Annotated in this window: 45 protein-coding genes, 3 tRNA genes and 2 pseudogenes; 21 read left to right on the top strand and 29 right to left on the bottom strand. The window is 70.9% G+C overall.

Annotation, left to right across the window (positions count from 1 at the left end; genetic code table 11):
• Positions 1–146 precede the first annotated feature (146 nt).
• On the bottom strand, positions 147–746 hold the full coding sequence (locus ABD317_RS05200; protein WP_344288278.1) for a DinB family protein: 600 nt from the start codon (positions 744–746) through the stop codon (positions 147–149).
• Positions 747–958: 212 nt separating this feature from the next.
• On the opposite strand from ABD317_RS05200, the gene ABD317_RS05195 reads away from it, so the two are divergent.
• Positions 959–2,059 (top strand): methyltransferase domain-containing protein, encoded by a 1,101-nt coding sequence (locus tag ABD317_RS05195; RefSeq protein ID WP_344288276.1) that lies wholly within the window; start codon positions 959–961, stop codon positions 2,057–2,059.
• Positions 2,060–2,565: 506 nt separating this feature from the next.
• Here the strand turns inward: ABD317_RS05195 and ABD317_RS05190 are convergent.
• The 5 genes from ABD317_RS05190 to ABD317_RS05170 all read right to left on the bottom strand — a co-directional run bounded on the left by ABD317_RS05190 (position 2,566) and on the right by ABD317_RS05170 (position 6,326).
• Positions 2,566–3,579, bottom strand: a complete 1,014-nt coding sequence (locus ABD317_RS05190) for a protein-L-isoaspartate O-methyltransferase family protein (RefSeq protein WP_344288274.1) — start codon at positions 3,577–3,579, stop codon at positions 2,566–2,568.
• A gap of 14 nt (positions 3,580–3,593) precedes the next feature.
• A complete protein-coding gene (locus ABD317_RS05185; protein WP_344288273.1) occupies positions 3,594–4,013 on the bottom strand; it encodes a lasso peptide biosynthesis B2 protein in 420 nt (139 codons plus the stop codon).
• The gene (locus tag ABD317_RS05180) at positions 4,010–4,297 is read right to left on the bottom strand and encodes a PqqD family protein (protein WP_344288271.1); all 288 of its coding nucleotides are present in this window, start codon (positions 4,295–4,297) and stop codon (positions 4,010–4,012) included. The genes ABD317_RS05185 and ABD317_RS05180 overlap by 4 nt, the downstream gene beginning before the upstream one ends.
• Positions 4,290–6,080: an albusnodin/ikarugamycin family macrolactam cyclase gene (locus ABD317_RS05175; RefSeq protein ID WP_344288269.1), complete on the bottom strand. Its 1,791-nt coding sequence runs from the start codon at positions 6,078–6,080 to the stop codon at positions 4,290–4,292. Before ABD317_RS05175 ends, ABD317_RS05180 begins: the two co-directional genes overlap by 8 nt.
• A gap of 81 nt (positions 6,081–6,161) precedes the next feature.
• Positions 6,162–6,326 (bottom strand): hypothetical protein, encoded by a 165-nt coding sequence (locus tag ABD317_RS05170; protein ID WP_344288267.1) that lies wholly within the window; start codon positions 6,324–6,326, stop codon positions 6,162–6,164.
• A gap of 500 nt (positions 6,327–6,826) precedes the next feature.
• On the opposite strand from ABD317_RS05170, the gene ABD317_RS05165 reads away from it, so the two are divergent.
• The 4 genes from ABD317_RS05165 to ABD317_RS05150 all read left to right on the top strand — a co-directional run bounded on the left by ABD317_RS05165 (position 6,827) and on the right by ABD317_RS05150 (position 11,813).
• Positions 6,827–7,990: a helix-turn-helix transcriptional regulator gene (locus ABD317_RS05165; RefSeq protein ID WP_344288266.1), complete on the top strand. Its 1,164-nt coding sequence runs from the start codon at positions 6,827–6,829 to the stop codon at positions 7,988–7,990.
• A 9-nt stretch (positions 7,991–7,999) separates the two neighbouring features.
• Positions 8,000–8,731, top strand: coding sequence for a 5-formyltetrahydrofolate cyclo-ligase (locus ABD317_RS05160; protein ID WP_344288264.1), 732 nt, complete (start codon positions 8,000–8,002; stop codon positions 8,729–8,731).
• A gap of 751 nt (positions 8,732–9,482) precedes the next feature.
• On the top strand, positions 9,483–10,658 hold the full coding sequence (locus tag ABD317_RS05155; RefSeq protein ID WP_344288262.1) for a DNA cytosine methyltransferase: 1,176 nt from the start codon (positions 9,483–9,485) through the stop codon (positions 10,656–10,658).
• 18 nt (positions 10,659–10,676) lie between these two features.
• A complete protein-coding gene (locus ABD317_RS05150) occupies positions 10,677–11,813 on the top strand; it encodes a restriction endonuclease, SacI family (protein ID WP_344288260.1) in 1,137 nt (378 codons plus the stop codon).
• Positions 11,814–12,157: 344 nt separating this feature from the next.
• On the opposite strand, the gene ABD317_RS05145 is transcribed toward ABD317_RS05150, so the two are convergent.
• Genes ABD317_RS05145 through ABD317_RS05135 form a run of 3 tightly spaced genes read right to left on the bottom strand, consistent with a single transcriptional unit; the run spans position 12,158 to position 13,404 of the window.
• A complete protein-coding gene (locus tag ABD317_RS05145) occupies positions 12,158–12,436 on the bottom strand; it encodes a hypothetical protein (protein WP_344288257.1) in 279 nt (92 codons plus the stop codon).
• 50 nt (positions 12,437–12,486) lie between these two features.
• A complete protein-coding gene (locus ABD317_RS05140; protein ID WP_344288255.1) occupies positions 12,487–12,951 on the bottom strand; it encodes an ATP-binding protein in 465 nt (154 codons plus the stop codon).
• 45 nt (positions 12,952–12,996) lie between these two features.
• Complete coding sequence (locus ABD317_RS05135; protein WP_344288253.1) at positions 12,997–13,404, bottom strand: NUDIX hydrolase; 408 nt, start codon at positions 13,402–13,404, stop codon at positions 12,997–12,999.
• A gap of 112 nt (positions 13,405–13,516) precedes the next feature.
• Here ABD317_RS05135 and ABD317_RS05130 point away from each other — a divergent pair, with 112 nt between their 5' ends.
• The 10 genes from ABD317_RS05130 (at position 13,517) to ABD317_RS05085 (ending at position 20,417) form a co-directional block, all read left to right on the top strand.
• A complete protein-coding gene (locus tag ABD317_RS05130; protein ID WP_344288251.1) occupies positions 13,517–14,305 on the top strand; it encodes a GntR family transcriptional regulator in 789 nt (262 codons plus the stop codon).
• 189 nt (positions 14,306–14,494) lie between these two features.
• Entirely contained in the window at positions 14,495–14,845 is a 351-nt protein-coding gene (locus ABD317_RS05125) for an SCO3933 family regulatory protein (protein ID WP_344288249.1), read from the top strand.
• Between the two features lie 2 nt (positions 14,846–14,847).
• Positions 14,848–16,179, top strand: coding sequence for an FtsK/SpoIIIE domain-containing protein (locus ABD317_RS05120; protein WP_344288247.1), 1,332 nt, complete (start codon positions 14,848–14,850; stop codon positions 16,177–16,179).
• An 83-nt stretch (positions 16,180–16,262) separates the two neighbouring features.
• Positions 16,263–16,856 (top strand): DUF2637 domain-containing protein, encoded by a 594-nt coding sequence (locus tag ABD317_RS05115; RefSeq protein WP_344288245.1) that lies wholly within the window; start codon positions 16,263–16,265, stop codon positions 16,854–16,856.
• Positions 16,857–16,874: 18 nt separating this feature from the next.
• Positions 16,875–17,066, top strand: coding sequence for a mobile element transfer protein (locus ABD317_RS05110; RefSeq protein ID WP_018851934.1), 192 nt, complete (start codon positions 16,875–16,877; stop codon positions 17,064–17,066).
• Positions 17,067–17,082: 16 nt separating this feature from the next.
• Complete coding sequence (locus ABD317_RS05105) at positions 17,083–17,277, top strand: hypothetical protein (RefSeq protein ID WP_344288240.1); 195 nt, start codon at positions 17,083–17,085, stop codon at positions 17,275–17,277.
• A gap of 14 nt (positions 17,278–17,291) precedes the next feature.
• Complete coding sequence (locus tag ABD317_RS05100; protein ID WP_344288238.1) at positions 17,292–17,552, top strand: SpdD protein; 261 nt, start codon at positions 17,292–17,294, stop codon at positions 17,550–17,552.
• A gap of 89 nt (positions 17,553–17,641) precedes the next feature.
• Complete coding sequence (locus tag ABD317_RS05095; RefSeq protein ID WP_344288290.1) at positions 17,642–18,991, top strand: replication initiator; 1,350 nt, start codon at positions 17,642–17,644, stop codon at positions 18,989–18,991.
• Entirely contained in the window at positions 18,988–19,194 is a 207-nt protein-coding gene (locus ABD317_RS05090; protein ID WP_018841172.1) for an excisionase family DNA-binding protein, read from the top strand. The genes ABD317_RS05095 and ABD317_RS05090 overlap by 4 nt, the downstream gene beginning before the upstream one ends.
• A complete protein-coding gene (locus ABD317_RS05085; RefSeq protein WP_486388999.1) occupies positions 19,191–20,417 on the top strand; it encodes a site-specific integrase in 1,227 nt (408 codons plus the stop codon). The genes ABD317_RS05090 and ABD317_RS05085 overlap by 4 nt, the downstream gene beginning before the upstream one ends.
• 76 nt (positions 20,418–20,493) lie before the next feature.
• Here ABD317_RS05085 and ABD317_RS05080 read toward each other — a convergent pair.
• A tRNA-Arg gene (locus ABD317_RS05080) sits at positions 20,494–20,566 on the bottom strand.
• Between the two features lie 176 nt (positions 20,567–20,742).
• Positions 20,743–20,836, bottom strand: a tRNA-Ser gene (locus ABD317_RS05075).
• A gap of 202 nt (positions 20,837–21,038) precedes the next feature.
• Between ABD317_RS05075 and ABD317_RS05070 the strand changes: the two genes are divergently transcribed.
• Positions 21,039–21,866, top strand: coding sequence for a TetR/AcrR family transcriptional regulator (locus tag ABD317_RS05070; protein WP_344288233.1), 828 nt, complete (start codon positions 21,039–21,041; stop codon positions 21,864–21,866).
• A 19-nt stretch (positions 21,867–21,885) separates the two neighbouring features.
• Here ABD317_RS05070 and ABD317_RS05065 read toward each other — a convergent pair.
• Positions 21,886–23,454, bottom strand: a pseudogene (locus ABD317_RS05065) (MDR family MFS transporter); the annotation flags it as partial.
• A 185-nt stretch (positions 23,455–23,639) separates the two neighbouring features.
• Here ABD317_RS05065 and ABD317_RS05060 point away from each other — a divergent pair.
• Positions 23,640–23,864, top strand: coding sequence for a hypothetical protein (locus tag ABD317_RS05060; protein WP_027752793.1), 225 nt, complete (start codon positions 23,640–23,642; stop codon positions 23,862–23,864).
• A gap of 284 nt (positions 23,865–24,148) precedes the next feature.
• On the opposite strand, the gene ABD317_RS05055 is transcribed toward ABD317_RS05060, so the two are convergent.
• The 3 genes from ABD317_RS05055 to ABD317_RS05045 form a co-directional block, all read right to left on the bottom strand.
• Entirely contained in the window at positions 24,149–25,273 is a 1,125-nt protein-coding gene (locus ABD317_RS05055; protein WP_344288229.1) for an RNA polymerase sigma factor SigF, read from the bottom strand.
• A 244-nt stretch (positions 25,274–25,517) separates the two neighbouring features.
• On the bottom strand, positions 25,518–26,372 hold the full coding sequence (locus ABD317_RS05050; protein WP_425582274.1) for an RNA polymerase sigma factor SigF: 855 nt from the start codon (positions 26,370–26,372) through the stop codon (positions 25,518–25,520).
• A gap of 381 nt (positions 26,373–26,753) precedes the next feature.
• Complete coding sequence (locus ABD317_RS05045; protein WP_344288227.1) at positions 26,754–26,933, bottom strand: hypothetical protein; 180 nt, start codon at positions 26,931–26,933, stop codon at positions 26,754–26,756.
• Positions 26,934–27,361: 428 nt separating this feature from the next.
• Between ABD317_RS05045 and ABD317_RS05040 the strand changes: the two genes are divergently transcribed.
• On the top strand, positions 27,362–28,243 hold the full coding sequence (locus tag ABD317_RS05040) for a sigma factor (protein WP_344288225.1): 882 nt from the start codon (positions 27,362–27,364) through the stop codon (positions 28,241–28,243).
• A 261-nt stretch (positions 28,244–28,504) separates the two neighbouring features.
• On the opposite strand, the gene ABD317_RS05035 is transcribed toward ABD317_RS05040, so the two are convergent.
• From ABD317_RS05035 to ABD317_RS05010, 6 genes are all read right to left on the bottom strand, one after another.
• On the bottom strand, positions 28,505–28,942 hold the full coding sequence (locus tag ABD317_RS05035) for a type II toxin-antitoxin system VapC family toxin (RefSeq protein WP_344288223.1): 438 nt from the start codon (positions 28,940–28,942) through the stop codon (positions 28,505–28,507).
• Positions 28,939–29,181, bottom strand: coding sequence for a FitA-like ribbon-helix-helix domain-containing protein (locus tag ABD317_RS05030; protein ID WP_344288221.1), 243 nt, complete (start codon positions 29,179–29,181; stop codon positions 28,939–28,941). Before ABD317_RS05030 ends, ABD317_RS05035 begins: the two co-directional genes overlap by 4 nt.
• Before the next feature lie 147 nt (positions 29,182–29,328).
• A tRNA-Ser gene (locus ABD317_RS05025) sits at positions 29,329–29,415 on the bottom strand.
• Positions 29,416–29,456: 41 nt separating this feature from the next.
• Complete coding sequence (locus ABD317_RS05020; protein ID WP_344288219.1) at positions 29,457–29,963, bottom strand: nucleoside deaminase; 507 nt, start codon at positions 29,961–29,963, stop codon at positions 29,457–29,459.
• A 56-nt stretch (positions 29,964–30,019) separates the two neighbouring features.
• Positions 30,020–30,574, bottom strand: a complete 555-nt coding sequence (locus tag ABD317_RS05015; protein WP_344288217.1) for a tRNA adenosine deaminase-associated protein — start codon at positions 30,572–30,574, stop codon at positions 30,020–30,022.
• A gap of 191 nt (positions 30,575–30,765) precedes the next feature.
• On the bottom strand, positions 30,766–30,951 hold the full coding sequence (locus ABD317_RS05010; RefSeq protein WP_027752784.1) for a hypothetical protein: 186 nt from the start codon (positions 30,949–30,951) through the stop codon (positions 30,766–30,768).
• Positions 30,952–31,103: 152 nt separating this feature from the next.
• Between ABD317_RS05010 and upp the strand changes: the two genes are divergently transcribed.
• Positions 31,104–31,736: a uracil phosphoribosyltransferase gene (gene upp / locus ABD317_RS05005; RefSeq protein ID WP_344288215.1), complete on the top strand. Its 633-nt coding sequence runs from the start codon at positions 31,104–31,106 to the stop codon at positions 31,734–31,736.
• A 225-nt stretch (positions 31,737–31,961) separates the two neighbouring features.
• Here the strand turns inward: upp and ABD317_RS05000 are convergent, their stop codons facing one another.
• The 8 genes and pseudogenes from ABD317_RS05000 to ABD317_RS04965 form a co-directional block, all read right to left on the bottom strand.
• Complete coding sequence (locus ABD317_RS05000; protein ID WP_425582273.1) at positions 31,962–32,684, bottom strand: LytR C-terminal domain-containing protein; 723 nt, start codon at positions 32,682–32,684, stop codon at positions 31,962–31,964.
• An 88-nt stretch (positions 32,685–32,772) separates the two neighbouring features.
• A complete protein-coding gene (locus ABD317_RS04995) occupies positions 32,773–33,069 on the bottom strand; it encodes a type II toxin-antitoxin system VapB family antitoxin (RefSeq protein WP_018836497.1) in 297 nt (98 codons plus the stop codon).
• A 219-nt stretch (positions 33,070–33,288) separates the two neighbouring features.
• Positions 33,289–34,821 (bottom strand): M28 family metallopeptidase, encoded by a 1,533-nt coding sequence (locus tag ABD317_RS04990; RefSeq protein ID WP_344288204.1) that lies wholly within the window; start codon positions 34,819–34,821, stop codon positions 33,289–33,291.
• A gap of 137 nt (positions 34,822–34,958) precedes the next feature.
• The gene (locus ABD317_RS04985; RefSeq protein ID WP_344288202.1) at positions 34,959–35,582 is read right to left on the bottom strand and encodes an HhH-GPD-type base excision DNA repair protein; all 624 of its coding nucleotides are present in this window, start codon (positions 35,580–35,582) and stop codon (positions 34,959–34,961) included.
• A gap of 139 nt (positions 35,583–35,721) precedes the next feature.
• Positions 35,722–35,982: pseudogene (locus tag ABD317_RS04980) on the bottom strand (DUF308 domain-containing protein); the annotation flags it as partial.
• 179 nt (positions 35,983–36,161) lie between these two features.
• Positions 36,162–36,530 (bottom strand): DUF488 domain-containing protein, encoded by a 369-nt coding sequence (locus ABD317_RS04975; RefSeq protein WP_344288200.1) that lies wholly within the window; start codon positions 36,528–36,530, stop codon positions 36,162–36,164.
• Between the two features lie 52 nt (positions 36,531–36,582).
• Positions 36,583–37,935, bottom strand: a complete 1,353-nt coding sequence (locus ABD317_RS04970) for an SPFH domain-containing protein (protein ID WP_344288198.1) — start codon at positions 37,933–37,935, stop codon at positions 36,583–36,585.
• Complete coding sequence (locus ABD317_RS04965; protein WP_344288196.1) at positions 37,932–39,890, bottom strand: SPFH domain-containing protein; 1,959 nt, start codon at positions 39,888–39,890, stop codon at positions 37,932–37,934. The genes ABD317_RS04970 and ABD317_RS04965 overlap by 4 nt, the downstream gene beginning before the upstream one ends.
• Before the next feature lie 214 nt (positions 39,891–40,104).
• Here ABD317_RS04965 and ABD317_RS04960 point away from each other — a divergent pair, with 214 nt between their 5' ends.
• Entirely contained in the window at positions 40,105–41,007 is a 903-nt protein-coding gene (locus tag ABD317_RS04960) for an aminoglycoside phosphotransferase family protein (RefSeq protein ID WP_344288286.1), read from the top strand.
• A 103-nt stretch (positions 41,008–41,110) separates the two neighbouring features.
• A partial coding sequence (locus tag ABD317_RS04955) for an MFS transporter (RefSeq protein ID WP_344288194.1) occupies positions 41,111–42,059 on the top strand: 949 nt, incomplete at its 3' end.

Genomic DNA, 42,059 nt, shown 5'->3' with positions numbered 1-42,059 from the left:
GCGAACGCGAACGCGAACGCGAACGCGAACGCGAACGCGAACGCGAACGCGAACGCGAACGGAACGCGAACGGAACGCGGACGCGGACGCGGAACGCGAGAAGCGGCGCGGCGCCCCTCCGGCCGCCCCTCCGGCCGCGTGGTGCCCTACTCCCGCCCCTGCGCCTCCCGCGCGGCGTCCTCGACCCGCCGCCGGTACGACTCCCACCAGCCCCGGTCCCCGGGCGCCGTGTCGTCACCGCCGTTCCCCGTCCCGGCGGCCCCGTCGACGAGTTCCCGCACGATGTCGGCGTGGCCGGCGTGCCGGTGGGTCTCGGCGAGCATGTGGACGAGCACCCGGTGCAGCGACACCTCGGCCCGGTCGTCCGGCCAGTGCGGCACGCGGCCGCGGTCCTCCAGCGCCAACGCCGCGATGGTGGCGTCGGAGTGCGCGCACACGCGCTCGTAGAGCCGGACGAGGTCCCCGCGGGACTCCTCGGCGGTCGCCCACATGTCGGCGTTGGGCTCCTCGGCGGCGTCGCCCTCCAGCCAGGGCAGGGGCTCGCCGAAGGGGCGTCCGAAGGTGTCGCCGAAGTACCGGGCCTCGCAGCCGATCAGGTGTTTGACGAGCCCCAGCAGGTTCGTGGCGGTCGGCGTGAGCGGACGCCGTACCTCGTACTCGGACAGCCCGTCGAGCTTCCGGAGCAGCGCGTCGCGGGCATCCTGCAGGGAGAACTGGAGGTCCGCCTTGGGGTCGGTGTCGGCCATGCGGAACAGCATCGCACCGCGGCGCCGCAGCCCCGGGGACGGCGGCACCGGGCACCGCGGGACGCCGGCCCAGCGGCTCCCGTAGGATCGGCGCCGTGTACTTCTTCCACCTGCGCTAGGGCGCCGTCGGCGAGGCGAGGAGCCCCCGTCGCCGACGAGGCGGGGCGGCGTGGCGCCGTCCCGGGCCTTGGCGTGGGAGAAGAACAGTCATCATGCGCGACGACGCACGTTTCGTCGCTCGGTGCGCCCGCGGTCTGGAACCGCAGCTGGCGGCCGAGATCCTGCAGCTCGAACTGGGCAGCGTCACCGCGGTCGGACACCGCTCCGTCCGCTTCCGCGCCGCCCGCCCGTACGACACGGGGGTGACGTCGCTCCGTACGGCGGACGACGTGTTCCTGCTGGGGGCGAGGAGCCCGGAGGCGGGAACGACGAGGGCGGCGCTGCCGGCCCTCGCGGCACTCGTGGAGAAGACGGCCCCGGAGGGCCTGCTGCACCACCGCAACGCCCTCCTCGGCCACCCCGCCGGGACACCCCCCGGGGTGGAGGTGTCGGCGTCGTTCCTGGGCAGGCGGACGTTCAACCGGTACGACGCGGAGGACGCGGTCGGCAACGCGCTGGCGGCCCGGCTCGGCGTGCCGTACCACCCGCGCCGCACGGCGGGCGCGCCCCCGCCGGACTACGCGGCGTGGCGCCTCACGCTGGACGGCGCCGAGGCGACCCTGATGCTCCGCATCACCCCGCGCCCGCTCCACCGCCGCCCGTACAAACAGGCGACGGTGCCGGGGAGCCTGCACCCGCCGCTGGCCGCGGCGATGACGAGGCTGGCGGACATCCGGCCCGGCCACACGGTCCTCGACCCCTGCTGCGGCGCGGGCACCCTGCTCATCGAGGCGGCGCTGGCCCACCCGGAGGCGGCGCGCTACCAGGGCTACGACATAGCCCGGACCGCCCGCGAAGCCGCCCGTACCAACAAGAAGACGGCCGCGACCGACCACATCCAGATCCACAAAGCAGACGCGGGCAGACTCCCCCTGCCCCCCGCCACGGTCGACCGCGTCGTGTGCAACCCGCCGTGGGGCACGCAGGTCGGACCCCGGGCCCGCCTGGCCCAATCCCCCACCGCCTGGTGGCGGGAACTCCACCGAGTCCTCACCTCCACCGGCACCGCCGTACTCCTCCTCCCCAACCCCACCCCCCTGGCCCCCGCCATCCGGTCCGGCCTGCTCCCCACCCACACCCAGCGCATCCACCTAGCCGGCACCCCCGCCTACCTGGTCAGACTGGACCCCGAAAAGCCGCGAAGCACCGCCTAACGCCACCGCGGGCAGACGGCCAGGAAACCCTCAAGGCCGCAAGCCCACCCGGAAGAGCCGGAGCGCCCACCACCGAAGACGATCACGATGGGGACGAGGCAGGCATGGCAACGCTCCTGTACCGCCCGGGTGCTCTCGGAGCCCGCCGCTGGCGAACGACGATGACCGGATGGCTGCCGGCCCCGGGCGCGGTGATCGGACCGGGCTTCTCGTTCGCCGACGACTTCCAGGCCCCGGCCTGGCCATCGTCGAAGCCATCGTCCACGCCCACCACGGGAACGTGCACGTCGAGTCCGACCCAATGCCCCGGACCGGTGTCCCCGGCCTGTACGCGGCCGGCGACGCCCGCCGTCCATAGCAGCCGCCCCCGCCCTGGCGTCAGGGCCGAGGCTGCGGACGTCGACAACGAGACGCAGCGGTGGTCGCACGAACAGCCTCGTTCTGCCGTAACCGACAGCGATCAGGGGACGGCGGTATCGGTCTCGCAGCACGGTTCCTGTGTGTGATCACCCCAATGTGATGCGAGCGTGCCAGACGTCGCCTTCGCGCCGGAGTTCCGCGTGGAGTTCGTGTGTGCGCGGGGCGCCGGCTGCCTGCCACCGATGGATGAGGGCCCGGAGAACCTCGGACACGGAAGAGTCCGGGTGATCGGTGATCAGGTGCTGGTCAGTGATGAGGGCGGCATGAGACTCATCGTTGCTGATGGCGCCGAGACCGATGCCGGGTCCCTCGGTGAGCGTGGCTTCGAGGAGGCCTTCGGGCGCGGAGGCGATGATCCAGTTCTTGAGGTGGAGGTACTCGTCGTCGGGGGCGGGGGTGGGCTCGACATGGGGCTTGTCGTGGAGCGCGTCGAGTAGCGCTGCCGCCTTCGTCTCGGGGTGGTTGCCCAGCAGGGTGATCGTGCTCTTCAGGTCGTCGGGGTCGGTTGTGTGCGTCAGGGGCACGGTCGCCCGGGGTGCGGACATGGGGGTGTATCCGCCGTGGTGGATCTCGACGTGGCTCGGCAGGTGCTGATCGTCGACGGTGATGCGGGCGATGGCGTAGGCCCCGGGTAGGTCGCTGATCCTCACGCCGGTGAGGAGGATTCCACCGGGTGCGAGCTGCTGGAGCCAGTTGTTGGGGATGGCCGGTGGGGTGGTACCGACGAAGACGCGATGGTACGGAGCTCCCTCGGGGTGGCCGATCAGACCGTCGCCGACGACGACGTTCACCTGGTGACCGTGCTCGGCGTATAGGCCCATGGCACGCCTCGCGAGATGGGTGCTGATCTCCACGGTGGTGACGCTGCCGGTGGTGCCGACGAGGTGTGCGAGGAGTGCGGCGGAGAGTCCGGAGCCGGTGCCGATCTCCTGGACCGCCATGCCGGGGCGTACGTCGAGCATGCGCAGGTGGCGGTGGGTGACGTGGGCGGGGGTACACGGGCGGACGGCACCGCCGTCTGCGCCGTGGAAGCGTGCGGCGGGGATGGCCTCCGCAGCCCGGGCAACGGCGTCGGTGGCGGATGGCGTGTCGGGAGTCATGACGAGATCCTCGGTCAGACGCGGAGGGTGAGGTGGAACGGGCGGTCAGGGACCTGGGGTTCGCAGACCGGCTCCTTGTCGGCCTCGATCCAGGCGTGCGACTCGCATGGGTCGAAGCGGCAGCCTATGCACCAGTCGACGGCGTGACCGCGGAGGCAGACGGCGAGGAAGGCCGCCAGGGACATCTCCAGACAGGCGGCTCGGCCGGGGAAGAACTGGCCGGCCCAGTCGCGGGCGGCGAGCAGACGTGCGGCCTCCGGTGCAGTTGCCGGGTGGCGTGCGGCGCGCTTGGCCAAGCGCGCGGTGGTGAGCGTGAACCGCAGCGGGGCGACGCGGATCAGCGCGGTGGCGGCGGCGAGGGCGGCCAGGGCGGTGAGCCGGTCCGGGAGCGGCGGGCGCTGTGGTGGAGCGGGCGGAACCATGGGGATGGTCATCGCTTCAACCTTCTCAGGCCGGTCGGGCGCAGAAGTCGCCGTGCACGCAGCTGCACGGCTAGGGCGCGCATGTCGGCGCGGACTCGTTCGGGATCGACGCCGTAGTGGGCTGCGACCCTGTCGGCCGCCTCATCCGTGGTGGCGCCGTGGGTGAGGTGGTACCACCAGCGGGCGCCGGAGGGGCCGAGGACGTACCAGCGGCCGCGGCCACGCAGGTCGAGCAGCATCGCGCCGTGATCCGTGAGGGTGGCCCGGACGGTGCGGGCGGGGCGCAGTTCAGGCATGGGCGGCCTCCGTCGCGATCAGGCGGGTGGGCGTGGCGAGGTGCTGGCGCAGCCACAGCTCTGCGGCGATCAGGGCCTCCAGGGCGGCGAGCCTGCCGGGGGCGCCCGCGGCGAGTCGGTCGAGTTCGGCGACGGCTGCTCTGGCGTCGATCCAGCCCTCGGTGGCCAACTCACTGCCCCGCAGCAGCGTGCGCAGGATGTCCGCGTTGCGGCGCAACCCGGTGAAGGCGTTTCCGTCGTAGGCGCCTTTGGTCCGGCGTGTGAGTAGCCAGTCCGGCACTGGCCCAGCGAGGGCGGTGCCGAGCAGCGGCTTCTGCACCCGGGTAGAGGCGCGCGCATGGACGGGGATGGCCATGGCTGCGCGGACCACGTTGTTGTCCAGGAAGGGCGCGTGGTGCGGCAGGCCCACGGCATGGGCCTGGTTGCGCAGCTCGGCCTCGTACACGCCGAACTCGCGCACCTCGGCCCACGCCCGGTGGCGGCTGGTGTCTTCGGGGGCGAGGATGCAGCGCTCGGCTGTGTCCGAGGCACGCCGGGCGACGAGCCGGCGGGCGTCGGGGGTGAGCCACGCCTTGAGGCCGGAGGCCACGAGCCAGTGCAGTCGGGCAGCACGATCCGGGCGCCTAGCCGACGGGACGGCGATGTCCCGGGCGAGCCAGCGAAGTGCGCGGGCGTGCGTGGTCCGCGACAGCCGGACGGCGGCGCCAAGCACCGCGTACAGCGGCAGGTGACGCAGGCGCGCGCGGGCCCGGCAGTGGCGTAGCAGGGCAGGGTAGTCGCCGGAGCGGGCGAGGTCGGCCAGGTAGTACGGGGAGGCGGCCAGGAGGGTGTCCGCGCCGGAGCCGGTCAGGTGCACATCACTGCCGTGCGCGACGCAGGGGCGCTGGTAGGCAGCACGCATACGCCAACGGGCGGCGTCCGGGAACGGCTGGTCGGTGGCCGGGGCGTCGAGGAGGTCCGCGAAGAAGAGGCCATCGGCGTCGGTCACCACAACGTGCTCCAGGTGGGGGTGGAGGGCCGCGGCGCGCTGGGCGTACCGCACGTCCTCGTTGGCGCTGGTGGCATCCGCGTGCGTGACGGCGAGCAACTCTGCGCCGTCTCCGGCGGCGAGCAGGGCCAAGGAGGTGGAGTCGAGTCCGCCGGAGAAGTCTGCGGTGAGCCGCTCCGCACTGCGGGCGCGCTCGGTGATGGCCGTGACGAGGTGCTGGTGCAGGTCGCCCGCGGCGTCACGGAACGGCAGTGCGTGCGACTCCTCGTACGCCGTCGTGCGACACCGGCCGTCGCGCTCAACGAGAAGTGCGTGCCCGCCGGGCAGGCGGCGCACTCCGACGAAGGCCGTGGCGTCGCCGGTGATCTCGGGGATGGTCGGACACAACAGCCGGGCGGTGATCGCCGCGTAGTCGACTTCAGCCCCGACCGCTGCTGCCAGGGGGCGAGCCGCGGTCGCCCAACCAGTGCCGGACGGCGACTCCGTGAAGTAGACAGGCCGGGTGCCGGCCACGTCCGTTAGCACCGCAGTTGTACGGCCGTCGTCCGCGACGACCCAGTAGCTACCCGGCCAACTGGTCAGCTTCGCCCAGCGACGAGTACGGACTGCCTGAAGCTCGCGGCAAAGCTGCGCTTCGGTGGCGTAGCAGGATCCGACGACTGCAAGGCGCACGGGGCCGTCTGAGACGACACGCGAGCCGCCTTCGAGACCAGTGCCGTGCGTTACCGGGGCAGGGCGACCGGGCCAGAGCCGCTGTGCGCCCGGGGCATCAAGCGCGACGTTACCGACGTACACCGTCGTCCTCCTCCATCCAGTAAGGCGCTGCGCCGGGGCGGTACCCGGATGTGCTGCACCGTCCCGCCGCAGCCGTATGGGCTACTCGAAGTAACGTCCCTTGTCCGCGCTGTCCTCGGCGTACTTGCCGAGCGTCACCTTCGAGACCTGCTCCAGCTCGACCAGAACAGGGGTGGCGTAGGTGTCGAGTCGCTCATCGATCTCGCTGGCCTGCTGCTCATCGGTCATCGGCTCTCCCTCCTTCATCAGTCAGTCGGTTCCGCGGCGGAGCCGATTCTGAATTCAGCCCACACGATTCAGTCCACCGCACGTCTGCGTCGCGCCCCAGGCGTCGGAGAACGCGGCCACGATCACCAACCCCGACCCCATGGGCTTCCGGGGGTCGGCGCCTGGGACACGGGGACGTCCGGTGCGCACAAGCGGATGTCCTCGCGCCGGTCTCTACGACATGCCAGTCGGTCAGCACGCCCCTCACGAAGGCCCGAGCGGAGCGCATGGACAGGAGAGTGTGACGAAAGCCCCTCTCCCGGGGTGAGATCAGGCTGGAACCTGGGGCTTGCGTCGTCACACCTCCTCGTGAGCTTGCCGCCGATCGTGCGGTGGACCCCACCCACGGAACCTCCTCATGGGCGGCCGAACCAGAGCAGAATTGGTGCACAGGAGAGGCATTCATGCGGCACAGCAGGGCATGACCTGGGATGCCGTCATCGAAGCTGTGCATGACGACCCGTGGGGAGAAGTGAGCCATGGCGCTCAAGCGGCACGAACTGGCACGTCGCCGCCGCGCAGTGGGGCACACCCAGGAGTCCCTGGCCGCAGCGCTGCACGTGGAGCGCTCTACGGTGGTCCGCTGGGAGGCAGGAAAGAGCGCCCCGCAGCCGTATATGTGGCCCCGACTTGCGGAAGTCCTGGAGGTCACTCGGGAACAGCTCAGCGAGCTGCTGGCCGTGCGCCGCGAGGAGGGCGGCGGCGGGCCGCGCGTGGAGCACGCGCTTCGTCATCCCGCCACGGTCGATCTCCTCACCGTGGCTGAACTGCGCATCGAGATGGACGTGCTGGCGGAGCGTTACGACCGCACTCCCTCGGCGGCGTTGCTCGCCCAGGCAGGGCACCAGCTGAGTCAGGTCGAGTTCCTCGCCGGTGAAGCGCCCGCGGTACGGGTCCAGAGAGAGCTTCGGATGCTGCAAGCTGATGCGTCCACCTTCATGGGCCAGCTGGTGTGGGATGCCTCGCAGCGACGTGACCACGCCACCGCCTGCTCCTACTTGACGGAGGGCAGGGAGGTCGCGCGACACCTCCGGGACCCTGTTGCCGAGGGCCATGCCCTCCTGCGTACCTGCTACGTCGCTTTATACGGTGCCAAAGATCATCGGGAGGGCCTGAACCTGGCGCTCAGGGCCGCCCACACCACGCGGTTCACCAGCCACGTGCTGACCGGGCTTGCGATGCTTCACGCTGCCGAAGCCCATGCGTACTTAGGGGAGAACGGCGAATGCGAGCGCGCGCTGCTCGGTGCCGAGAGGCATCTGGAGCGGGCCACGGTCACAGACAGCGCCCGTGAGATGTACGCCCCCACGCACTTCGGCCGCCTCGCCGGCTCCTGCTACCTGTCTCTCGGCGAATATCGCAGAGCCCGCCGATACCTTGGTGAGACCGCCGACCTCCTGATCGATCGTCGTAAGTCCCGAGCCATCGTGTTGGGCAACCTCGCACTCGCCGCGATCCGGGACAAGGAACTCGACGCCGCACTGGATGCCTTCAACGACGCCGTAAACGAGCTGCATGGCACGCGCGGTGGTGGTGGGATGAACATCGTCTTCCGCGCAGCACGTGAGATGAAGCGCTGGCGGTCCGAGCCCGCCGTGCAGGAGGCTCAAGACCGACTGATGACCCTCATGGAGGCGTCGTAAGGAGCACCGGTGCCGAGCGAGATCGACCACGCCAAGCAGACTGTCCGTGAGTGTGTCTGGGATGCACTGGATGCCGCGCACGCCGTCCACAACGACACCGCTCACGGCCGTATCCCGCACTTCCACGGGACAGAAGAGGCCGCTGACGAACTCGCCGTTCTCCCGGCATGGCGGAAGGCGCGGATCGTCAAGGCGGTGCCGGACAAGGCACAGTTGCCGGTGCGCGCCCGCGCGTTGGCGGAGGGCAAGACGGTGTACATGGCAGTGCCGAAGCTCGCCGATCCCCGGCCCTTCTATCTTCTCGATCCCGCTCGCCTGCCTGTCGGGCCGGCTGAGGCCGCGTCCAGTAAGACCGCGGCGAGAGTGGCCCCCAGGGTCGCGGTGGACTCTCTGGCGACGGTGGACTTGGTGGTGCTCGGTAGCGTCGCCGTCAACCGTGACGGCGTGCGCATCGGGAAGGGCGCCGGGTACTCGGACCTGGAGTTCGCGTTCCTGACAGAGGCAGGGCTCGTCACGCCAGGCACCGTGGTCGTCACGACCGTGCACGAGCTGCAAGTCCTGGACCAGGCTCTTCCCGCCACACAGCACGATGTTGGTGTCGATCTGATCGTCACGCCCAGCGAAGTCATCTCCTGCCCGCGGGCCCACCGGCCGAGCGGCCTCGTATGGGAGCACCTGAGCCCGGAGAAGATCGCCGCCATCCCCGTCCTCGCTGAACGCGCCCCGTCGACAGGCATGTAACGCACAACGCCCCCGCCCTGGCACGGTCTGCTCCCGTCCGCGCGCCGCGTCGTGCGCCCCTCGCGCTGAGCACCGGGGCGGCCGGAGACCCCAAGCATCCGCTGCCTCCACTCCGCCGAGCGGCAACCAACCGCACCACGCGGTGCACTCCTGACGCCCCCACCTTCTCCGGGAGATCACACTTCGCTGCTGTACGGGTATGCGAAAAGCCCCGCAGATGTCGTCTGCGGGGCTTCTACCTGTGCGCGCTCGGCAGGATTCGAACCTGCAACCTTCTGATCCGTAGCTCAATCCAGACTGGTCATTGGCGGCCAGTCTGGAGTACCTGACGCATGTGGGAGACGGTATCGGCCGTCGTCGATCGCTGGCGTTGCTGTACTCCGCTGCGGTATCGCATCACAGATCCACTCAAGCCCGGTTTTCGGCTCCTGCCCTCTCAAGATCCACTACACGAGGGTCATGGAGTGCTGGAACAGGTTGATGTCTGATACTGGCAGATAATTAACACTCCTGTCTATATGGGTTAAATCTGATGGAAATCGCCAGGGCGTGCACGGTGGCTCCCTGCCCTCCTCGCACGACAGCTCTCAGGCATGGCGGGAGTACCAGCCACTTCGCCGGTGGGCCACACGCCGAACACCCGTCGACACCCCAACCCGTGAGATCAGCGGTGGCGATGCTCACTCCACGCCTCCTCCGGCTCAATGCATGCTTCATTGGCAAGCATGGGTTCGCGGTACGGTATGGTGCAATGGTGAATCGTGAGTTGCCTGTGATCAGCCTGTTTTCTGGAGCCGGCGGCCTAGATTGTGCTGTAGAGCGCTGTGCGGAACCTCCACTGAGTCATGACGGTAGCGGTTCACCTCTTCGTGTGGCCGTGGCGACCGACTACGACGAAACTGCACTCAAAACGCTAGCCAATAACTTCCCGCATACGAAAACTCTGTGTCGAGACATCCAGAGTACAACCACTCAGGAAATTCTAGAGGCCGGCGGTTTGAGTAAAGGCGAGGCCACCCTCGTTGTCGGCGGTCCACCTTGTACGCCATTTAGTAAATCAGGTTTCTGGATTGAAGAAAAGCGTCAAAGCAGCGACCCCGATGCCTCGCTGCTTGACGAGTATGTGCGAGTTATTCGTGAAAGTGAGCCGGAAGCATTTGTTCTGGAGAATGTTCAAGGGCTGACTTATAAGACGCATAAAGCGCAGTTCGATCGCTTGATCGCCGGATTGAGGGAAGCTGGGTATAATCCGTCGTACAAAGTCCTACTTGCTGCCGAGTATGGTGTTCCTCAGCTTCGGCGGAGGGTATTTGTTGTTGGGCGAAGAGACGGAAAGGAATACCGATTCCCTGCCTCGACCCATTCGGGTGAGTCGGAGAGGGATCGTATCATCGACCATTCGAAGATTCCGTTTGTGTCAGTGAGTAGCGCGATCAGCGATCTGGCTGATGGGCCTGCCGAGGACGGTGAGATCGTGGAAGGCACTTACGGGGAACTTGCTGCCGAAGTGCCCCCAGGGCAGAACTACCTTTGGCATACAGAAAGGTACGACGGCCGTAACGTCTTTGAGTGGCGTAGCCGGTACTGGACATTCCTTCTACGAGCTGATCCCGATCGCCCTTCAACTACCCTTCAGGCACAGCCTGGCCCGTGGGTAGGTCCATTTCATTGGGAGAGCGTGCCGAATGCAGACGGAGACATGCGGGCCAGGCGCTTTCGAACGTCAGAGATGAAACGCATCATGACTTTCCCTGACGAATTTACTTTCGTTGGTGGTCGACGTGAGGTGCAGCGCCAAATCGGGAACGCTGTTCCGGTCCATTTGGGAAAAGTGGTAGTTCGTTCTCTTATGGAGCAGTTGGGGTATCTGTCACCTAGTGGAAGCCAGGCAAGGCAGCAGTCTGCGAAACAGTTGTCAATCCTTTAGGTGCTATTGAGAGGGCCCGTGGGAATCACAATCGATAAAGATCTTGCCAGAAGTGCAGTTCGCGCGGCATTTGATCTAGCACAGTCTGATCGCGACCTACCCGAGAAATGGACGCATCTCGCGCGTATCCTGCGGGAGGCTGAGGCGTCCCGAACGTTTACGCCCGCTCTTTGTACAGCCCTACTGGCGCGGGCCTGCGATCAATCCGTTGATCCACTTTCCATTAAAAGCGGATTCAGCACTAGGACCTACTCGCTAAGGAGTCTTTGCCACGAGGTCCTGGTACCGCTGTCAGTGGAACTGAATTTTGACCTGCGGGCTACGGGCCGCGAGCCAGTGAATAACCAGCCGTTCTTTCGGTATGATCATTTCTCCGAAATTTCCAAGGTTAGGGATAGTGCGCGCCCCTACCTGGTTAGGTTGGAAGCTGCTCTCCAAGAAGTGGATGACCTCAACTACACATGTTCTGATGCGTTGAGTGCACTTGCCGCTACTATCCGAGTTTGCGTGATTGCAGCAGATAAGAAGCAGCGCAGTGTAGCGGGAAGCTCTCTTGTAGAGTCTAGCCTGATTGTCCAGACGGAAGATTTCGTGAATTCGGGTGAGGATATTCCGCGAAAACTTCAAGCTTGTGTGGCTGCAGGACTGGATATGGTTTATGGTAACGTGAAGTCGCGGAGATTGAACGACCCGTCACGAGATGTTCCGGGCGATGTGCATGTTTTCATGAGTGACGGTATTCAGCTTGCGGTTGAGGTAAGGGGGAAGTCGGTCAGCGCGCAGGAACTTGAGCAATTCGTGCGTAGTGTGGCTAACGTTGATATTCCTCGCGCGTCCTTGGTTGTGGACGCGGCCAATCACAAGCGAATTTCGAATGAAGACCTTCTCGCCTTGTCGCTTGAGCGCAAATATGGCCGACTGGTAAAGATTAACGAAAGCGTTTCTTCGTTCCTTCGGGATGCATTTGCCTGGTCCAGTCGAAGTGCGGTAGAAATTCTTCTAGAATTTCCGGACGCAATGTACAAGCGGATGTCGGAAATTGAGGTTAGACAGTCGGAACTTGATCTGTGGGCAGATCTCTTCGCTGACGATTCAGCAAGGGAAACTTCCTCCGAAGCGGCTGATGTTCTATTCGGTGTTGACGAAGCGCGTTGATCCGCTTAGAGCGGTCGGTGGAGCGGGTTTGGGCGGGAGCTGCTTTGGGGTGAGAGATCGGGGGCCCTTAAGCTGACCGCGCTCGGGCTGGCTTGTGGCCTGCCCGTTATGGACCGAGGTGGGCCCCCGATCTTAGAGGCTCACCCCAAAGTGGCTGCCTAAAGCCGCGGAGCCGACCGGACCCGGCCATGAGCCGTTTCTCTTGAGTGGGCTCGCCTTCCGTTGCGCGGGCCGGTGGACCGGGCCGGAGCGGGGCGGAGACAGGAGCGGCGGCCCGGGGAGCCGGGCCGCGCGGCGAGCGGAGCGAGCCCTTGAAGTCGTAGAGAAGGTTGTTACGCACGGGCTCACACGCTGAGGTCTGCCTGCTTCGGCGGTGGGAGGTAGGGCACTGGTGTGACCGTCCAAGTCGCGTGCGTGGTGTGCTGCTTCAGCGTGAGCGTGTGGGCCTGGCCCTCCGACAGTTCGCGGGTCGCCTCGGCTTGGCCGTGGTCGATCCAGTCGCGGGCCTGGCGGTAGGGCTCCTCGTCCATGTTGATCGCGATCATCATCAGAGTGGCCTTGAGCCAGCGCAGTGCCTCGCCTGGGCTGTAGGCGTCGAAGGTGCCTAACCGGTGCTCGTCCACGTGGCACTCGCAGTGAAACCATCGTGGTTCCGGGGGAGTTCGATGGCTCATCAGTGCCGCTCCCGCGTGCTCGGCCTCACGCTGGCCGCCGGCTGCGGCTCCGGTTCTGCCATGCCGGGGTCCAGTTCGACCATGACCGTGTAGCCCTCGTCGTCTCCGCTTACTTCCATGCGTCGGCCGAGTGCCGAGACGAGAGTGAGTCCGCGGCCATGGGCGTCCCCTTCTGCCGCAGCTACTTCGTGGGGTTTCGTCCGGCCGCCGCCGACGTCGGTAACGGCTAGTACGACCGATCCCGATGTGCGGAAGAGCGAGATGCGCATGCTCCCGCTTGCTGTCCCGCTGGCGGAGTGCAGCAGGGCGTTCGTGCTCAGCTCGCTCACGATCAGTGCGGCCTCTTCCGCGCACCTGCTGTCGCCGAGTACGTCTCTCGTCCAGCGGCGGACGCGGCCGACCTCTTCGGGAAGACCTGGGCAGGTGAGTTCCCAGATTCGGCGTCTACTCGTATACTCGTCCATACAAGTTCCTTTATGCTGGTGGCCGCCATGGGTAGTGGGTTCGAGCTAGACGAGTCTCACGCCATCATGCGCGCGCACAGCCGGCGGCGACGCGGCGTCGAGCGCGTCCAGGACGCGGATCGCGTAAGCCTCATCGGCGAGTTCGGAGACCTCGGCGCGGGTGGCCCAGCGGAGGGCGTAGGTCTCCTCGCCGGTGGTCGGTGTGCCGTCGAGGGCCTTGCAGCGGAAGACGAGCGAGACGATCAGGCCCGTCATGTTCTTGTACACGCCGGTGAGGGCGGCGGGGAGAGCGATCTTCAGTCCCGTCTCCTCCAGGACCTCGCGCTGAAGCGCCTCGGGGACCGTCTCCCCGGGTTCGAGGACGCCGCCCGGCGGCTCCCACTGGCCGTTGTCGCGGCGCTGGATGAGCAAGGCCCGGCCCTCGTCGTCGACGATGACTCCGGCAACGCTCACGGAGTGGGGGCGCTCTGCGCTACTCACGGTCCTCGGTCCCCTCGGCTGGCTAGGCTCTCCACCGTAGCAACAGCACTCAGCCTCTCGTCTAGATATCCAGAGGAGTACGCACATGGCGCCCGTTCCGTCCGGTGTTCTCGGGGCTGTCGACCCCACCAGCGACCGCGCCGTTTTCCGGCAGATCGCCGACCAGCTCCGGGAGGCCATCGACAGGGGCCGCTTCAAGGAGGGTTCGAAACTCCCGTCTGAGGCGGAGCTTGTCGAGCACTTCGGCGTCTCCCGGATGACCGTTCGTAACTCGATCGGGGTCCTTCAGGGTGAGGGGCTGATCTCGGCCGAGCACGGGAAGGGCGTGTTCGTCCGGCCTCGGCCCCCGGTGCGGCGGCTCGCGTCCGACCGCTTCGCGCGTCGGCACCGCGATCAGGGCAAGTCCGCGTTCATCGTGGAGGCGGACGCCGCGGGCTCCCGGCCAGAGGTCGACAGCCTGGAAGTCAAGGAGGAGAAGCCCAGCCGCGACATCTCCGCCCGCCTGGGCTCGCCCCGTAAGGTCCTCGCCCGCCGCCGGCGTTACCTGCTCGACGGCCGCCCCGTCGAGTTCGCCGTCTCCTACCTCCCGCTCGACCTGGCCCGCGGTACGCGGATCGCCGAACCGAACCCCGGCCCCGGCGGCATCTACGCCCGGCTGGAGGAAGCGGGGCATCGGCTCGACCACTTCGACGAGGAGGTACGGGCCCGGATGCCCTCCCCGGGGGAGGCGAAGATGCTGCGGCTGGCGTCGGGTGTGCCGGTGATCCACCTGGTTCGGACCGCGTACGACACCGAAGGGCGGGCCGTCGAAGTCTGCGACACCGTGATGGCCGCCGACGCCTACGTGCTCGCCTACCAACTGCCGGCGACCTGAGCTGACTTCGGAGGTCTCGATGCCGACTGGTGCGTCTTCGCGGACTCGTACACACCGAGAGGCGTACTCGTATAGACGAGTGGGCAAGCTGTGTGTCACAGTGGTTCGCATCCCCGGCGTCGAGCCTCGGTTCGGCTGGGGTGACTTGTATAGATGACTAGGTGTCGTGCCACCCGAAGGAGAAGTACCTTGCGCACCATCCGAGTTGAGACCTCTGCCGCCACCATCCTCCTGACCGAAGCTCCTGAGCCGAAGGTCCGCGACCGCCAGACCGGCGAGATCGCCAAGGACGCCACCAGCGGCGAGACGCTGATGAAGGTCGGCGTCGTCTACATCGACGAGGGCGAGTCCTCGCTGATCCACGTGACCGTCCCCGAGAGCGGCGTGAGCGAGGGTCTTGCCCTCGGCGCCCCGGTCGCGCTCCCCGGCCTGGTCGCCCGGCCGTGGGAGTCCGTGTTCAACGGACAGCAGCGCCACGGGATCGCCTACCGCGCTGCCGCCGTCACCCTGGGTGTCGTACCGGCCGGGGCAGGGGTCTGACCATGTCCGACCTGTCGACGCTGATGGAGGTGGGCGGCCCGATAGCCGGGCTCGGCGGCGGGGTCGCCTACCTCCGGGCCCGGCACCCGGCGGCCTACTGGTCCACGGTCGGGATGCCGCTGTCCTCGGTGCGGCTGCTGGGCTCGTACGGCTCGGTCATGGAGTCGTGCGGCCTGACCGTCGAGCCCTCCCGCTTCCGCGCTCTGGCTGTACGGGCGACCACGCGGCGCGAAGTGCGGCCCGTACCGCCCCGCCGTGGCCTCCTCCGGCCCACCTCGACCGGGCTGCGCATACGGCTCCGGCTTGCTCCGGGGCAGGAGCCCGCCGACCTGGCCGCGTCCGCCGAACGGCTCCGGCACGCCTGGGGCGTCCACTCCGTCTACGTACGGGAGATCAAACCCGGCGTCGTCGAACTGCGGCTCGTCGGCTTCGACGTGCTCCGCCGCGTACGGATGCCCCGCAAAGCGGGCGGTGGCTTCCTGCGGGTGCCCGTGGCGCTGCGGGAGGACGCGACCGCGTTCGTACGCGACTTCCGTGCCATCCCGCACGAACTCGTGCTCGGCGCGACGCTCTCCGGCAAGTCCATGTACCTGCGCCACCTGCTCACCGGCCTGGCCGGACAGCGGGTCGCGCTCGCCGGAATCGACTGCAAACGCGGCGTCGAGCTGGCGCCCTTCGCGCCCCGGCTCTCCGCGCTCGCCACCGACCCGGACCAGGCGGCCGAGCTGCTGCCCGCGCTCGTACGCGAGATGGAAGACCGCTACGACCTGATCAGGGCCCGGCAGGGCATCGCTCCCTCGACCCCGGACGAGGACATCACCTCGGACGTGTGGGGCCTGCCGGAGAGCGAACGGCCAGTGCCGATCATCCTGTTCGTCGACGAGATCGCCGAACTCTTCCTCGTCGCGACGAGGAAGGACGAGGAACGACGCGACGAGATGGTCACCCAGCTCATCCGCCTCGCCCAACTCGGCCGCGCCGCCGGCATCTACCTGGAGGTCTGCGGCCAGCGCTTCGGCGCGGAGCTGGGCAAGGGCGCGACCATGCTCCGCGCCCAGCTCACCGGCCGCGTCTGCCACCGCGTGAACGATGAGCCGTCCGCGAAGATGGCCCTCGGCGACATCGCCCCCGAAGCGGTCGGCGCCGCCTGCGCCATCGCGCCCGAACGGCCCGGCCTGGCCGTCGCCGGTGACACCTCCGGCGGCTGGTCACGCATCCGTACGCCGTACCTCTCGCTGGCCGACGCTGCCGCGCGCTGCCGGGATACCGCTGATCTGGTGCCCGAGCTGCCCGCGCTGAAGCCCTTCCTTCCCGACGTTCCTGTGAGCGACTGACCTCCACTCCCAACACGGCTGGTGCGACCGCTTCGTGCCGTGTCCCTACCCCTCCCATGCCTGAAACCGGAAGGAGACGACCTGTGCGTGACCGACTCCCCCGCATCGACCCGGTGCTCGTACAGGCGGTCATCGCCGCCGCGTTGTCCTTCGCGCATCTGCACGACGTGGCGTCGGCCGCGGGACAGGACGGCTGGAAGGCGTGGGCCTATCCGGTCTCCGTCGACCTGCTCCTCGTCGCCGCCTGGCGCCGCCTGCGCTCCGGGCGGGACAAGGCGGCGGCCTGGTGCTGGTTCCTCATCGCCCTGGCCGCCTCGCTCGGTGCCAACGTCGCGACGGCCGGAGTGCTCGACCTGAACGACGTGCCGGACTGGCTCCGCATCCTCGTCGCCGGATGGCCGGCGCTCGCCTTCCTCGGCGGAACGCTCCTCGCGCACAGCCCCACCCCGAAGCCGAAGCCGGTCGAGCCCAAACCGGAACCGGCGCCCGTCACCGAGGCACCGGCCACACCCGAGCTGCCCGCCGCGCCCGTACCGGCCGCCCTCGTCGAGCACGCCCGCAAGGTCGCCGCCGCCCACGAATCCCGCACCGGTACGCCCATCGACCCCGACACCCTCCGCGCCCGCCTCGGCGTCCCCGCACCGCTCGCCGACCGCATCGCCGCACAGCTCACCTGACCCGAAAGGAGAACCGCCATGCCGCTCAACCGCCGTTTCCGCCGCGTGATCCGTATCGGCCCGGTCCAGGTCGGCACCGCCCCCGACGACCGGGGCCGCGAGAAGCACACCGCCGCCTGCACCGCCCCGCGCTGCGGATTCTCCGCCGACTACGACTCACGCGCCGCCGCCGAACTCGCCGCCCGTACGCACCGCTGCCCGGTGCGCTGAAGGGAGCACGCACCCCATGAACCTCGACCTGCCGCTCGTCGTCGTCCTCGGCCTCATCGCCTGGGCAGCCGTGAAGTTCCTCGGCGTCCGCCTCTGGATCGTCGTCGTGATCACCCTTTTCGGCTTCTACCTCGCCGACACCTTCATGGCCCCCGCCATCGACCACGGCACCCGCAACGGGGTCGAGGTCGTCAACGGCACCAACGACTGAGAGGAGCACCAACCATGCTGTTCAAGCCCGAGCTACCGCCGAACGCGCACACCCCGGTCGCCGCGCCTCGCGCACACGAACACGCCGTCTGCTCCTGCCAGCATGCGCCGCGCCGCGCTCTGCCCACGGTGAGCACCGGGGCCGTCGTCACCGTCCTCGTCGGCGGCGTCGTCCTGACCGCGCTCCTGGCCGCCGTCGCGGTCTCGGCCGTGGCCGTCGCCGTCGCCGCCGTGGTCCTGCGCTCGCTCCTCAAGGACCGGAGTCACCAGCGCTGAACGGCCGCCGGGGCGGCCCGATACCGCCAAGCATCCGCCGCCCCGGCCGCCTGACCCTTCTCGACGAAGCCGAAAAGGAGACAGCCATCATCACCCGCCACAACCCCGCCCCGCTCGCCGAACTGGCCACCCTCGCACAAGGCGGCTCCCTGCCCTCCCTCGCGCGACAGCTCTCCGGCCTGGGCGGCTGCACCAACCCCGTACGCCTGGCCGGCCACCGCACCGAACACCGCGTCGACACGACAACCGGCGAGATAGGCCCGGCACTCCGCCGCCTCGACTCCGCCGCACTGCCCGCCGGTGACCTCCTCGTCCGCTGCGGCAACCGCCGCACCACCCGGTGCCCCGCCTGCGCCGAGACCTACCGCCGCGACACCTTCCACCTGATCACCGCCGGACTCCGCGGCGGCAAAGGCACCCCCGAGGAGGTCACCTCACACCCCCGGGTCTTCGCCACCTTCACCGCGCCGAGCTTCGGCCCCGTCCACAACCGCCCCGGCACCCGTGCCTGCCGCTGCGGGCGCCACCACACACCCGACGACCCCACCCTCGGCACCCCACGGAACTCCGACCGCTACGACTACGAAACCGCCGTCCTCTGGAATGCCCACGCGGGCGCACTCTGGCGACGCTTCACCATCCATCTCCGTCGCGAGATCGCCCGCCGCGCCGGACTCACCCAACGCGTCTTCCCGCAGCACGCCCGCGTCTCCTTCGCCAAGGTCGCCGAGTACCAGAAGCGCGGCGCCGTCCACTTCCATGCCGTCGTACGCCTCGACGGCCCGGCCGGCGGCAACACCCGACCCCCGCACTGGGCAACGGCCGAGCTGCTGACCGACGCCATCCAGGCGGCGGCCTCCCGTGCTGTCGTCCCCGGCCCGGTCCTCGACGGCCGCACCCACACCTTCGCGTTCGGTCCCCAGCTCGACATCCGCACCATCCACGGCCAGGACCTCGACGGCGACCAGGCCCTCACCGACCGGGCGGTCGCCGCGTACATCGCGAAGTACGCCACCAAAGGCGCCGAGACAGCGACCGGCACGTTAGATCGCCCGTTGCGCTTCGTCGCCGAGCTGGGGCACCTCGACCTTCCCGCACACGCCGAACGCCTCATCCGCACCGCCTGGGCCCTCGGCGCCCGCAGAGACCTCGCCCATCTCCGCCTCCGCGCCTGGGCGCACATGCTCGGATTCCGCGGCCACTTCTCCACCAAGACCCGCCGCTACTCCACCACCCTCGGCGCCCTGCGCGCCGCCCGCGCCGAATGGCGCCGCCTGCAAGCCGCCATCGCCCGCGGCGACAACCCACAGCCTGTGGACGGCCCCGACGGCGAAACCACCCTCGTCCTCGCCCACTGGACCTTCACCGGCACTGGCCTCACTCCCGCCGAAGCCTGGCTATCCGCCTCCCTCGCCCCGGAAGGAGCCAACTCCCGATGAGAACCGCGACGATCAAACCCAAGTGGCACACCACGGCCGAAGTCGCCGCCATGCTCGGCTTCGGCCTGTCCAAGACGAAGATGCTCGTTCTCACGGGCGAGATCCGCTCCGTCAAGGTCGGCCGCAACCGCCGCATCCTCCCCGCCTGGGTCGACGAGTACGTGAACCGCTGCGCCGAGGAAGCCGAGAGGTGGACGGCATGAGCGGCAAGCGTGCCAACGGCGAAGGTTCCATCTACCCGTACAAGAACGGCTACGCGGCCTACGTCTGGGTCACCAAGCCGGACGGCAAACGGGCCCGGAAGTACGTGTATGGCAAGACCCGCGCCCTGGTCCACGAGAAGTGGCTCAAGGCTCACGCCGACGCCAAGAAAGGCCCTGTCGCCACCCGGCACCGCACCGTCGCGGCCTTCCTCGACTACTGGCTTGAGTCGATCGTGAAGCCCAACCTCGCCCCGCTGTCGTACGTCTCGTACGAGGGCTACGTGCGGCTCTACATCGCCCCGCACCTGGGCGGGAAACGGCTCGACAAGCTGACCGTCCGCGACGTGCGTGAGTGGCTGACCAAGCTGGCGACGATCTGCCAGTGCTGCGCCCAGGACAAGGACACAAGGCGTAAGCCCTCGCGCCGACGCTGCTGCGCGATCGGGGAGTGCTGCGAGTCATACCCGTCCCGCCGGGTGATCCAGGCATCACGCGATGCTCTGCGGGCTGCGCTGACGCACGCCGTCGCCGAGGAGGAGATCGGCAAGAACGTCGCGTCGCTCGTGAAGGTGCCCAAGCCGCGTCGCCGCCGGATCAAGCCGTGGTCCGTCGCCGAAGCCGGCCGTTTCCTCACCGATGCCGCCGCCCGCGATGACCACCTCTTCGCTGCCTGGGTCCTCGTCCTGTGCCTCGGCCTGCGCCGCGGTGAGGTGCTGGGCCTGACGTGGAAGTCCGTGGACCTCGACACCGGGGAGCTGTACGTGGATCACCAGATCCAGCGGGCCGGGCGCCGGATCCTGCACCGCGAGACCAAGACAGAGGACTCGGACGACTTCCTGCCTCTGCCCGCGCTGTGCGTCAAGGCCCTCCGCATGCGTCACGCCCAGCAGACCGGCGACCGGAAGGCGGCCGGGGAGCTGTGGCAGGACAGCCACGGGCTCATCTTCACGACCAAGTACGGCACCCCCATCGAGCCCGGGAACCTCACCCGCATGTTCGCCCTCCGCGCCCGCCGCGCCGGCCTCCGCGTCATCCCGCTGCGGAACACCCGGCACACGTGCAGCTCGCTCCTCGTCGCCCTCAAGGTCCACCCGAAGGTGGCGCAGCGGATCCTCCGGCACTCACAGATCGCGATGACGATGGAGGTCTACGCCGAGGCGAGCGACGAAGCGGTACGGGCCGCCATCGGGCAACTGTCGGACGCCATGGGCGGTACCGGCTGACGCTGTTGCTGTACTTCGCTGCTGTACAGGCATGAGAAAAGCCCCGCAGATGATGTCTGCGGGGCTTCTACCTGTGCGCGCTCGGCAGGATTCGAACCTGCAACCTTCTGATCCGTAGTCAGATGCTCTATCCGTTAAGCTACGAGCGCCCGCTTTCGGGCATTACGTGCCCGGCTGCGTTGCGGGAACCACCTTACATGACCCTCCGCGCCAGGTGAAATCCGATTCCCGCACCCCCTCCGACCTGCGCGTCGGCCCCCGCGGCGGGGTTTCCGGGGTGGGCATGCACAGAGCCCGCGCCGGGGGCGCGGGCTCTGTGGTGGGCTGGCGGAGGCGGAGGGATTTGAACCCTCGATGGGCGGTAAAACCCAAACCGCATTAGCAGTGCGGCGCCATAGACCAGACTAGGCGACGCCTCCCGCACACCTGCGGGTCAAGCAGGTGTGTGCAGATGATGGCACAGGCGCCGGGGCCGCTGCCAATCGCACCTACCGTACCGGTCACCGGGGCGCCGGGGCAAAGGCCTTGTTGGCGGGCGGAGCGGGCATAGCATCGGTGTGCGGGCCGGTTCGGTTCGCAGGCCGAGGGTCACGAGGCGACAGCACCGCTGGGAGGCGCACGATGGCGTCCGTCCGCCGCAAGGTCCGCGGTACCCGGGTGAGCATCTGGTTCACCGGGCGGGTGGAGGGGCGACGCTGGGGGGTCGGGGACGCTGCGGGGGAGGCGGACGGGCTCGATCTGGGGAAGATCGTCGCGGCCACCGTGCGGTTGCTCGACGCCGAGGGGCTGGGGCGGCTGTCGATGCGCCGGCTCGCCGCCGAGCTGGGGGTGACGGCGATGTCCGTGTACTGGTACGTCGACACCAAGGACGAGCTGCTGGAGCTGGCCCTGGACCGCGCGTACGCCGAGCTGGACCTCCCCGGCGACGACGGCGCCGACTGGGCCGCGCAGCTGCGGCAGCTCGCGCACGGGCACCGGCGCGTCCTGGCCGACCACCCCTGGGTCTCCCGCCTCGCTGGAGAGTATCTGAACGTCGGGCCGCGCGCCATGGCGTGCGTCGCCGCCGCGCAGCGGGCGATGCGGCGGGCGGGGTTGCCGGAGGAGTGTCTGACGGGCGGGCTGTCGCTGCTGTTCCCGTTCTCGTACGGGTTCGGGGGTGTCGGCGGGCGCTGGGCGGAGCTGTGCCGGGCGGCCGGGGTGCCGGAGGACGAGTGCTACCGGAGGTTCGTGGAGACGCTGCGGGAGCACCCCGAGTACGTGCGGCCGCCGGCCGCGGTCGCCCCGGTGCCGGCCGTGCCGCCGGTGCCGGCCGTGCCGGCCGTGCTGCCCGGGGGGCAGGAGCAGCGCGACCGCGACTTCAACTTCGCCCTGGAGTGCGTCCTCGCCGGCATGGCCGCCATGCGCGACCGGGTCGCGGAGCAGGTCCGGCCCACGATCAGTCCCGCGTGAGCGGCTACCCGCGGGCCTTCGCCGCCGGCTGCTCCCGGCGCGCCGAGCCGCCCGCGCCGCCGTCCGGCGGGCCGGCCTGCTGCAGGCCGCTCCGCGTCCGCAGCGCCACCTCCTTGATGCCCGCCACCGTCACGAACGCCAGCAGCGCCGCCGGTGCCGCGTACAGGAAGATGTCCGCGAGCCCGTGCCCGTACGCGCTCTCCACCACCGTCCGCACCGGCGCCGGCAGCTCCGCGAGGTCGGGGATGGCCGAGCCGCCGCCCGCCTCGGCGGCGGCGCGCGCCGGCGGGATGCCGCGGTCGGTGAAGCCGTCGCGCAGGTAGCCGGAGACGCGGCTGCTGAGGATCGCGCCGAGGGCGGAGACGCCGACCGCGCCGCCGAGGGAGCGGAAGAACGCGACCGCCGAGCTGGCGGCGCCGAGGTCGGCGGGGTCGACCTGGTTCTGGGTGCAGAGCACGAGGTTCTGCATCATCATCCCGATGCCCGTGCCCAGCGCGGCCATGAAGAGGGCGATGTGCCAGTACGGGGTGTCGTAGCGCATGGTGCCGAGCAGGCCGAGCCCCGCGGTGAGCAGCAGCCCGCCGGTGACCAGCCAGACCTTCCAGCGTCCGGTACGGGTGATGATGCGCCCGGAGATCGTGGAGGCCAGGAAGATGCCCATGATCATGGGGATGGTCAGCAGGCCCGACCTCGTCGGGGACTCGCCGCGCGCGAGCTGGAAGTACTGGCTGAGGAAGACCGTCGCGCCGAACATCGCGACGCCGACGAAGAGGGAGGCGAGCGAGGCGAGGGTGACGGTGCGGTTGCGGAAGAGCCGCAGCGGAAGCACCGGCTCCGGCACCCAGGTCTCGACCCACACGAACGCGGCCCCGAGCGCGAGCGCGCCGCCGGTCATCGCGAACGTCTGCCAGGACAGCCAGGCGTACGACTCCCCCGCCAGCGTCACCCAGATCAGCAGCAGCGAGACGGACGCGCTCATCAGCAGCGCGCCGCGCCAGTCGAGCGAGACCTGGCGGCGCACCACGGGCAGCCGCAGGGTCTTCTGGAGTACGACGAGCGCGAGGACCGCGAACGGTACGCCGACGTAGAAGCACCAGCGCCAGCCCAGCCAGCTGGTGTCGGTGATGACGCCGCCGAGGACGGGGCCGCCGACGGTGGCGACGGCGAAGGTGGCGCCGAGGTAGCCGCTGTACCGGCCGCGTTCGCGCGGCGAGATCATCGCGGCGAGGATGATCTGCGCGAGCGCGCTGAGGCCGCCGACGCCGATGCCCTGGACGACGCGGCAGGCGATGAGCATGCCGGTGCTCTGGCTGAGGCCGGCGACGACCGAGCCGGCGACGTAGATGACGAGGGCGATCTGGACCAGCAGCTTCTTGCTGGCGAGGTCGGCGAGCTTGCCCCACAGGGGGGTGGAGGCGGTCATCGCCAGCAGGGCGGCGGTGACGACCCAGCTGTACGCGCTCTGCGTGCCGTCGAGGTCCGCGATGATGCGGGGCAGCGCGTTGGTGACGATGGTCGAGGAGAGGATGGCCACGAACATGCCGAGCAGCAGCCCGGAGATGGCCTCCAGTATCTGCCGGTGGGTCATGCCGGGAGAGTCGACTTTAGTTTGTTGCACTAAGCAACTGTATGACGCATGGTTGCCGAAGGCAATCGAAGTCGGCCCGAGCACGGCGCCGGCGCCGGGACGGGTGCGGGTGCGGGCGCGGGTGTGCGGAAGCCGGGCTTCCCCCTGCTGACAGGCGTCCGGGGCGTTCGCTAGTGTCCTGCTCCATGGCTCACAATCCGCAAGGTCAACAGCCCGACCCCAACAACGACCCGGCCGGGAGCACGCAGATGTTCCGCGCCTTCGTGGACGAGGGCGGCGGCCCGCAGACGCGGGGGCCGCAGCAGCCGGCGGCGTCGGCGGCGACTCCGGGGCCGCGTATCGGGTTGATCGTCGGGATCGTCGTCGCGGTGGCGGTGCTCGCGGGGGTGGTGTGGCTCGCGGTCGGCTGAGCCGGCCGACACGCTGCTGATCTGAGCGACACCGCTGATCTGAGCGACACCGCTGATCTGAGCGACACCGCTGATCTGGGCGACACCGCTGATCTGGGCGACACCGCTATCCCGCCGACCCGTGGGTGCCGCGTACGGCGCCGTGCACGGCGTCAGGCGTAGGCGGTTCACGACGTCGGGCGTACGAGGGTCGCGACGTCCGGCATACGAGGCTCGCGACGTCGGGCGTACGCGAGCGCGACATGGCCGTACGAGCCGGGGCCGGCCCCGCGCCGGCCCCGTCGTCAGTCCGCGATCAGCCCTGCCCGCAGCTGCGCCAGCGTGCGCGTGAGCAGCCGGGACACGTGCATCTGCGAGATGCCCACCTCGTCGCCGATCTGCGACTGCGTCATGTTCCCGAAGAACCGCAGCATGATGATCCGCCGCTCCCGGGCCGGGAGCTGGGCCAGCAGCGGCTTCAGCGACTCGCGGTACTCCACGCCCTCCAGCGCCGTGTCCTCGTACCCGAGGCGGTCCGCGAGCGAGCCCTCGCCGCCGTCCTCCTCCGGGGCGGGGGAGTCGAGGGAGCTGGCCGTGTACGCGTTGCCGACGGCGAGGCCGTCGACCACGTCCTCGTCGGACACCCCGAGGTACTGGGCCAGCTCCGGCACGGTCGGGGAGCGGTCCAGCCGCTGCGCGAGGTCGTCGCTGGCCTTGGTGAGCGCCAGGCGCAGCTCCTGGAGCCGGCGCGGGACGCGCACGGACCAGCTGGTGTCGCGGAAGTAGCGCTTGATCTCGCCGATGACCGTGGGCATGGCGAAGGTCGGGAACTCGGTGCCGCGCCGGCAGTCGAACCGGTCGATCGCCTTGATCAGGCCGATCGTGCCGACCTGGACGATGTCCTCCATGGGCTCGTTGCGGCTGCGGAAGCGGGCCGCGGCGTAGCGCACGAGGGGGAGGTTCAGCTCGATCAGGGTGTCGCGCACGTACGTCCGCTCGGGGCTGTCCCCGGGGGGCAGCTCGGCGAGGCGGAGGAAGAGGGCGCGGGAGAGGGTACGGGTGTCGAGGCTGCCGGAGGGGCCCGCGTCGGCGCCCGCCGCGTCGGGGTCGGCGGCATCGGCCGCGTCGTGGCCGGGCACGTGGGGCTCGGCCGCGTCGGGGTCCGGGACGTCGTCGTCGCCGGCCCCGGCGGGGGCGGGCAGCAGCGCGCCGCCGAGGGCCGGCGACGGCAGGGTCGGCAGTGCCGGCGGCGGCTGCGGCGTCAGCGGCGTCGGGGGCGCGTCGTACTCGCCGGCGGCCGGGTCGGGGGACGGGTCCAGGGTGCGGTCCAGGCCGTCCCGGGCCGTGGCCGGGGCGTCGGGGAAAGCCGCTTGTGCGCCGAGCGGCGCGACTTCGGTGAGCATCTGCGAGCTGCCCAGTTCTGCGGACATGCCACCCCCTTGAGGTCGCGGACGGTTCCTGGCCGCCCCTCCCATTGAACCGGACGGAGCCGCGGCTCCCGCCGGCCGCCGAGAGAAGCAGCCTCCGACTGAATACCGGGTGCCGAGGCACGCCAAACACGGTTCCAGCAGAATGTCACAAGTCGGCAACGCGCTGTAGCGCCAAGTCGACATATACGCGCAGATACGGAGCCTGCCTGTCAGCGACGACCTCGAAGAGTCCTACCCGATCCGGTTAGGAGTCGATCCGGTTTGCGGATCGCAGTCGCGCGAAGCTGCGGGACAGCAGCCGCGAAACGTGCATCTGGGACAGGCCCAGCTCCGCGCTGATCTGCGACTGCGTCATGTTGCGGTAGTAGCGCAGCATGAGGATGCGCTGCTCGCGCTCCGGCAGCTGGACGAGGAGGTGGCGTACGAGGTCGCGGTGCTCGACGCCGGCCAGCTCCGGGTCCTCGTACCCCAGCCGGTCCAGCAGGCCCGGCATGCCGTCGCCCTCCTGGGCGGCTTCGAGGGAGGAGGCGTAGTACGAGCGGCCCGCCTCGCGGCAGGCCCGCACCTCGTCCTCGCCGATCTTGAGGTGCGCGGCGATCTCGGCGGTGGTGGGCGCGCGGCCGTGCCGTACGGTCAGGTCCTCGGTGGCGCCGCTGACCTGCGCCCACAGCTCGTGCAGCCGGCGGGGGACGTGGACGGTGCGCACGTTGTCCCTGAAGTAACGTTTGATCTCGCCGACCACGGTGGGCATGGCGAAGGTCGGGAACTGCACGCCGCGGCCCGGGTCGAAGCGGTCGATGGCGTGGATGAGGCCGATCGTGCCGACCTGGAGGACGTCCTCCATGGGCTCGTTGCGGCTGCGGAAGCGGGCGGCGGCGTAGCGGACGAGGGGCAGGTTCGCCTCGATGAGCGCGGTCCGGACGCGGCTGTGCTCGGGGGTGCCGCGTTCGAGGGCGGTGAGCTGCTCGAAGAGGGCGCGGGTCAGGGCGCGCGAGTCGGGTTTGCGCGCCTCGTCGGACTCGTCGGGCTCCGGGGTGGGGAGCCCGGGAGCGGGCCTGCCGGGGGCGGGCGGGGCGGCACGCGCGGACGACGGATGCACCACACCACCACCCCTTCACGACCGCGTGACGTACGGCGCCCGGCGCCGCGGCGTGCACCGCCGGCGGGCCCGGCAAATCTGTCAAAGCGGTCATAGCATCACAAGAGATGTGCACCCTGTGCAAGCACCGTAATCTGCCGTGTTGGCGGCCAGTTGGCCGCCGCCGGAAGCCGCTGGCGGAGGCCGTTCGGCCAGGCGGGAGCGCTGATCGCGTACGGGCGTACGGGGCCGATCGCGTGGCCGGCCGTCACCCGGCCGGTGAACCGCCGCGGCACGGCCCGCGCGGCCGCGCGGCCGCCCGCGTCACCCCGACGGCGCTCGCGGTGACGGCGCCGTGACCGTGCCGTCTACGCGCCCGTCGCTGCCCGTCGCTGCGCCCCGTCACTCCGACGACGAGGCGTCGTCGAGCAGGTCCGACATGACGTCGCCGATGGCCCTCGCCAGCTCCGATATCCACTCGAAGACGATCTGCACGACATCGGCTGCCTGCGCGGGGGAGCTGATGATGGAGTAGATCGCGAAGAGTCCGAGGAGCGCCAGCGCTATCTTCTTGTAGTCCACGTGCGTCCATGCCTCCCCTGTGCGGCACACGCCCGTTTACCGCTCTCTCCCCAGGCGTACTCGACACGAGTCTATCCGTGCTGGGACTCGTACCCATGTTTTATGGACTAAAGGCCCGGTCACCGAGGGCTTTTGCAGACCGGGCAGCCCGCCGCGGCGGCGCACGATGGAGGTGAGCCCGCCGGGCCTGGCAGGACCCCGGCGGGCTCGGGGCGGGCTCACTGCGCGTCCGCCGCGGCTACTCCCCCCTCGCCGCGGTGTGTCGTACGGCCCGCTCTCCGCGGGGGGAGGCGGCCGGTTCCCCCCGGGGCCGCCTCCCCCTCCGCCGCAACTGCCTCCGCCGCCCCCTCCCGGCGGGCCGGGCGGGTGTCGTACGTGCAGGGCATCATGGATCACGCAGGACACCGGAGCGCGGGGGAGAGGCGGGCGTGGAGACGCAGCAGCGGCTGGCGGAGCAGTTCGAAGAGGAACGTCCACAACTGAGTGCGGTGGCCTACCGCATGCTCGGCTCCCTGAGCGAAGCCGAGGACGCGGTGCAGGAGAGCTGGTTCCGCCTCAGCCGCGCCGACGTCTCTGAGGTGCGCAACCTCGCCGCCTGGCTCACCACCGTCGTCTCCCGCGTCTGCCTCGACATGCTCCGCACCCGCCAGTCCCGCCGCGAGGAGCCGCTCGACGTCCACCTCCCGGACCCGGTCGTCACCGCCGGGGACGGCATGGACCCGGAGGCGGCGGCGCTCGCCGGGGACTCCGTCGGCTGGGCGCTCCTCGTCGTGCTCGACACCCTGGCGCCCGCGGAGCGGCTCGCCTTCGTGCTCCACGACATGTTCGCCGTGCCGTTCGACGACATCGCCCCCATCGTCGAACGCACCCCGGCCGCCACCCGGAAGCTCGCCAGCCGCGCCCGCGGCCGCGTCGCGGGCCGCTCGACGACCGTGGCCCCCGACCTGGGCCGCCAGCGCGACGCGGTCGAGGCGTTCTACGCCGCCGCCGGCAACGGCGACTTCGACGCCCTGCTCGCCGTCCTCGACCCGGACGTCGTCCTCCGGGCCGACACGGGCGCGGCGCTCGCGGGCGCGGCGAAGCTGCGCCGCGGCGCGAAGGAGGTCGCGGCCGGCGCGATGCTGTACCGCCGCCCGGGCGCGGTCAACCGCCCGGCGGTGGTGGCCGGCGCAGCAGGAGCGGTGACGTACGTCGACGGGAAGCCCGTCTCGGTGACGGCGTTCACCGTCACGGAGGGGCGGATCACGCACATCGACATCCTGTCGGACCCGGTACGGCTGGCCGCGCTGCCGCTGCCGCCGCTGCCGTGACCCCGCGGCCCGAGCGGCCACGGCGCCCGACTCCCCGCCGCGGGCCGGACCTTGCCCCGCCCGCCGACGCGGCCCGCCGGTGCCGTCAACCGGCCGAGGTAGACGACCGGATCGCGCACGTCGCGGTTGCGCTCGCGGACGCGCACTTCGATGTGCTTGCGGCGGACAGATAGAGCTGGCCTGATAGAAGGTTCAAGGACGTTGTCCGTGACACCCGGACCGGGACAGCCCCACGGCCGTCGGCGCCTTCAGAGGGGACTGTCAGCCGCGCGTGGCTGTTGCGTCGTCCCAAGGATTCACGAGCATGACGCCGGTGCCCTCGAAGTCCTTGACGTTTCTGGTCGCCAGCGTCGCCGTGCGTTTGGCGCAGATCGCCGCGATCTGTGCGTCAGCGGCGGCGATCTGCCGGCCGAGCCTCTCTCGGGCCAGCACGATGTCCGCGTACCGGGTGGCCGCAGCTGCGTCAAACACCTCGATGCGTCCGCCGAGATCCTCGAACAACATCGCATCGATGCCTTCGGCAAGCTCCGACTTGCGCTTGCCGTCCGGCAGTCGGCGTACGCCGTACCACAGCTCGGCAGCGGTCACCGCAGTCGTCACGACCTCGTCGGGTACAAGGCTGTCGAGCCAGTCGATGACACGCTGCTCAGGTACCGGCTTTACCAGTTCCGACAGGACATTGGTGTCAAGGATGATCATTCGAAGACCGCCGAGCGCGGCGCATCCTGCCGAGCGGGCGGCTCCAGCTCCGCTCCGCCGAGCCCGGTGAATCGCTCGCGGATGCGGGATCCCAGCGGGCGGGGGGGACTGTCGGACGCGAGCTGCTCGCTGAGAATCGCGCGCACCTCAGCTTCCATCGACCGGCCGTGCCGCGCGGCCTGCACGCGCAGTCGCGCATGGACCGTGTCGTCCAGTCCCCGGATTGTCAGAGTCGCCACAGTGCCTCCCGCATCGTGCTTTCAATGCTAGCACTGCTGTCGTAGTACTCGCCCCCGAAGTCCGCCGGAGGCTTCGGCTCACCGGCGAACTGAGACCCCGGCAGCGCGAAGGGCGGACCCGGTCGGGTCCGCCCTTTCGTCTCTCTGCGGTAGCGGTGGGATTTGAACCCACGGTGGAGTTGCCCCCACACTCGCTTTCGAGGCGAGCTCCTTCGGCCGCTCGGACACGCTACCGCCACGCAGCTTAGCCCACCTCCCGCCGTGATCAGAAATCGTTACGGCCGCGGCCGCGTACCCCCGCGGAAGAAGTCGGTGAGGAGCGCGGTGGACTCCGGGGCGAGGACGTTCGGGATGACCTCGGGGCGGTGGTTCAGCCGGCGGTCGCGCAGGACGTCCCAGAGGGAGCCCGCCGCGCCGGTCTTCGGGTCGCGGGCGGCGTAGACGACGCGGTCGACGCGGGCGAGGACCGCCGCGCCCGCGCACATCGTGCACGGCTCCAGCGTCACGACCAGGGTGCAGCCCGTCAGCCGCCAGCCGCCGAGCGCCGCCGCCGCGGCGCGGAGTGCCAGGATCTCGGCGTGGGCCGTGGGGTCGCCCGCCGCCTCGCGCTCGTTCCCGGCGCGGGCCAGGACGGGCCCCCGCGGCGGCGCCTCGATCAGGGCCTCGTACGACGTGCCGGCGCCCGCGGACGCGTCCGCGTTCGGCGGGCCCACCACCACGGCGCCCACGGGCACGTCACCCGCCGCCAGCGCGCGCTCCGCCTCCGCCAGGGCCAGCCGCATCGGCGGCGCCCACAGCTCCTCGTACGGGCCGGGCTCCCCTCCTCCGTCGTACTCCGTCAGCGGACCGTCTCCAGGACGTCGGCCGCGCCGAGCATCTCGGCGATCTCGTTGACCGCGTCGCTGTGCAGCGCCAGCAGCTGCTTCTCCGAGACCCCGAGGTCCTCCAGCAACTCCGTGTCGCCCACCGGTCCCGCGGGGGTGCCGGGCGCGGCGTCGTCCGCGGCGTCGTCGGCGGCGTCGGGGTCCGGGCCGGCGCCGGCGGCCGGCTCGCCGTCCTCGGTGCCGTCCAGATCCGTCAGGCTGTCCAGCGCGCTGTCGTCCTCCGGCTCCCGGCCGAGCAGCTCGGGGGTGAGCAGGATCTCTCCGTACGCGCTGCGTCCGGCCGCGGCGGCGTTCGAGACGAAGACGCGCGGGTCGTCCTCACCGTCTATGCGGACGACGCCGTACCAGAGGTCCTCCTGTTCGAGCAGCACCAGTACGGTGTCGTCGGCTTCGGCCGTCGCCTCACGGGCGAATTCGGCCAGGTCGTCCAGCGTCTCCACGTCGTCGAGCTCTGTATCGCTCGCTTCCCACCCGTCTTCGGTGCGCGCGAGCAGTGCGGCGAAGTACACCGTGACTCTCCCACTGGTCCTAGGCGTGCCGGGCCGGGCGGTCGAGCCGTGCCTGCGCTCTCCCCCCGACCTGGGGCGGGGACCCGCCCTCACCGGAATCGTGACAGAAACCCGCGCGGTCTGCGGCGTCTTCCGCAGTGCGTCGTCAATTGGGCCGCCGCGGGGCCCGCGTTCCACCGGCCGCCGGCCCCCTACCAGCGGAAGGTCCGCATCCGGTGGACACGCCGCCGCCGCGCCGCCCGGGCGCGCCGCGGCTGGACGCGTGCCAGCAACTCTTCGGCTTCGTGCAGGTCGCGAAGGAAGGCGGCGCGGCGCCGGCGGCGGTCGTCCGGGGTCTCCGGCAGGGGCTCGCCACTGCGCAGGTCACGATCCGGCATCACACACCTCCGGCGGCGTCGCGGGCCGGGCGGACATATCCACCTTGCACCCGGTTGGCGGTTGTCTGCGAACTGCGGCCCGCCTCTCCACCCGTACCCCCCGGTCCCCTCGCGTATCCGCGCCCGGCCGGGACTCGGATAGATTCGGGAGCATGCGGATTCACGTGGTCGACCACCCCCTCGTGGCACACAAGCTCACCACGCTGCGCGACGAGCGCACGGACTCCCCCACCTTCCGTCGGCTGGCCGACGAGCTGGTGACGCTCCTCGCCTACGAGGCGACCCGCGACGTCCGCACCGAACAGGTCGACGTCCGCACCCCGGTCGCCCAGACCACCGGGGTCCGCCTGGCCCGCCCCAAGCCGCTGATCGTGCCGATCCTCCGCGCGGGGCTCGGCATGCTCGACGGGATGATGCGGGTGCTGCCGACCGCGGAGGCCGGCTTCCTCGGCCTCATCCGCGACGAGGAGACGCTGCAGCCCAGCACGTACGCGAACCGGCTGCCGGAGGACCTGTCCGGGCGGCAGGTGTACGTCCTGGACCCGATGCTGGCCACCGGCGGCACGCTGGTCGCGGCGATCCGCGAGCTGATCCGGCGGGGCGCGGACGACGTCACGGCGATCTGCCTGCTGGCGGCGCCGGAGGGCACGGAGGCCGTGGAGCACGACCTGGCGGGCGCGCCGGTGACGGTGGTCACGGCGGCGATGGACGAGCGGCTGAACGACGCGGGGTACATCGTGCCGGGCCTGGGCGACGCCGGGGACCGGATGTACGGGACCGCCTAGCGCTTAGCGCCGGGCGGCGGGCGCCGGGTGCCCGGCGGCGCTGGTGCCCGGCGGCGCTGGTGCCGGGCCGGGCGAGGCCGGGGCAGGTGTGCGCCCGGCCGGGATGAGCAGCGGATCGGGCAGGTCGGCTCCGGCCGGTCGCGCACGGCTACCGGGGCGGTTCGTGGGTACGGGCCGGGCGCCGCCCCTCGCCGTTCCCACGCCGCTCCGCCGCGGGCGCCCCGCTCAGCGGCAGGTGCTCGGCTTCGGCGACGGCTCCGCCAGCGCCTTCAGCGCCGCCTTCGCCTCCGCCGGTTTCGCCAGCCCGCGGAAGCCGTCCCCGATGATCAGGTCGACCACCGCGCCCTTGCGCTCCACCGCCTTCGCCTCCGCCTCCGCCAGCTGCGTGCCCAGCACCTTCAGCTCGCCGTCCACCGTCCCGGGGGCGCCGAGCAGCACGCCGGGGCCGCTCACCTTCTTGTCGTACTCCGCGGGGGCGTTGGCCACCTTGCCGATCGTGAAGCCGCGCTTCTCCAGCTCGTCGGCGGTCTTCTGTGCGAGGCCGGTCCTGGTGGTGGCGTTCAGCACGTTGACCTCGACGCGCGCGGGCGCGGGCAGCTCGGCCGGCCTGCCGGCCTTCCCCCGCTTCCCCGCCTCACCCGCCTTCCCCGCCTTGCCCGCCTTGCCCGTCTTCTCCGGGGCCTCCGGCGTTCTGCCCTCGCCGGACTTCGCGCCCGCGTTCCCGGCGCGGCAGTCCTCCGACTTGCCGGCCTGCACCGACTTCTCCTCGTCGCCGCCCGCGAAGACGTCGACGAGCTGCAGCGTGCCCACGCCGACGACCGCGACCGCGAGCACGGCACCGATCACAGCCAGTACCTTCCGGCGTCGGCGGTTCCGCCGCATACGCGGGTACTTGGTGCCCTTGATACGGTACGGCCCGCCCATCTCGGGGGGCGTGAGCATGCTCATGGCGGCAGCGTAGTCGCCGGAGGGGGCCGTGCCTACTAAATGATCTACGGGACGGACGCGGGTCCCCTCGAAAGGGGCAACGGACTGGTCAGTCCAGCTCAAGGACGCGCGCGTGCAGCACCTGGCGCTGCTGCAGCGCCGCCCGCACCGCGCGGTGCAGTCCGTCCTCCAGATACAGGTCGCCCCGCCACTTCACGACGTGGGCGAAGAGGTCTCCGTAGAAGGTCGAGTCCTCGGCGAGCAGGGTCTCCAGGTCCAGTTGCTGCTTCGTCGTCACCAACTGGTCGAGGCGTACCGGGCGTGGCGCGACGTCAGCCCACTGGCGGGTGGACTCCCGGCCGTGGTGGGGGTACGGCCTCCCGTTTCCGATGCGCTTGAAGATCACACGGAAAGCCTACCGGGGATGCGCCTCCGGGCGCAGCAGTGGTGCACAGGAGCGGCAAGTCAGCGGCAAGCGCGGAGCAAGGCCGGGGCAAGGCGGGGGGTGAGGGAGGACGGCCCCCGCGGGGGGGCGGGAAGCGAAACGGAGCCCGGGCCGCCGCCCGGCCCGGGCCCCTCGTGCACGCGGTACGTACCACCGCGTACGTGCTACGCCTTCACGCGCTCACCGCTCCGCGTGGTGGTCGTGCGCACCGCCGCCGCTGCCCTCGTCGCCCTCGGTCGGCACGAACGACACCGGCTCGCGCAGCGAGCTGACGTCGTGCGCGTACGTCCCGACCGCGTTCGCGATGACGTCGATGTTCGCGTCGAACGCCGGCATGCTGATGTTGTCCAGGTCGTCGCACGCCGCGTGGTAGCACGGGTCGTACGCCACGCCCGCCGTGCCGCCGAACTTCACGGCCTGCGCCTCCGTCTTCGTCCCCTCCGCGCCCGTGAAGGTGCCGCCGGACGGGATGCCGACCTCGATGAACGGGCCGTAGTCGGAGCGGCCGGTGAAGTCCGTGCCCTCGTGCGGCAGGCCCCTGCGGTCCATGAAGTCGGTGATCTGCCGCTCCAGCTGCGCCGAGCCCTCCGGGCCCGGGCCCTCGCCGACGCCGTCGGAGTCGTCGCCGTCGTAGACGAAGAGCCCGTAGTTCGGCGAGGCGACCATGTCGAAGTTCAGGTACAGCTCGATGTCCCGCAGCTGGCGCGGGGTCAGCCGGCTCACGTAGTCGCTGGAGCCGACGAGGCTCAGCTCCTCCGCCGACCAGAACGCGAACCGCACCCGGTTGCGCGGCTTCTTCTCCGCCTTCGCCAGCTCCTTCGCGACCTCCAGCAGCGCCGCCGAGCCGGAGGCGTTGTCGTTGATGCCGGGGCCCTCGGGGACCGAGTCGAGGTGTGCGCCGAGCATGACGGTACGGTCCTCGGCGCCGCGCCGGGTCTCGGCGATGACGTTCCGCGTCGTCCGCGGCTCGACGAGCATCTGGACGTCGACGTGGACGGTGACCTCGCCCTGCGCCAGCAGCGTCAGCAGGGCCTCGCCCTCGGCCCGGGAGATGCCGCCGGTGGGCACCCTGACGGCCTCGGGGTCGCCGAGGGTGCCGGCGAGCGCGCCCTCGGCGTTGTTGAAGATCACGGTGGCGACGGCGCCCGCGTCGGCGGCGTTGGCCTGCTTGACGACGAAGTTGCAGCCGCCGCGCTGCACGAGCGCGACCTTGCCGGTGTAGTCGCCGTCCGCGAAGTCGCCGGGCTCGCAGCCGGAGGTGCCGTCGGCGTCGACGGGCGCGGCGGCCAGCGGTGCGTCGAGGCCGCCCTCGGGGGTCGACTTCGAGAAGGTCATCGCGTGGATCTCGATGTCCCGCGCCTCCGGCGAGACCACCGAGAACTCGTCCTTCAGCGTCTCGGAGTAGGTGAAGTCGAAGTAGTCGTACGAGACGTCGTAGCCGGCCCGCTTCAGCTGGCGGTGGACGTACGCGGCGGACGCCTCGTAGCCCGGCGAGCCGGCGGCGCGGTGGCCGCCGTTGCGGTCCGCGAGCCGCTGGAACGCCTTGAGGTGCTTGTACGCGTCCCCGGCGCTGGACTTGCGTACCAGCTCACGGGCGAGCTTCGCGCCGTCCTTCGCCGGCGACGCGGCGCCCGCGGGCGCGGCGCCGGCGAGGAGCAGCGGGGCGGAGAGGGCGGCCGCGCCCAGCGCAGCGGTGAGTCTTCGAGAGAACACAGGAGTCCTTCCGACGTCATAGGTGGGCGAACCTGTCCGGCGTGTGGGGTCTCCTGTCCGCAAGGCGGACGGGGGTGCGAGCAACCTAGCGACTCGAACGGCGTTGCGGAATGGGCCGGAGGGCAACCGGTCCCGGTTCAGGCCGACTTCTTCGCCTGCCCCGCGTTCCCCGTCTTCCCCGTCTTCGCGGCCTTCGCGGCCTGCTTCGCCTCCTGCTTGTACGCCCGCACCTCGGCCAGTGAGTCCGGCCCGGTGATGTCCGCGACCGACCGCCGGCTGCCCTCCTCGCCGTACGCGCCCGCCGCCTCGCGCCAGCCGTCGGGCGCGACGCCGTACTGCTTGCCCAGCAGCGCGACGAAGATCTGCGCCTTCTGCTTCCCGTACCCGGGCAGCGCCTGCAGCCGGCGCAGCAACTCCGCGCCGCTGTCCACGCCGCGCCAGAGGGCGGCGGCGTCGCCGTCGTACTCGTGCACGAGGTACGCGCACAGCTGCTGGATCCGCTTGGCCATCGAGCCGGGGTAGCGGTGCACGGCCGGCTTCTCCGAGAGCAGCGCGGCGAACGCCTCGGGGTCCTGGGCGGCGATGGCGTGGGCGTCGAGGTCGTCTCCGCCCATGCGGCGGGCGATCGTGTACGGGCCGGAGAACGCCCACTCCATGGGTACCTGCTGGTCGAGGAGCATGCCGACGAGGGCGGCCAGCGGGCTGCGGCCCAGCAGCGCGTCGGCCTCCGGCTGCTGCGCGAGACGGACGGTGACGTTCATAGGAGCATCATGACAGCCGGCTGCTCCGCGCCGGCCCGGCAACACGCGGGCCGGGGTGGGTGCCGCGGCGTACCGGGTAGGGCGGGAGGGAAGGTCGGCGGGGAGGCCGGGACGGCCGCGGGGGCCGGGGGAGGGCCGGTCAGGCGCCGGCGGGGAGGTGCTTCGCGCGGTGGCGGATGCGGATCGCGGTGCCGATCTCGATGACGCCGATCGCCAGCAGCCAGGCGCCGCCGAGGTAGGTGAGGAGCGCGATCGACTCCAGCGGCGAGACGATCAGCACGATGCCGGCCAGCGCCGAGATCACGCCGAGGCCGATCTGCCAGCCGCGGGCCGGCATGTTCTCGTCGGAGCCGGCGGCCACCGCCTGGGTGATGCCGCGGAAGAGCCAGCCGATGCCGATCGCGGGGAAGGGGTGAGGGCTGCTGCGGGCTCGTGCGGGTGGGTTCGGCTGGCGCGGATGGGTTCGGCTCGCGCGGGTGGCTAGGCTCCCGGCTCCGTTCCAACGGCCTCGGTCCGTTCCAACGGCCTCGGACCGCTCGGACGCTCTCTGTCCCGCTTGGCTGCGCTGTGCCGCCGCCCTCAGTCCTTCCCCAGTTCCTCCGCGATCACCGGTACGTGGCTGTGCTCCACGTCCTTCGCGCTGGTCACCAGCGTCAGCGGTCCCTCGTCCCGCAGCTCGCGCAGGTGCGCCAGCGCCTCCGTACGCTCGCCGTCGGACAGCTCCGCGCGGTAGCGCTCGACGAAGTCGGGGAAGCGGGAGCGGTCCTCGTGCAGCCAGCGGCGCAGCTCGTCCGAGGGGGCGACGGCCTTCAGCCACTCGTCGACGTGGGCCCGGTCCTTGGCGACGCCCCGTGGCCAGAGCCGGTCGACGAGGACGCGCGTACCGTCGTCGGGGGCGGGGGTGTCGTAGACACGCCGTATCCGGGGGGGTGCGTGCTTCGTAGCCATACGTCCACGGTAGCCGTGCGGCGGGCCCCCCGCGCCCGCCGCACGGCACCGCTCACTCCTCGTCGGCCCCGTGTCCTTCCGCCGCCACCGCCCGGAGCAGCCCGCCCGCCGACGGCGCGTTCCCGCCCGCCGGTGAGCCGGCCGTCAGCCGGGGGAGCAGCTGCGCCGTGAGGAGGGTCGAGAGCGCGGAGACGTCGCCGCCCCCGCCGCCGTCCGTGCGGATGACCGTCGGCTGCGGCGCGCTGCCCGCGAGGACCGCGCCCACCTCCAGTCGCCGCCGGGCCAGCTCGTACTGCAGCACCGCGCGGTTGTCGCGGTACGCCTGCGCCAGCCGGCGCTGCGCCTTCGCCTCGTTCTCGGCGGCGATCAGGCCGCTGCGGCCGCGGGTCTCGATCTCGAAGCGGACCTTCTGCGCCTCGGTCTCCTGCTGCTCCAACAGCCGGGCGACCTCTTCGCGGGCCCGGTTCAGCGCGGCCTTGACCTCGACGAACCGCGCGTCGCGCGCCTTCTTCGCCCGCTCGATGTCCATCTGCAGGTTGTCGATGCGGCGCTTGCGGGTCAGGCCCCACTCCTGCTCGTACGCGGTGCGCTCCTTCGCCACCCGCTCGCGGGTGGCGAGGTGCTGCTGGTACTGCGCGGGCAGCTGGACGTCGGGGATGTTGGAGCCGGTGACGCGCACGCCGTAGCGGGCGAGCTGGTGGTTGAGCAGCTCCTGCATGTCGGCGACGTCCGAGCCGCGCAGGTCGTACGCCCGCTCCGTGCGCACCCGGCGGGCGCGCTGGCGGATCGCGTCCTGGACGGCGCTGGAGAGCACCAGGTCGAAGTTGCCGGCGCCGATGGTGCGCACGAAGAGCACCGCGTCGGTGATGCGGAACTTCAGGAAGAACTCGATCGAGCGCAGCGGCACGTTCTCCTGCGTCGGGCAGGCCATCACCGGTGCCGAGTACGGGATCTCGGTGGCGGTGTCGACCACGAAGTCCACCCGCGACCAGGGGTGCCAGACGAAGTGCCGGCCCGGGCCGAGCGTGCGGGCGATGGCGCCGTAGCGGGTGAGGACGCCGTTCGTCCCCTGCTCGATCTTCACGATCGAGGACCGCCACCACCACAGCACCCCGGCGACGAGGAGGAGGACGCCGACGACGTACGAGGCGGCCGCCAGCGCGTCGTACGCGCTGTCGCTCCAGCCGTCGTCGCCGCCGCTCTGCACTCCGGCCATCACGCCCGTGGTCAGCGCCAGCAGCGACAGCCACAGCGGCACCATCCACCACAGCCGGCGGCGGTGGCGCGGGATGATGACGGGGATCAGGGTGCCGGCCTCGCCGCCGCGCAGCAGCTGGGGGATGTCGCCCCAGGCCGCGACGGCTTCGGAGATGACCGACCTGCGCTTCATGGCCGCCGTGCTCATGCGCCCGCCTCCTCGTGCCCGTAGTTCGTGGGCCCGTAGCTCTGCGGCCCGTGGTGCTCGGGCCCGTAGCCCTCGGCCGGGCCGTAGCCCTCCGCCGGCCCGAAGCCTTCGGCCGGCCCGTAGCCCTGGGGCGCGTGGCCCTGGGCCTCATGGCCGCCGTGGGCCTCGTACCCCTGGGCCTCGTACCCCTGGCCTTCGTGCCCCTGGGGCTCGTAGCCCGCGGGCTCGAAACCCTCGTGTCCGAATCCCTCGTTCGCGACCCCGCCGGCGACGGGCTGCGACGCCCGCTGCTCCGGCGCCGGCTGTTCCGGCGCCGCCGCCTCCCGCGGCTCCTCCGCCGCGCCGCCCGCCGGGGCCGGCACCGGCTCCGGCCGCTCGGCCTCGCGCAGCGCCCGGATCTCCGGCTCGCGCTCCGCGATCCGCGCCGCGACCTCGGTCAGCCGCTCCCGTACGGCCGCCATCTCGGCCTCCGAGAACAGGTCCGCGCCGTGCTCGCCGATCAGCTCGCGGGCGAGCGCCAGGAAGTCGACGCCGGCGCCGCCGCCCGCGCCGCCCTCTGCGGGGCCGCCGATGCGCAGCAGCTGCGGCAGGTGGTCGGCGACCTCCTCCAGGGTGTCGAGGACCTGCTGCTGGTAGCGGTACTCCAGGATCTCCGGCGCCTCGGCCGTCGTCACCGCGCGGATGTCGAGCGCCTGCGCCTCCAGCAGCGCGGCGTTCGCCCGCGCCTCCGACTCGGCCTGGACGTACCGCTGGCGCGCCAGCGCCTCGGCCCGGTTCGTCTCGCGCTCGACGGCGGTGTCCATCTGGGCCTGGTACTGGGCGATGTCCGCCTGGATCGCGGACAGCTCCTCCTCGCGGGTCGCCAGCTCCTTGCTCAGGTCGCCCTCGTCCTGCTCCTTGCGGAGCTGGAGCGAGTACTCGTGGGTGTACGCCTCCTTGGCCATCCGCACCATCTCCGGCGCCGCGAGGTCCATGCGGTATGCCTGGTCGGAGGGCTCGGCGCTGGTGATGTTGGCGTTGGTCAGCTCGACCGCGGGCCGGAACTGGTGGTTCAGCGCGTCGAGCAGCCGGGTGGTGTCCTCGCCGACCATGTCGTAGATGCCGGCGGCCTCCTGCTCGTAGATGAGGCTGCGGATCGTCTCGCTGACGGCGTTGTTCAGCTTCTCCTCGAAGCCGCGCACCGCGCCGAGGGTGTAGACGAACTCCACCGGGTCGCTGATCCGGAACTGGATGAACAGGTCGATGGACGCCTTCACCCCGCCCTTCGTCGGGGCCTCGCGCACGGGCGCGTTGAAGGGGTACTCGCGGGTGGTGTTGAGGATGTACGAGACCCGCTTCCACGGGTTCAGCAGGATCACCCGGCCGGGGCCGACGACCTGCTCCAGCTTGCCGAACTTGGTGATCAGGGCATGACAGCCGTCGGGCACCATCACCATGCCCTGCCGCCACCACACGAAGCAGACCGCGAAGACCGCCAGCACCCAGTAGTGGGCGCCGAACATCGGGTTCGTCACCACGTCGTCGCCGGCGGCGGCCACCGCGATCGTGCCGACCGCGCCGATGACGAGCAGCAGCGACACCGGCAGCATGCTGAGGAACGAGCGGCCGCGCGGCAGCACCATCGGGCTGATGGCGTGCACCTGCTCCAGCCCCTCGCGCTTCAGCTCGCTGCGGTTCAGCGCCTCCCCGGCCTCGTCCAGCGGCACGGACTGCTGCGTCATGACGGTGTCGAGGCTGCCGCCCTGGTCGCGGGCGGCGGGGAAGTCGGCCGGGTCCATGCCGTCCTCACGCGGCGCCTGCCACCCCCGGCCCGCTTCCCCGCCCCCGCGGCCCTGCTCACCTTCGGTGAGCACCCCCCGGCGCTGCATCTCGTCCTCTGCCAGCCGCCGCGGGTCGGTACCCTGCATGACGGCCTGCGCAGCGCCCCTGATGGTCTGCGCGCGCGAACGTGCCATGTCCCCCTCCTTCGGTCGTGCGATCACTCTGCGCTAGGAAAACTCTTTCGCACGGCCGTGCACAGGCACAGAGGCGGATCGTGACAACACGGGTACAGGGTCATTGCACGATCCCGGCAGCGAGGCCGGTCCCCGGAGGACGTTTCGCACGCCGAAATGCGGTGGGGACCGGGGGTGTGATCGGCGTAGGGTCGCGCCTGTGTCTGCTACCAGGATGCACGCCGACGAGGCGGAGATAGACGACGGTCTCGTACGGCGGCTGATCGCCGCCCAGTTCCCGCGGTGGGCCGGGCTGCCCGTCCGGCGGGTCGCCTCCGGCGGCACCGTCCACGCCGTCTTCCGGCTGGGGGACGAGCTGGCCGTGCGGATGCCGCTGACCGCCGGCGGCGCCGGCGACATCGCGCTGGAGTACGGGCACCTTCCCCGGCTCGCCGCCGGGCTCCCCGTGCCCGTACCGGAGCCCCTCGCCAAGGGCGCGCCCGGCGACGGCTATCCGTACCCCTGGACGGTGTGCCGCTGGGTGCCCGGTACGGTCCCGCCGCCCGACGCCGGCATCGCCGCCCCCGGGCCGCTCGCCGGCGAACTCGCCGCCTTCGTCGACGCCATGCGCGCCGTCGACGCGGCCGGCGCCCCGCCCTCGTACCGCAGCGAGACCCTGGCCGACCGCGACGCCGGCACCCGCGCCGCCCTCGCCCGGCTCCTGCCCGAGGACGGCGTGGACGTACCCGCCGTGACCGCCGCCTGGGAGGCCGCCCTCCGCGCGCCCGCGCACACCGGGCCGCCGGTGTGGCTCCACGGCGACCTCTCCCCCGGGAACGTCGTGCTCACCGACGCCGGGCACCTCGGCGGCGTCCTCGACTTCGGCTGCATGGGCGGCGGCGAACCCGCCGTCGACCTCATCGCCGCCTGGAACCTCTTCACCGGACCGGCCCGCGACGCCTTCCGCGCCGCGCTGGCGGACGGCGGCGGTACCGACGACGAGGAGGCCGCGTGGGCGCGCGGGCGCGGCTGGGCGCTGTCGATCTCGCTGATCCAGCTCCCGTACTACCGGCACACCAACCCGGTCATGGTCGCCAGCTCGAAATTCGTCATCGACCAGGTGCTGGCAGACGGGTAGGGTGGCGCCCATGACCTGGCGACATTGACCCCGCGCGGAACGGCGGCTGACCGCCTGCCTGTACGCGTACGCGTTCCTGGACGACTTCGTCCTGCTCTACCCGGTGTACGCGCTGCTCTTCGCCGACCACGGGCTGTCGCTGTGGCAGGTCTCGTCGCTGTTCGTCATCTGGTCGCTCTCCTCCGTCCTGCTCGAAGTCCCCTCCGGCGCCTGGGCCGACGCCTTCTCCCGCCGGCTGCTGCTGTGCGCGGGGCCGCTGCTGGCCGGCGCCGGGTTCGCGCTGTGGGTGCTGGCCCCGTCGTACTGGGCGTTCGCGGCGGGGTTCGTGCTGTGGGGCGCGAAGGGCGCGTTCACGTCGGGGGCGCTGGAGGCGCTGGTCTACGAGGAGTTGGGCCGGGCAGGTGCGGCGGACCGGTACGCGCGCACGCTGGGGCGGGCCCGGGCGGCGGGCACGGTGGGCGTGATGGCGTCGATGGCGGCGGCGGCGCCGGTGTTCGCGGCGGGCGGGTACGCGGCGGTGGGGGCGGCGAGCGTGGCGGCGTGCCTGCTGGGCGCGGCGGTGGCGACGCGGTTTCCCGAGCACGGGGCGGCTGCCGCCGATCCCGGCTCCGACCCCGGCCCCGACTCCCTCGGCTGGGCCGGCACCCTCCGCGCCGGCCTCGCCGAACTGCGCGCCGACCCCACCGTCCGCGGCGCCGTACTCCTCGTCCCCGCCGTCTCCGCCGTCTGGGGCTCCCTCGACGAGTACACCCCCTACCTCGTCCGCGACGCCGGCGTCGCCGACCCCGCCGTCCCGCTGTACCTGCTGCTCGTCTGGGCCGGCGCCGCCGCCGGGGGGCTGCTCGCCGGCCGGGTCGAGGAGCGGGGCCGGGCCGGCCGGACGCCGGCGGGGGTGCTCGCCGCGGTGCTCGCCGGGTTCGCGGTCGCGCTGGCCGCGGGCGGGCTGTCGGGGACGGCGGCGGGGATCGCGCTGGTGGGCGTTGCCTTCGGCGGGGTCCAGGTGGCGACCGTGCTCGCGGGGGGCCGGCTGCAGGAGGGGGTCACCGGCCCCG

The organism is Streptomyces synnematoformans (assembly GCF_039531005.1).
GTDB classification, from domain to species: domain Bacteria; phylum Actinomycetota; class Actinomycetes; order Streptomycetales; family Streptomycetaceae; genus Streptomyces; species Streptomyces synnematoformans.
Note: the sequence above shows the minus strand (reverse complement) of the source record. Positions and strands in the feature narration are given on the sequence as shown.

Bases quoted from the DNA above. Each gene is read 5' to 3' on its own strand.
- ABD317_RS05200 (WP_344288278.1), bottom strand. From the start codon at position 746: ATGGCCGACACCGACCCCAAGGCGGACCTCCAGTTCTCCCTGCAGGAT.
- ABD317_RS05195 (WP_344288276.1), top strand. From the start codon at position 959: ATGCGCGACGACGCACGTTTCGTCGCTCGGTGCGCCCGCGGTCTGGAA.
- ABD317_RS05190 (WP_344288274.1), bottom strand. From the start codon at position 3,579: ATGACTCCCGACACGCCATCCGCCACCGACGCCGTTGCCCGGGCTGCG.
- ABD317_RS05185 (WP_344288273.1), bottom strand. From the start codon at position 4,013: ATGACCATCCCCATGGTTCCGCCCGCTCCACCACAGCGCCCGCCGCTC.
- ABD317_RS05180 (WP_344288271.1), bottom strand. From the start codon at position 4,297: ATGCCTGAACTGCGCCCCGCCCGCACCGTCCGGGCCACCCTCACGGAT.
- ABD317_RS05170 (WP_344288267.1), bottom strand. From the start codon at position 6,326: ATGAAGGAGGGAGAGCCGATGACCGATGAGCAGCAGGCCAGCGAGATC.
- ABD317_RS05165 (WP_344288266.1), top strand. From the start codon at position 6,827: ATGGCGCTCAAGCGGCACGAACTGGCACGTCGCCGCCGCGCAGTGGGG.
- ABD317_RS05155 (WP_344288262.1), top strand. From the start codon at position 9,483: ATGGTGAATCGTGAGTTGCCTGTGATCAGCCTGTTTTCTGGAGCCGGC.
- ABD317_RS05140 (WP_344288255.1), bottom strand. From the start codon at position 12,951: ATGGACGAGTATACGAGTAGACGCCGAATCTGGGAACTCACCTGCCCA.
- ABD317_RS05130 (WP_344288251.1), top strand. From the start codon at position 13,517: ATGGCGCCCGTTCCGTCCGGTGTTCTCGGGGCTGTCGACCCCACCAGC.
- ABD317_RS05120 (WP_344288247.1), top strand. From the start codon at position 14,848: ATGTCCGACCTGTCGACGCTGATGGAGGTGGGCGGCCCGATAGCCGGG.
- ABD317_RS05110 (WP_018851934.1), top strand. From the start codon at position 16,875: ATGCCGCTCAACCGCCGTTTCCGCCGCGTGATCCGTATCGGCCCGGTC.
- ABD317_RS05105 (WP_344288240.1), top strand. From the start codon at position 17,083: ATGAACCTCGACCTGCCGCTCGTCGTCGTCCTCGGCCTCATCGCCTGG.
- ABD317_RS05100 (WP_344288238.1), top strand. From the start codon at position 17,292: ATGCTGTTCAAGCCCGAGCTACCGCCGAACGCGCACACCCCGGTCGCC.
- ABD317_RS05090 (WP_018841172.1), top strand. From the start codon at position 18,988: ATGAGAACCGCGACGATCAAACCCAAGTGGCACACCACGGCCGAAGTC.
- ABD317_RS05085 (WP_486388999.1), top strand. From the start codon at position 19,191: ATGAGCGGCAAGCGTGCCAACGGCGAAGGTTCCATCTACCCGTACAAG.
- ABD317_RS05070 (WP_344288233.1), top strand. From the start codon at position 21,039: ATGGCGTCCGTCCGCCGCAAGGTCCGCGGTACCCGGGTGAGCATCTGG.
- ABD317_RS05060 (WP_027752793.1), top strand. From the start codon at position 23,640: ATGGCTCACAATCCGCAAGGTCAACAGCCCGACCCCAACAACGACCCG.
- ABD317_RS05055 (WP_344288229.1), bottom strand. From the start codon at position 25,273: ATGTCCGCAGAACTGGGCAGCTCGCAGATGCTCACCGAAGTCGCGCCG.
- ABD317_RS05035 (WP_344288223.1), bottom strand. From the start codon at position 28,942: ATGATCATCCTTGACACCAATGTCCTGTCGGAACTGGTAAAGCCGGTA.
- ABD317_RS05020 (WP_344288219.1), bottom strand. From the start codon at position 29,963: ATGCGGCTGGCCCTGGCGGAGGCGGAGCGCGCGCTGGCGGCGGGTGAC.
- ABD317_RS05010 (WP_027752784.1), bottom strand. From the start codon at position 30,951: ATGCCGGATCGTGACCTGCGCAGTGGCGAGCCCCTGCCGGAGACCCCG.
- upp (WP_344288215.1), top strand. From the start codon at position 31,104: ATGCGGATTCACGTGGTCGACCACCCCCTCGTGGCACACAAGCTCACC.
- ABD317_RS05000 (WP_425582273.1), bottom strand. From the start codon at position 32,684: ATGAGCATGCTCACGCCCCCCGAGATGGGCGGGCCGTACCGTATCAAG.
- ABD317_RS04985 (WP_344288202.1), bottom strand. From the start codon at position 35,582: ATGAACGTCACCGTCCGTCTCGCGCAGCAGCCGGAGGCCGACGCGCTG.
- ABD317_RS04975 (WP_344288200.1), bottom strand. From the start codon at position 36,530: ATGGCTACGAAGCACGCACCCCCCCGGATACGGCGTGTCTACGACACC.
- ABD317_RS04970 (WP_344288198.1), bottom strand. From the start codon at position 37,935: ATGAGCACGGCGGCCATGAAGCGCAGGTCGGTCATCTCCGAAGCCGTC.
- ABD317_RS04965 (WP_344288196.1), bottom strand. From the start codon at position 39,890: ATGGCACGTTCGCGCGCGCAGACCATCAGGGGCGCTGCGCAGGCCGTC.
- ABD317_RS04960 (WP_344288286.1), top strand. From the start codon at position 40,105: ATGCACGCCGACGAGGCGGAGATAGACGACGGTCTCGTACGGCGGCTG.